The sequence below is a fragment of the Kineosporia sp. A_224 genome (assembly GCF_002198655.1).
In the GTDB taxonomy this organism is placed as follows: Bacteria; Actinomycetota; Actinomycetes; order Actinomycetales; family Kineosporiaceae; genus R-H-3.
The window spans coordinates 281,311-335,770 of record NZ_MWLN01000191.1 but is presented as its reverse complement, the minus strand read 5'-3'; the positions used below and the strand labels follow the sequence as shown (position 1 = coordinate 335,770).

The 54,460-nt window shown below is 73.7% G+C and carries 44 protein-coding genes and 2 pseudogenes (1 of these 46 cut by a window edge); 24 read left to right on the top strand and 22 right to left on the bottom strand.

Annotated features, from left to right (window positions below):
• On the bottom strand, positions 1–1,174 hold a 1,174-nt coding region (locus EDJALFJO_RS21820), incomplete at its 3' end, for a lytic transglycosylase domain-containing protein (RefSeq protein ID WP_088288390.1).
• A gap of 209 nt (positions 1,175–1,383) precedes the next feature.
• Between EDJALFJO_RS21820 and EDJALFJO_RS21815 the strand changes: the two genes are divergently transcribed.
• The 7 genes from EDJALFJO_RS21815 to EDJALFJO_RS21785 all read left to right on the top strand — a co-directional run bounded on the left by EDJALFJO_RS21815 (position 1,384) and on the right by EDJALFJO_RS21785 (position 11,613).
• Positions 1,384–1,815 (top strand): hypothetical protein, encoded by a 432-nt coding sequence (locus tag EDJALFJO_RS21815; RefSeq protein WP_088288389.1) that lies wholly within the window; start codon positions 1,384–1,386, stop codon positions 1,813–1,815.
• Between the two features lie 56 nt (positions 1,816–1,871).
• Positions 1,872–2,867, top strand: a complete 996-nt coding sequence (gene pstC / locus EDJALFJO_RS21810; protein ID WP_088288432.1) for a phosphate ABC transporter permease subunit PstC — start codon at positions 1,872–1,874, stop codon at positions 2,865–2,867.
• 2 nt (positions 2,868–2,869) lie between these two features.
• Positions 2,870–4,234 (top strand): phosphate ABC transporter permease PstA, encoded by a 1,365-nt coding sequence (gene pstA / locus EDJALFJO_RS21805; RefSeq protein ID WP_198950529.1) that lies wholly within the window; start codon positions 2,870–2,872, stop codon positions 4,232–4,234.
• A gap of 35 nt (positions 4,235–4,269) precedes the next feature.
• Positions 4,270–5,628: a phosphate ABC transporter substrate-binding protein PstS gene (gene pstS, locus EDJALFJO_RS21800; RefSeq protein WP_088288388.1), complete on the top strand. Its 1,359-nt coding sequence runs from the start codon at positions 4,270–4,272 to the stop codon at positions 5,626–5,628.
• 155 nt (positions 5,629–5,783) lie between these two features.
• Entirely contained in the window at positions 5,784–8,444 is a 2,661-nt protein-coding gene (locus tag EDJALFJO_RS34495) for a hypothetical protein (protein ID WP_088288387.1), read from the top strand.
• Positions 8,445–8,653: 209 nt separating this feature from the next.
• Entirely contained in the window at positions 8,654–9,952 is a 1,299-nt protein-coding gene (locus EDJALFJO_RS21790; RefSeq protein WP_143448696.1) for a hypothetical protein, read from the top strand.
• A 62-nt stretch (positions 9,953–10,014) separates the two neighbouring features.
• Entirely contained in the window at positions 10,015–11,613 is a 1,599-nt protein-coding gene (locus EDJALFJO_RS21785) for an Ig-like domain-containing protein (protein WP_088288385.1), read from the top strand.
• Between the two features lie 442 nt (positions 11,614–12,055).
• Here EDJALFJO_RS21785 and EDJALFJO_RS33660 read toward each other — a convergent pair whose 3' ends face one another.
• Positions 12,056–12,412, bottom strand: a complete 357-nt coding sequence (locus EDJALFJO_RS33660; RefSeq protein ID WP_143448695.1) for a hypothetical protein — start codon at positions 12,410–12,412, stop codon at positions 12,056–12,058.
• Positions 12,413–12,565: 153 nt separating this feature from the next.
• Positions 12,566–12,814 (bottom strand): hypothetical protein, encoded by a 249-nt coding sequence (locus EDJALFJO_RS33655; RefSeq protein ID WP_143448694.1) that lies wholly within the window; start codon positions 12,812–12,814, stop codon positions 12,566–12,568.
• Between the two features lie 23 nt (positions 12,815–12,837).
• Here EDJALFJO_RS33655 and EDJALFJO_RS33650 point away from each other — a divergent pair, with 23 nt between their 5' ends.
• From EDJALFJO_RS33650 to EDJALFJO_RS21765, 5 genes are read left to right on the top strand one after another with little or no spacing between them, the layout of a single operon-like run.
• Complete coding sequence (locus EDJALFJO_RS33650) at positions 12,838–13,731, top strand: hypothetical protein (protein WP_143448693.1); 894 nt, start codon at positions 12,838–12,840, stop codon at positions 13,729–13,731.
• On the top strand, positions 13,728–15,797 hold the full coding sequence (locus tag EDJALFJO_RS33645) for an Ig-like domain-containing protein (protein WP_143448692.1): 2,070 nt from the start codon (positions 13,728–13,730) through the stop codon (positions 15,795–15,797). Before EDJALFJO_RS33650 ends, EDJALFJO_RS33645 begins: the two co-directional genes overlap by 4 nt.
• The gene (locus EDJALFJO_RS21775; RefSeq protein ID WP_088288383.1) at positions 15,797–16,846 is read left to right on the top strand and encodes a sortase; all 1,050 of its coding nucleotides are present in this window, start codon (positions 15,797–15,799) and stop codon (positions 16,844–16,846) included. The genes EDJALFJO_RS33645 and EDJALFJO_RS21775 overlap by 1 nt, the downstream gene beginning before the upstream one ends.
• Positions 16,847–16,875: 29 nt before the next feature.
• Positions 16,876–17,700: a phosphate ABC transporter ATP-binding protein gene (locus tag EDJALFJO_RS21770; protein WP_088288430.1), complete on the top strand. Its 825-nt coding sequence runs from the start codon at positions 16,876–16,878 to the stop codon at positions 17,698–17,700.
• Complete coding sequence (locus EDJALFJO_RS21765; RefSeq protein ID WP_143448691.1) at positions 17,697–18,512, top strand: lytic transglycosylase domain-containing protein; 816 nt, start codon at positions 17,697–17,699, stop codon at positions 18,510–18,512. Before EDJALFJO_RS21770 ends, EDJALFJO_RS21765 begins: the two co-directional genes overlap by 4 nt.
• 24 nt (positions 18,513–18,536) lie before the next feature.
• Here the strand turns inward: EDJALFJO_RS21765 and EDJALFJO_RS21760 are convergent, their stop codons facing one another.
• Complete coding sequence (locus EDJALFJO_RS21760) at positions 18,537–20,111, bottom strand: alkaline phosphatase (RefSeq protein ID WP_088288429.1); 1,575 nt, start codon at positions 20,109–20,111, stop codon at positions 18,537–18,539.
• 418 nt (positions 20,112–20,529) lie between these two features.
• On the opposite strand from EDJALFJO_RS21760, the gene arsB reads away from it, so the two are divergent.
• Entirely contained in the window at positions 20,530–21,639 is a 1,110-nt protein-coding gene (arsB, locus tag EDJALFJO_RS21755) for an ACR3 family arsenite efflux transporter (protein WP_088288381.1), read from the top strand.
• On the top strand, positions 21,636–21,905 hold the full coding sequence (locus tag EDJALFJO_RS21750; RefSeq protein ID WP_088288380.1) for a DUF2180 family protein: 270 nt from the start codon (positions 21,636–21,638) through the stop codon (positions 21,903–21,905). The genes arsB and EDJALFJO_RS21750 overlap by 4 nt, the downstream gene beginning before the upstream one ends.
• Before the next feature lie 13 nt (positions 21,906–21,918).
• On the opposite strand, the gene EDJALFJO_RS21745 is transcribed toward EDJALFJO_RS21750, so the two are convergent.
• Positions 21,919–22,587: an arsenate reductase ArsC gene (locus tag EDJALFJO_RS21745; RefSeq protein ID WP_088288379.1), complete on the bottom strand. Its 669-nt coding sequence runs from the start codon at positions 22,585–22,587 to the stop codon at positions 21,919–21,921.
• A complete protein-coding gene (locus EDJALFJO_RS21740; RefSeq protein WP_088288378.1) occupies positions 22,584–23,357 on the bottom strand; it encodes a helix-turn-helix domain-containing protein in 774 nt (257 codons plus the stop codon). Before EDJALFJO_RS21740 ends, EDJALFJO_RS21745 begins: the two co-directional genes overlap by 4 nt.
• Before the next feature lie 38 nt (positions 23,358–23,395).
• On the opposite strand from EDJALFJO_RS21740, the gene EDJALFJO_RS21735 reads away from it, so the two are divergent.
• From EDJALFJO_RS21735 to EDJALFJO_RS21725, 3 genes are all read left to right on the top strand, one after another.
• Positions 23,396–24,133: an MIP/aquaporin family protein gene (locus EDJALFJO_RS21735; RefSeq protein WP_088288377.1), complete on the top strand. Its 738-nt coding sequence runs from the start codon at positions 23,396–23,398 to the stop codon at positions 24,131–24,133.
• A gap of 130 nt (positions 24,134–24,263) precedes the next feature.
• Positions 24,264–24,620: an arsenate reductase ArsC gene (locus tag EDJALFJO_RS21730; protein ID WP_088288428.1), complete on the top strand. Its 357-nt coding sequence runs from the start codon at positions 24,264–24,266 to the stop codon at positions 24,618–24,620.
• An 83-nt stretch (positions 24,621–24,703) separates the two neighbouring features.
• Positions 24,704–24,970 (top strand): three-helix bundle dimerization domain-containing protein, encoded by a 267-nt coding sequence (locus EDJALFJO_RS21725; RefSeq protein WP_088288376.1) that lies wholly within the window; start codon positions 24,704–24,706, stop codon positions 24,968–24,970.
• A 19-nt stretch (positions 24,971–24,989) separates the two neighbouring features.
• Here EDJALFJO_RS21725 and EDJALFJO_RS21720 read toward each other — a convergent pair whose 3' ends face one another.
• On the bottom strand, positions 24,990–26,570 hold the full coding sequence (locus EDJALFJO_RS21720; RefSeq protein ID WP_143448690.1) for an FCD domain-containing protein: 1,581 nt from the start codon (positions 26,568–26,570) through the stop codon (positions 24,990–24,992).
• Positions 26,571–26,711: 141 nt separating this feature from the next.
• On the opposite strand from EDJALFJO_RS21720, the gene EDJALFJO_RS21715 reads away from it, so the two are divergent.
• Entirely contained in the window at positions 26,712–28,742 is a 2,031-nt protein-coding gene (locus tag EDJALFJO_RS21715) for an FAD-dependent oxidoreductase (RefSeq protein ID WP_088288374.1), read from the top strand.
• Between the two features lie 108 nt (positions 28,743–28,850).
• Entirely contained in the window at positions 28,851–29,285 is a 435-nt protein-coding gene (locus tag EDJALFJO_RS21710; RefSeq protein ID WP_088288373.1) for an iron chaperone, read from the top strand.
• 53 nt (positions 29,286–29,338) lie between these two features.
• Here the strand turns inward: EDJALFJO_RS21710 and EDJALFJO_RS21705 are convergent, their stop codons facing one another.
• The 3 genes from EDJALFJO_RS21705 to EDJALFJO_RS21695 all read right to left on the bottom strand — a co-directional run bounded on the left by EDJALFJO_RS21705 (position 29,339) and on the right by EDJALFJO_RS21695 (position 33,604).
• A complete protein-coding gene (locus EDJALFJO_RS21705) occupies positions 29,339–31,813 on the bottom strand; it encodes a glycogen/starch/alpha-glucan phosphorylase (protein ID WP_088288427.1) in 2,475 nt (824 codons plus the stop codon).
• Between the two features lie 81 nt (positions 31,814–31,894).
• Positions 31,895–32,479, bottom strand: coding sequence for a hypothetical protein (locus EDJALFJO_RS21700; RefSeq protein ID WP_143448689.1), 585 nt, complete (start codon positions 32,477–32,479; stop codon positions 31,895–31,897).
• A gap of 135 nt (positions 32,480–32,614) precedes the next feature.
• On the bottom strand, positions 32,615–33,604 hold the full coding sequence (locus tag EDJALFJO_RS21695; RefSeq protein WP_088288371.1) for an aldo/keto reductase: 990 nt from the start codon (positions 33,602–33,604) through the stop codon (positions 32,615–32,617).
• 190 nt (positions 33,605–33,794) lie between these two features.
• Here EDJALFJO_RS21695 and EDJALFJO_RS21690 point away from each other — a divergent pair, with 190 nt between their 5' ends.
• Positions 33,795–35,180 carry a pyridoxal-dependent decarboxylase gene (locus EDJALFJO_RS21690; protein ID WP_088288370.1) on the top strand — a complete coding sequence of 462 codons (1,386 nt, stop codon included), beginning with the start codon at positions 33,795–33,797 and terminating at the stop codon, positions 35,178–35,180.
• A 6-nt stretch (positions 35,181–35,186) separates the two neighbouring features.
• Here the strand turns inward: EDJALFJO_RS21690 and EDJALFJO_RS21685 are convergent, their stop codons facing one another.
• Positions 35,187–38,942: a SpoIIE family protein phosphatase gene (locus EDJALFJO_RS21685; RefSeq protein WP_088288369.1), complete on the bottom strand. Its 3,756-nt coding sequence runs from the start codon at positions 38,940–38,942 to the stop codon at positions 35,187–35,189.
• 123 nt (positions 38,943–39,065) lie between these two features.
• Between EDJALFJO_RS21685 and EDJALFJO_RS21680 the strand changes: the two genes are divergently transcribed.
• Entirely contained in the window at positions 39,066–39,650 is a 585-nt protein-coding gene (locus tag EDJALFJO_RS21680) for a hypothetical protein (RefSeq protein ID WP_088288368.1), read from the top strand.
• Positions 39,651–39,674: 24 nt separating this feature from the next.
• On the opposite strand, the gene EDJALFJO_RS21675 is transcribed toward EDJALFJO_RS21680, so the two are convergent.
• From EDJALFJO_RS21675 to EDJALFJO_RS21650, 6 genes are all read right to left on the bottom strand, one after another.
• On the bottom strand, positions 39,675–40,709 hold the full coding sequence (locus EDJALFJO_RS21675; RefSeq protein ID WP_088288426.1) for a glycosidase: 1,035 nt from the start codon (positions 40,707–40,709) through the stop codon (positions 39,675–39,677).
• Positions 40,710–40,786: 77 nt separating this feature from the next.
• Positions 40,787–41,656 (bottom strand): carbohydrate ABC transporter permease, encoded by an 870-nt coding sequence (locus EDJALFJO_RS21670; RefSeq protein ID WP_198950526.1) that lies wholly within the window; start codon positions 41,654–41,656, stop codon positions 40,787–40,789.
• Position 41,657: 1 nt separating this feature from the next.
• Entirely contained in the window at positions 41,658–42,611 is a 954-nt protein-coding gene (locus EDJALFJO_RS21665) for a carbohydrate ABC transporter permease (protein WP_088288367.1), read from the bottom strand.
• Positions 42,612–42,621: 10 nt separating this feature from the next.
• On the bottom strand, positions 42,622–43,950 hold the full coding sequence (locus tag EDJALFJO_RS21660; RefSeq protein WP_088288366.1) for a sugar ABC transporter substrate-binding protein: 1,329 nt from the start codon (positions 43,948–43,950) through the stop codon (positions 42,622–42,624).
• A 113-nt stretch (positions 43,951–44,063) separates the two neighbouring features.
• Entirely contained in the window at positions 44,064–44,861 is a 798-nt protein-coding gene (locus EDJALFJO_RS21655) for an ABC transporter permease (RefSeq protein WP_088288365.1), read from the bottom strand.
• Positions 44,858–45,886 (bottom strand): ATP-binding cassette domain-containing protein, encoded by a 1,029-nt coding sequence (locus EDJALFJO_RS21650; RefSeq protein WP_088288364.1) that lies wholly within the window; start codon positions 45,884–45,886, stop codon positions 44,858–44,860. Before EDJALFJO_RS21650 ends, EDJALFJO_RS21655 begins: the two co-directional genes overlap by 4 nt.
• A 493-nt stretch (positions 45,887–46,379) precedes the next feature.
• Between EDJALFJO_RS21650 and EDJALFJO_RS35745 the strand changes: the two are divergent.
• From EDJALFJO_RS35745 to EDJALFJO_RS21640, 3 genes and pseudogenes are all read left to right on the top strand, one after another.
• Positions 46,380–47,455, top strand: a pseudogene (locus tag EDJALFJO_RS35745) (AMP-binding protein); the annotation flags it as partial.
• Between the two features lie 45 nt (positions 47,456–47,500).
• The gene (locus EDJALFJO_RS35740; RefSeq protein ID WP_369812567.1) at positions 47,501–47,965 is read left to right on the top strand and encodes a hypothetical protein; all 465 of its coding nucleotides are present in this window, start codon (positions 47,501–47,503) and stop codon (positions 47,963–47,965) included.
• On the top strand, positions 47,953–49,389 hold the full coding sequence (locus EDJALFJO_RS21640; protein ID WP_088288363.1) for a wax ester/triacylglycerol synthase family O-acyltransferase: 1,437 nt from the start codon (positions 47,953–47,955) through the stop codon (positions 49,387–49,389). The genes EDJALFJO_RS35740 and EDJALFJO_RS21640 overlap by 13 nt, the downstream gene beginning before the upstream one ends.
• A gap of 3 nt (positions 49,390–49,392) precedes the next feature.
• On the opposite strand, the gene EDJALFJO_RS21635 is transcribed toward EDJALFJO_RS21640, so the two are convergent.
• The 5 genes and pseudogenes from EDJALFJO_RS21635 to EDJALFJO_RS21620 form a co-directional block, all read right to left on the bottom strand.
• On the bottom strand, positions 49,393–51,831 hold the full coding sequence (locus tag EDJALFJO_RS21635; RefSeq protein WP_369812566.1) for a phosphoketolase: 2,439 nt from the start codon (positions 51,829–51,831) through the stop codon (positions 49,393–49,395).
• Positions 51,832–51,972: 141 nt separating this feature from the next.
• Positions 51,973–52,875: pseudogene (locus tag EDJALFJO_RS36530) on the bottom strand (cation diffusion facilitator family transporter); the annotation flags it as partial.
• Positions 52,876–52,895: 20 nt separating this feature from the next.
• A complete protein-coding gene (locus EDJALFJO_RS21630) occupies positions 52,896–53,486 on the bottom strand; it encodes a general stress protein (protein WP_088288361.1) in 591 nt (196 codons plus the stop codon).
• A 48-nt stretch (positions 53,487–53,534) separates the two neighbouring features.
• Positions 53,535–54,092 carry a hypothetical protein gene (locus EDJALFJO_RS21625; RefSeq protein WP_088288360.1) on the bottom strand — a complete coding sequence of 186 codons (558 nt, stop codon included), beginning with the start codon at positions 54,090–54,092 and terminating at the stop codon, positions 53,535–53,537.
• A 74-nt stretch (positions 54,093–54,166) separates the two neighbouring features.
• A protein-coding gene (locus EDJALFJO_RS21620; RefSeq protein WP_088288424.1) for a hypothetical protein crosses the window boundary here: on the bottom strand, positions 54,167–54,460 show its 3' portion. Its footprint extends 51 nt past the window's final position; the window shows 294 of its 345 coding nt (coding positions 52–345); its start codon lies beyond the right edge, outside the window; the stop codon is at positions 54,167–54,169.

Below are 54,460 nucleotides of genomic sequence, written 5' to 3'. Positions count from 1 at the left end.
GCCCGCCCGGGTCCACGGCCGTCGTCGACGCTGCCGGGTCCGGGGTGGTGGTGACGGTCGGGGACGTCGTCCCCGACGTCGGGCTCGGCACCGGCCTGGTCGGTCGCTGGCCGGGCAGGGTCGAGGTCGGCAGCGGCGACGCGGAGACCGACCCGGACGGGGTCGGCCTCGGTGCCGGCGTCACGGGGGTCACCGGCGTGACCGGGCCCGGCGGGCGCTGCGGGCTCGCGGTCTCGCCCTTCGGCGGCTTCACACCGGCGGGAGGTGCCGGCACCGGGACGGCGCGCCCCGACGCGTACGTGTCGGCCAGACCGAGCACGAGCGCGGCGTAGCTCGCGGAGTGGTTGTAGCGCAGGACGGCGCTCCAGCGGTCCGCCCTCTTGGTGAGGTCCTTGTCGCCGGCGCACAGGTAGCGGGCCGTCCCGAGCGCCGCGTCGTCGACGTCCTGCGGGTCGGCGCGGCGGTCGCCGTCGCCGTCCGCGCCGAAGTGCTTCCACGTGCCGGGGAGGAACTGCATCGGGCCGACGGCGCGGTCGAACGCGCGGTCGCCGTCGTAGGCGCCGCCGTCGCTGTCCCGGATGACCGCCCATCCCGCGCGGGAGCCGTCGAGGCGCGGCCCGAGGATCGGCGGGACGACGCGGCCGCTCGCGGTGACGCCCGAGCCGGCGAACCTGCCGTGGTTGCTCTCGACCCGTCCGATGCCCGCGACGAGCGACCAGTGGATGTGGCAGCCGGGGTCCGTCCGGGCCATCATCTGCGCCGCCGCGACGTACGACTGCAGCACCCGGACCGGGATGCCGGACCGGCTCAGCCGGAACGTCGGCGTCACGTCCCCGACCGCCGGCACCGCCGGGACCGTCGCGACGTCGTCCGCCGCCCCGCCGCCCTGGGTGATCGTGAGGACCTGCAGGTCGCCGCCCGAGGGCAGAACGGGCGAGGTCGGGTCGAGCGGGACGACCTGGCCGCCCTGCCCCTCGGCCGTCGGCGCGGTGAGCGTGTCGAGCCACTCGGTGTCGCCGGCGTTGACCCCGACCGGCTCGTAGACGGCCGGGGAGGTCGCGGAGGCCACCCCCATGCTGCCGAGCAGCAGGAGGGTCGGTGAGCAGACGAGCGCCCCCCAGAGCGCAGGACGTCGGTAGCGGGCGGGCAGCGCGATCCGGAAGGTCGGTCCCATGCTCGTCACGGTAGGCAACCGCGGCCGGGGACGGCGGGGGGTGCGTGCGGGTCTGTCCTGACTCTGCGTCGGCCTTCATCCGGCCCACGTCCGGCGTTCAGCCACGGGGGGCAAGCCCGTTGCCGTCCTCCCACGACTCTTGCAACGCCAGATCAGCTGGCATCCGGGCCGGACCACCGGCCGTGGCGTGGCGGCGCAGGAGGACGGCGATGAGCGGACCCCGGTTCGTGCTGGTGTCGGGCGTCCTCGCCTCGGGCGCCCGCAGGACGTCCTGGCCCGACCGGTCGGGGCTGACCGGCGAGCCCGGCTCGGGAGGCCGCTGGGTCGCCTGGCGGCTGCTCGGCCGGAACAACCACGAGCTCGGCCGCAGCGCCGTCGTGTTCCCGACCGCCGAGCACGTGGTCGACGACGTCACCTCCGTCCGCGCCGGTGCGGACGACCTCACGGTCGCGGTGCTCGCGGACGGCGTGCAGGCCGAGTGGCGCTGGCGGCTCCTGCTCGACGGCCGGGTCGTCGCGGTCTCGTCGCGCAGCTACCTGCGCCAGCGCGAGTGCCATTACAGCGCCTCGATGTTCCGGCAGGCGCTGCCCGCGTCCACCGTCCCCGTGGTCGTCACGGGGCCTGCGGAGCTCACCCGGTGACGACCTCCCCCGCCCCGCCGGCCGGCCCGTCCGTGCCGGCCACCACACGGCCCCCGGTGCCCGACCCGGCGACGGACGAGCGCAGGGTCCGGCCCGCAGGCACCGCCGGCGCCGCCGACCGGGCCTTCGGCGCGGTCGCCCGGCTCAGCGGGACGGCGGTGCTCGTCATCACCGGGACGGTCGGGCTCTTCCTGGCCGTCCAGGCGGTGCCGGCGCTGCGCGAGGCCGGCTGGGGCTTCGTCACGACCCAGGCCTGGGACCCCGGGGCCGGCCCGTTCGGGATCGCGGCGATCCTCTTCGGCACGGTGATGATCGGCCTCGTCGCGATCGTCATCGCGATCCCCTTCTCGATCGCGACGGCCCTCTACATCTCCGAGTACGCGCCGGCCGGCCTGAAGCGCACGTTCATCAGCCTCGTCGACCTCATGGCGGCCGTGCCGAGCGTCGTCTACGGCCTGTGGGGCGTGTACTTCCTCCAGGAACGTGCCGTCGGCGTCGCCCAGTGGATGTCGGTGTACCTGGGCTGGATCCCGGTCTTCGAGGTCCCGGGCCGGGACCCCCGTGACCCGCTCGCGTCGCTGACGGACTTCAAGTCCTCGATCTTCATGGCCGGGATGGTCGTGGGGATGATGATCACCCCGATCATGACCTCGATCATGCGGGAAGCGTTCTCCCAGGCGCCGCAGGGCGAGCGCGAGGGCGCGTACGCCCTCGGGGCCACCCGCTGGGGGATGATCCGGGACGTCGTCCTGCCCTTCGGCCGGGGGGCGATGATCGGTGGCACGATGCTCGGCCTCGGCCGTGCGCTCGGCGAGACCATCACCGTGGCGATGATCATCTCCCCGGTGTTCCAGATCCAGTGGACGCTGCTCGCCAAGGGCGGGATCTCGGTCTCGTCCCTCATCGCGCTGCAGTACGGCGAGGCCGAGGGGCTGAGCCTGTCGGCCCTCTTCGCCGCCGGGCTCGCGCTGTTCCTCATGACCATGGCCGTGAACTTCGGCGCGTCCGTCATCGTCAACCGCAGCCGTTCCGGCGCCGCGAGCGAGGCGTGACCGTGTCCGTCGACGTGTCCCGTCCCGGTGTGCCGGCCCAGGGCCCGGCGCCCGCGACCGCCGCCCGCCGCACGACGGTCCGGCCGGCGTCGGCGCAGGCCGACCCCGCGCACGAGCCGCGGCGCACCCTGTCCTCGGTCCGGGTCAGCGACGTCCTGGCGCTCGTCGGCTCGGCGCTCGGCGGCGTCGCCCTCACCTGGACGATCTTCACCCAGCTCGCGCCGTTCTCCGGCCGGCTCGGTGCGGTCGTCGTCTGGTACGGCTGCTTCCTCGGGCTCTACGCGATCCTCGTCTCGTTCGACGAGAGCGGGCAGGCGGTCAAGGACCGGATCGCCGGTGCCGTCGTGCACAGCTTCGCGGCCGTGCTGCTCCTGGTGCTCGGGTTCGTCGTCTTCTACGTCGTCGTCCGTGGCGTGAAGGCCTTGGTGCACCTGAACTTCTTCACGCGGGACCTGTCCGTCACCGGGCCGCTCGAGCCGCTCACGAGCGGTGGCGTCGTGCACGGGATCGTCGGCACGATCATGGAGATCTCCATCGCGCTCGTCGTCGTCGTACCGCTGGGGCTCACGTGTGCGGTGTTTCTCACCGAGTTCCCCGGGCCGTACGCCCGTGTCGTCCGCACCGTCGTGGAGGCGATGACGGCGCTGCCGTCGGTCATCGCGGGCCTGTTCGTCTTCAGCCTGTACGTCCTCATCCTCGGCTTCCCGCGGTCCGGCTTCGCCGCCGCGCTGGCACTCGGCGTGATGATGCTGCCGATCATCGTGCGCGCCGCCGACGTCGTCCTCCGCCTCGTCCCGGGCTCGCTCAAGGAGGCGTCCCTCGCCCTCGGGGCCAGCCGGTGGCGGACGGTGTGGACGGTCACGCTGCCGACGGCGAGATCCGGCCTCGCGACCGCGGTCATCCTCGGGACGGCGCGCGGGATCGGCGAGACCTCGCCGGTGCTGCTCACCGCGGGCTTCGGGGCGAGCACCAACCTCGACCCCCGCGAGGGGCCGATGGTGTCCCTGCCGCTGCTGGCCTACGAGCTGCGGCGCATCCCCGAGGACGCGATGATCGCGCGCGCCTTCGGGGCCGGGACGACGCTCCTGCTGCTCGTGCTCGTGCTCTTCGTCGTCGCGCGGACGATCGGCGGCCGCGGCCCGGGCGTGCTGAGCCCGCGGCAGCAGCGCCGCGCAGCCAAGCGTTCGGCGGACGACGCCGCCCGGCTCGCCGCATTGGCGCACGCCCGCCGCCGGGCCGAGCAGGCCCCGGTCCTGCAGCCGTGGGAGCGGGACAGCCGCCTCGACCTCGCAGAGCACGACCTCGGACAGCACGGCGACGGACCGCACGACGACGGACCGCACGGATCGGACGACAAGACCCCATGAGCCGACCAGACCCCATGCGACACAAGGAGTTCTCCATGCACGCCAGACGCGTGAGCCGCGTCCTCGGCGCGGCGCTCGTCACCGGGTTGGCCCTGCTGGTGGCCACCGGCCCGGCGCAGGCCGCCACCTACGTCCCCATCTCCGGTGCCGGGTCGACCTGGTCCTCCAACGCGGTGACCCAGTGGGCAGCCAACGTCCGCCAGAGCGGCATGACGGTCAACTTCCAGGCGAACGGCTCGAGCGAGGGGCGCAAGCTCTTCCGGCAGGGCGTCACGGACTTCGGCGTCAGCGAGATCCCCTACAACCAGCAGGACAGCCGGGGCGGCTCCGACCCGGCACCGAACTTCGGCTACGCGTACATGCCGATCGTCGCCGGTGGGACCTCCTTCATGTACAACCTGAGGATCGGCGCGAAGCGGGTGGACAACCTGCGGCTGTCGGGCGAGACGATCGCCAAGATCTTCACCGGCGCCATCAGGACGTGGTCCGACCCCGTCATCAAGGCCGACAACCCCGGGCTCACGCTGCCGGCCCGCAAGATCATCCCGGTCGTCCGGTCAGACGGCTCCGGTACGAGCGCCCAGTTCACGCTGTGGATGAGCAAGCAGCACCCGGCGATCTGGGACGCCTACTGCCGCAAGGCCGGGCGCTCCACCCCGTGCGGCCTCACCTCGTACTACCCGCTCGTGCGCGGGCTCGGGTTCACCGCGCAGAACGGCTCGGTCGGTGTCGCCGGCTACGTCGCGTCGCCGACGGCGGAGGGTGCGATCACCTATGTCGAGTACTCCTACGCGCTCAATCAACGGTTCCCGGTCGCGAAGGTCCTCAACCGGGCGAACTACTACGTCCCGCCGACCCCGCAGGCGGTGGCGGTGGCCCTCACCGGGGCCCGGATCAACACCGACAAGACGTCGCCGCTCTACCTCACGCAGATCCTCGACGGGGTCTACAACAACTCGGACAAGCGCGCGTACCCGCTGTCCAGCTACAGCTACATGGTCCTGCCCACACAGAGCCAGGGCCGGTTCACCGCGCAGAAGGGCAAGACGCTCGGGGACTTCAGCTACTACTTCCTCTGCGAGGGGCAGCAGCTCGCGCCACGGTTGGGGTACTCGCCGCTGCCGATCAACCTCGTGCGGGCGGGGCTGGACCAGGTGAAGCGGATCCCCGGCGCGGACACCGCGAAGAAGGACATCGCGAGCTGCAACAACCCCACCTTCTCCAAGAACGGTGAGAACACCCTCGCCAAGACTGCGCCGCAGCCCTCGGCGTGCGATCGCAAGGGCAGCACCCAGTGCTCCGCGAACGGTGCCCCGGTGAAGGCCGGCAGCGGCTCCGGCAGCGGCGCGTACCCCAACCGTGGCGCGAGCTGCTGCCCCTCGCAGAGGAAGTAGTANGCCCTCGGGCGTGCGGCTCACCGGCCGCGTCCCATCCGGCGGGCGATGACCGGCGGACCCTCCCGCACCACGCTCATGGTGATCGCCGCCGGGCTGCTCCTCGGGGCCACGGTCGGTCCGCCGGTCATCGCCCGCCGGATGGGACGCGGCCGGTGAGCCGCACGCCCGAGGGCGCCGGGGAGCACGACCCGGCGCCGCTGGAGGGCGAGGTCGTCGACCGGGCACCGGTGGTGCGCGCGCCGGACGACGACGACTGGGTGCCGGCGCCGTACGTGCCCGTCCCGACGTCGTGGTCCCGGCACCGGCCGACCGTCCTGGCGGGAGCGGTGGGGATCGTCCTGGCGCTGTTCGTCTCCGCCGCGCTCCCCGGCCCGGTCGGGGTCGCCGTCCGCGGGGGCCTCGACCGGCTCCGGCTGGCGGCGTCCGGTGGTTCCCCGTCGACGTCCGCCGGCGGGACGACGGGCGCGCTCGCCGTCGGCACCGTGACGAGCAGCGCGATGACGCTGCGCGGGACCGGGCCCTTCGCGGACCTCGCGGTGTCCGTCAGCCAGACCAAGAACCTCGTCAACCAGAACATCGCCGTGTCGTGGCGGTGGGCCGGGGCGGACAAGCACCCGACACGCCTCGACGGCTCGACGATCCTCGCCAACTACATGCAGGTCATGCAGTGCTGGGGCGACACCGCTCCGGACCGGACCCGTTGTGTCTACGGCGGTTTCAGCAACACGAGCAGCTCCTTCACGAGCACGCGGTTCCTCTTCCCGCCGGCGCTCGGGGCCACCTCGCCGGGCCCGGTCGACCCGGCCGAGACCGTCGACCTCTCGTCGACGGACTACGTCAAGGACGGGCAGCGCGACTTCCGCGTGCCGTTCGCCGCGGTGAACGGCGACGTGCTGACGCACGAGGAGCTGGACCCGGACAAGAACCCGCTCTTCGGCGAGCTCACGACGAACGAGATCCTCCAGGCCAGGACCCGGCCCGACGGAACGGGCTTCGAGACGTTCGAGACCCTGACCTTCCGCGAGAACGACGGCCTCGGCTGCGCCGACGTCGTCACCTCCGGTGCCGCCAAGGGGCAGCCGCGCCGGTGCTGGCTCGTTGTCGTCCCGCGGGGGGAGACCGAGGTCGACGGGCGCAGCTACCTCGACATCCCCAACCGCCAGCTGCAGTCCTCCCCGCTGAGCCTGACGAACTGGAACCGCCGGATCGCCTTCCCGCTGGGCTTCCAGCCGGTCGGGCAGCCCTGCCCGCTGGGGGCGAAGCAGCAGCCCGTCGGCGGCGTCGAGACCTCGACGCAGGCGGTGCTGCGCTGGCAGCCGGCCCTGTGCGCGGGCGGAGGCACCGTCTTCAGCTACACCAAGCTGCCCGACGCCGTCGTCGAGAGCGGGCTCACGGGCTCCGACGCCGGGGCCAACGGGCTGGGCTTCCTCAACGAGCCCCTCACCGGCGAGGTGCCCTCGGACCGCACGCTGGTCTACGCGCCGGTCGCGGTGTCCGGTGTCGCGATCGTGGCGCTCGTCGAACGGCAGGTGGCCTCCGGTGCCCCGGCCGACGTCGCGGCGAGGGCGGGGGAGCGGATCGACGACCTGAAGCTCACCCCCCGCCTCGTCGCGAAGATGCTCACGCACTCCTACGTCAAGAACGTCAGCCTGCGCGCCGGGTACCTCGCCCGGAACCCGGTGACGATCGAGCGGGACCCGGAGTTCCTCGCCCTGAACCCCGAGTTCGCGACGCTGGCCAACTCCAGCATCGAGCTGCGGATCCCGACCGGCGTCTCGTACACGACCCAGCTCGTCTGGGAGTGGATCGAGGCGGACGAGGAGGCCCGCGACTTCGTCGCCGGTGTGCCCGACCCGTGGGGCATGCGCGTGAACCCGTTCTTCCAGGGGACCGACATCCCGCAGCAGAGCTTCCCCAAGGTGGACCCGTTCTGCGACCGGGACCCGAACCTGCCCGACCTCCCGCTGTGCGCGCTCGACCTGCACCCGTACGTCTCCGACTTCTTCGAGGGCGCGCAGGCCGTCGTCCGCGGTGTCAGCGGTGAGCGGACCCGCAACCTCGCGGCCGTCCCGCCGACGACGGCGTCGGTCCCCCGCCAGCGCTCCGGCGAGCGGAACCTGCTCGGCGTCACCGACACCGCGACGGCACAGCGGTTCCTGCTGCCCGCGGTCAAGCTGCGCAACCGTGCCGGGCAGTTCGTCGCCCCGACCTCCGCGACGATGCAGGCCGCCGTCGCCTCCTTCGCTCGGACGCCGTCCTCCGGTGTCACGCTGCCGGACCCGGAGGCCGCGACGCGGAACGCCTACCCGCTGACGGTCGTCACGTACGCGGTCGCCGCCCCGAACCAGTTCACCGCGGCGGCCGCGAAGCAGTACGCCGCGTTCGTCCGCTACGCGGCCGGCCCCGGACAGGTCCCCGGGAGCGCGCCCGGCACGCTGCCGGACGGGTACGCCCCGATGACCGCGGCGCAGCGGGCGGCGGCACGCGCGGCCGCCGACCGGATCCAGGCCCGGGTGGGCCCGAAGCAGGCCCGGCCCGAACCGGTCCCCGACGACGACACCCCCGCGCCGGAGCCGTCGGCGTCGGCGTCGGCGCCGGAACCGGCGCCCGCACCTGCCGTCCCGGCCCCGGCCCCCACCGCGACCGCGCTCGAGTCCCCGGTACCGGCGCTGACCCGGACCCCGCCCGACGCCCTCGTCAACGGCTGGGCGCGCTACGCGATGATCGTCGCCCTGCTCGTCGGCGCAGGCGGTCTCATGGTCGGACCACTGCTTCCGCGCATCGCCGAACGCCTGCGCCGGAGCCGGTCGTGACCGCGAACGCCGTAGCGACTGGGTGTGCGCCGTTAGACCTCCCGTCGCCCCTGCGTTCACCCGCCGTTGCCCCCGGCCGTGAGGCTCCGCGTGCCGGCAGATCCCTTGCCGGCGACCGGATCGACGGTCGCGCTCGCCCCGGGAGGTCGCGCGCGGACGACGAACCGGGACACACCGCTCAGTCCGTCCGTCCAGTGAGAGGACTCTCCGTGCGAATCTCCCGAAAGGCCGCGGGGGTGGCAGCCGCGGCAGCGATGCTCGCGACGCTGCCGCTCAGCTCGGCCCAGGCCGACACGAACACCACGAGCGCGACCGCGCTCGCGGCGATCGGTTCCGACACCGCCGACGACGTCTACGAGGCGCTCTCGCTCGTGCCGTCGCTCTCCGGCGACATCGCGAACTACAAGACCGTCCCGATCGGTCGCGACATCGACACGTCGGCGAACTACCCGGGGGCCGGCGGCCGCCCGGCGGCCGCGAACTGCGTCACGTCGGGCCCGCGCGGGTCCACGGAGGGCAAGAACGGCCTGCGCGCGTCCATGCAGGGCGAGGCCTACGTGCCGCTCGACCCGGTGGCCCCGGTCAACCCGGGCTCGACGAACTACACCGGCTGCGCCGGGATCGCCCGCTCCTCCAGCTCGAGCTTCCCCGCCGGTACCGCGGCCGGCTCGATGGCGCGCATCCCGTTCGCCGTCGACGCGCTCGCGCCGGCCGTCCTCAAGAACAGCACGGTCCCGAAGAAGCTCACGGCGACGTTCCTCAAGGACCTCTACACCCGCAACGGTGTCGCGGGCTCCGCCGCGTGCTTCAACATCGTCCCGCTCGTCCCGTCGTTCTCCGCGGGCACCCGGGCCTTCTGGGCCTCGGCGCTCGGCATCTCGGACTACGACTTCAGCGGCACCGGTGGCACGATCGGCACCCCGCCGGCGACCGGCACCACGTGGGGCAGCTGCGTGACCGGCGGCGCCGCCAACTCGACCGGTGTCGGCACCGGCGCGGGCAACGGCCTCCCCGGTGACCGCAAGGGCGGTGCGAACGGCACCCCGATCCAGGAGCACCAGGGCTCGTTCCTCGACGCCGGCAACCAGATCCTGCCCTACTCCGTCGCGCAGTGGACGGTCCAGGGCTCCGGCGTCGTCACCGACATCCGCGGTGGCGCCGTCCTCGCGTCCGTCGACTTCACGTCGCTGACCAACACGGTGTCCGACACCAACGTCCGGCACCCGTTCGCGCTCAACGGCCAGGGTTCGGCGGCCATCGGCTACCGCGGCCCGACGGCGAACTTCACCCGTCAGCTCTTCACGTTCGTCCCGCGCACGCTCGTCGACGCCACCTTCACGGCGCCGGCGCAGCAGGTCGCGTTCACGAACGTCCCGGCCGCCGACGTCGCCCGCTTCCAGCAGGCGTTCATCGGCTCCACGTCGGACGTCTGCACCTCGTCGGCGACGATCCTGCTCTACGGTCTCGCGCCCGACACCGCCTGCGGCACCGCGACGTTCGGCCCGTGACGCGCGCCCTGCCCCACCCGCGTCGCTCCTCATCCTCCACGACCGAGAAAGGTCACCCGCTCATGAAGCGCTCCACGTTCCGTGGTGCCGCCCTCGTGGTCACGGCCGCCACCCTCACCGCGCTCACCGCGGTCGGTGCGTCGCCCGCGTCCGCGGCCCCCAACGAGTACGCCCCGAGCATCGGTACCGCGACGGGCACCCTCACGACGACCGACACGGGCATCCCGGTCGCCGTCCGGACGTCGGCGCCGTGCCCGGCGGGCACGACGACCATCAACGGCTTCTTCGAGAGCACGGCCGCCGGGATCGCTCCCGGTGCCCTTGTCATCTCGGCGAACCAGACCGACGTCGGCAACCTCACGACGTCGGGCATCCCGCTCGACAACAACCTCAAGGGTCTCGCCCAGGCGGCGGGCAAGGTGCTCGTCAACGGTGTCTACGACGTCCAGATCGTCTGCTACCCGGACGCGTTCTCGGCCCCGACGGCGCAGTTCGACGCCTCCTTCACCGTCTCCGGCGGGGTCGGCACGGGCGCGGGTACCACCGCCGTCTGGGCCGTCGCCGCGGCGCCGTCCTCGACGACGGTGCTCTCGGTGAGCCCGGCCGGCCCGCAGGCGCTCGGCACGTCGGTGACCCTCTCCGCGACGGTCACGTCGTCGGCGGCGGTCTCCGGCACGGTCCAGTTCCGGTCGGGGACGACGGCGCTCGGCGCTCCGGTCGCCGTGACCGGCGGGGCGGCGTCGCTCACCACCACCGCCCTGCCGGCGGGCACGCTCTCGCTCACGGCGGAGTTCGTCCCGGCAGCGGGCGCGAACATCTCCGGCTCCACGTCCGCGGCGGTGCCGTTCACGATCACGGCCCCGGCGCAGGCGACGACGACGACCCTGTCGTCGAGCCCGGCGGCCCCGACGACGGCTGACGCCGTCACCCTGTCGGCGGCGGTCACGGTCGGCAGCGGCACCGTCAACAGCGGGACCGTCGTCTTCTCCGAGGGCGGCACGACCGTCGGCACGGCCGCCGTCACCAACGGCACCGCGTCGATCTCGCTCACCGGCCTGACCGCCGGCGGGCACACCTACACCGCGGTCTACCAGGGCAACGCGGCGTTCCTCACGTCGACGTCCGCCGCCGTCACGGTCACGGTCACGCAGTTCGCCGGCGTGAGCGCGACCGAGACCATCACCGCCACGGTCGGGGCCGGCGCCCTGACCATCACCGCCGGTGGTGCGGTCGACCTCGGGACGCTCGCCCTCAACTCGGGCAACACGCTCCTGGTCTCCACGCCGAAGGACCTCGCTCCGGTGACCGTCACGGACACCCGCGCGGGCCAGCTCGGCTGGACGGTCAACGGGTCGGTGACCGACTTCACCGGTCCGGGCACCGCGAAGATCAACGGCGAGAACCTCGGCTGGACGCCGCGGGTCATCTCGGCGGGCGCGGGCCAGACCGTGACCGCGGGCCCGGCCGTGGCTCCGGCCAACGGCGTCGCCCCTGGTGCCGCCGCGACCGGCGCCGGCATCAAGGCCTCCAAGGTCCTCGCGACCGCGGCCAACGGCGCGAGCATCGGCACCGCCCAGCTCACCGCCGCGCTCCTGCTCCAGGCGCCGACCAGCACCACGGCCGGCTCGTACAGCACGACGCTCACCCTGACCGCTCTCTGAGTCAGGCGCTCCACCGGTCCCCGCCGGGCCTCCTGGCCCGGCGGGGACCACCCTCGTCCCCCCGCCTCACCTGTTTCCGGAACCGGAGAACCGCCATGACGACGCTGCCGACGTCCCGCCCGACCGTCCGCCGCATCGCCTCAGCGGCCGTCGCCCTCGGTCTGCTCGGCGCCGCCGCCGGCAGCGCCCTGGCCGGTGCGGCTCCGGCGTCGGCCTCGCCGTCCGTCGCGGGTGTCACGGTCCCGCTCGCCCACGGTCCGCTGCTCGCGGCCGAGAACCGGCTGGGCGACGACGGCAAGCGCAGCTTCGGGGTGCAGCCGGCGTCCGCGAAGAAGCCGGACGCGCGCCCCAACCTCACGTACCGGGACGTCGCCCCCGGGCAGCGGTTCTTCGACCACGTCGCGTTCGTCAACGTGTCCGCGCTGCCGGTGACCCTCACGGTCTACCCCGCGGACGCGCTGAACACCCCGGAGGGTGCCTTCGACGCCCTCACCCGGGACAAGCGCTCGACCGACCTCGGGTCCTGGGTCAGGCTCCGGCGCAGCCAGGTCACCGTCCCCGCCCGTTCGGCGTACATCACGCCGATCGAGATCCGGGTCCCGAAGGGTGCCGAGCCCGGCGACCACGCCGCGGCCATCATCGCCTCGCTCCGGACCACGACCAAGGACGCCAAGGGCAACGTCGTCAACCGGGACAACCGGGTGGGCACCCGGGTGTACGTCCGGGTCAAGGGCGACCTGACGCCGAGGATCGAGCTGGCGAGGACGGACGTCGACTTCTCCGGCGGCCTGCCGTTCACCGGTGACGCCGAGGTGACCTACACGGTCCGCAACACCGGCAACGTACGCCTCGAGGGCACCCAGACCGTCCGGGTCGGTGGCCTGTTCGGCGTCGCGGACCGTTCCGTGGCGGTCCCCGACATGGCGGAGCTGCTGCCGGGCAACGAGCTCACCTACACGACGACCGTGAAGAAGGTCGTCCCCACCTTCTTCAACGAGGCGGAGGTCGTCGTCGACCCGGTGTCCGTCACCGGCAACGTCGACCCGGCGAGCGCCCAGGCCGTCGGGTCGGTGTCGTTCCTGGCCGTCTCCTGGGTCGCTGTGGTCCTGCTGCTCGTCCTCGGCGGGGTGCTCGTCGCCGTCTGGCTCCGGCGCCGCGGCCGGGCCTTCGGGCGGCACCGGTCCTTCGTCGGCGCCGGCACCCGACCTCTCCCGGGCCGGGGCGATGCCGCGGCTCGCCGACCGCCGTGGCGTCGTCCGCCGCCGTCCCGCACGTACGGCCGCCGCGCTCGCCCTGACGGTCACCGGTCTCGCCCTCGCCGGGCTCGGTACCGGCGCCGCCCCCGCGAGCGCCGCGGACGGCGGGCTGACGTTCGTGCCCGGCAAGGCCACCATCGGCACCCCGATCTACGCGGTGACGTCGGCCGGCTGCCCGAAGGAGGCGACGAACGTCGTCGGCTACATCTTCGGCCAGGGCTTCCCGAAGGCCGGCAAGATCGTCGTCCCCAACCAGGACGCCCCCGTCCGGCACGATGGCTCCTTCGGTGTCGCGCTGCAGGACAACCTGCGCAACTTCGCGAAGGAGGAGGGCATCAAGCGGCTCAGCGGCCCGTACCGGGTGGAGGTCCGCTGCTCGGACCAGTTCCTCACGAAGACCTCAGCGACCTTCAGCGGCACTGTCACGGTGACCGACGGGGAGAACTTCACCGCGCCGGTACCGAAGAAGCCCCCGGTGGCGGGAGTCCCGGACCTCATGCTCGCCCAGGTCTTCCCGGCCTACGCGGCCGCGGTCAAGGCGCAGGGGGACGCCCGCAACGCCGAGCTCGCGGCGGAGCAGGGCAGGGCGACGGCGTCGCCCGCTCCGAAGGCCCTGGAGACGCTCGCCGCACCCCAGAAGTCGGTGCAGGAGGCCGCCGCGCGCCGTCCCGCCACGGTCGGGTCGGCGTTCACGGTCCCCGTCCTCGTGCTCCTGGTCGTCGCGGCCCTGAGCGGCGCCGTCTGGCTGTGGACCCGTGGCGGGCAGCCAGACGCCGGCACCCGGACGCGCGGTGCCGCAGCGGTGACCTGGCCCGACGACGACCGGCCCAGGACCGGCGCCGGCCGGGCGGACCGGCGATGACCGTACGCACGGGTGCCACCGCGGCACGGACGCAGTGGCGCAGCTGGGCCGGCGGGGTGACCGCCGGCCTGCTCGTGCTCTCCGGGCTCGTCGCGAGCGCGCCGGCGGACGCGACGCCGAACGAGTACGCGCGCAGCATCGGCACCCTGACCGGGACGGTGACGACGACCGACACGGGGATCCCGGTCGCCGTCCGGACGTCGGCGCCGTGCCCTGCGGGGACCACGACGATCAACGGCTTCTTCGAGAGCGTCGACGCCGGGATCGCTCCCGGGGCGCTCGTCATCTCGGCGAACCAGACCGACGTCAACGCCATCACGACGAGCGGGATCCCGCTCGACAACAACCTCAAGGGGCTCGCCCAGACCGCCGGCAAGGTGCTCGTCAACGGCTCGTACGACGTCCAGCTCGTCTGCTACCCCGACGCGTTCTCCTCGCCGACGGCGCAGTTCGACGGGACCTTCACGGTGAGCGGCGGGGTCGGCACCGGGCCGGGACCGACCGCCACCTGGGTCGTCCCGGGTGCGACGGCCACGACGACCGCTCTCACGCTGAGCCCCCCGGACTCGGTCGCGGCCGGTGCGCCGTTGACCCTCAGCGCCTCGGTGACCCCTGCGGCCGCGGCCGGCAGCGTGCAGTTCGGCGAGGTCGTCGCCGGGCAGGGCACGGTGCCCGTCGGGGCGCCGGTCCCCCTCTCGGCAGGGGCGGCGGGCCTGACGACCACCACGCTGACCGCGGGGACGCACGACCTCGTCGCGACGTTCGTGCCGTCGGGGACGACGTTCCTCACGTCCGTCTCGCCGACGCGGTCGGTCACGGTGCTCACCGCCGGTCAGCAGGCGACGACGACGACGCTCGCCGTCAGCCCGTCCGGCACCGCGCCTCAGGGCAGCACCGTCACCCTCACCGCGACGATCGCGCCGGCGGCAGCGGGCGGGACCGTCACCTTCCTGGCGGACGGCGCCGCGATCGGCACCGGCGCAGTGGCCGCGGGGACGGCGACGTTCTCGACGGCGGCGCTGGACCCCGGGAGCCGCTCCCTGTCGGCGAGGTTCGTGCCCGCCGACGTGGCAGCCTTCGCCGGGTCCTCCTCCGCCGCTGTGCTGCTCACCGTGGCCCCGTCGACCGGGGGCGGTGGTGCGTTCGTCGACGACCTCACCGTGGACGGTGCCAACGGCTCCGCGAAGGACTCGCTCGGGATCATCCTCGCCGCGTCGACGCCCTGCCCGGGCGGGGACTCGGTCGTCGCGACCATGAAGGGTCCCGGTGCGTGGGCGGCGGGGCTCACCGTCCCGGTCGAAGGGGCGCTGACCACGGCCGGGTCGACCGTCTCCCTCAAGCGGGTCGACCTCGTGGCGCCGATCACGCCGGGGAAGTACTTCGTCTTCGTCACGTGCCAGGACAGCCTCACGCTGCAGTCGTCCGGGTTCTTCGTCGCCCGGCTGTGGTTCTACGACAGCGAGCACTGGCTCAGCCAGGACCCGGTGCTCGTCGGCATCCCCACGGTGAGCTCGATCGTCGTCAAGCCGCAGTTCCGTCAGGACGTCGGGCTGCCGGTCGTGCTCGAGGCGACGCTCGACCAGGTCACGGCGAAGGGGAAGGTGCGCTTCGACGCGGACAAGGACGGGACGGTCACGGCGCTCGGTGAGGCAGTGCTGAAGGCCGGCAGGGCCCAGGTGTCGGTCCCCGCGCTCGAGTTCGGCCTCTACTACGTCACTGCGACGTTCGTGCCGGACCCTGTGAACAGCCCGCCGTACAACACCTCCGTCTCCCCGGAGACCTTCTTCGTCATGGCGAAGGGGCTCCCGCCGGTCCCGCAGCGCGAGGCCGCGGTGACCGGGAAGGCCGCGGTCGGCTCGACGGTGACGTGCGCGGCCAGGTTCGCCGGGGCCGCGTCGCTCGGCTACCGGTGGGAGCGCAACCGGGTGCGGATCTCCGGCGCCACCCGGGCGACGTACCGGCCGGTCGCCGCCGACCGCGGGGCTGCGCTGCGCTGCCGTGCCACCGCCGCGAACCCCTCGGGAGCCGTCTACCGCGTGAGCCCGCCGGTCAGGGTGGCCCGCTGATGGCGCGGACGGTCGAGGGGACGGCGTCCGCCGTGGACGACACCCGGCCGCTGCCGCCCGTCATCACCGGTGCCGCAGGCCTGGAGGTCCGGCGGACGGACGACGTGTCGCTCGTGGGTGCGTCGCCGCCCGCGGCACCCGCCGGGTCCGGCCGGCCTGCGGCGTCGGCCCAGGACCGTCCGCTCTACGTCGTCTCGTCGGTCATGACGATCGTCAGCATCATGGCGCTGACGTTCATGGCGACGATCAGCGTCGTCGGCGGCGTCCGCCACGCCCGCGACCAGCAGACGGCGTTCGCCCTCCTGCGGGGGCAACTGGCCACGGGCACGGCGCCGGTCACCCAGACCGACGCCAAGGGACGGCTGCGTTCGCTCGGCACGCCGGTCGCCGTCCTCGACATCCCGCAGATCGGCCTGCGCGAGGTCGTGCTCGAGGGGACGACGTCCGGTGTGCTCCGCTCGGGGCCGGGGCACCGCCGCGACAGCGCCCTGCCCGGGCAGGAGGGCGTCAGCGTCCTCATGGGCCGGCAGGCCGCCTTCGGCGGGCCGTTCCACGAGATCAAGCGGCTGCGCAAGGGCCAGGTCTTCACGGTGACGACCGGCCAGGGGACGGCGACGTACCGCGTCATCGGGGTCCGGCGGGCGGGGGACCCGGCGCCGCCGCTCGTGCAGGCGGGCAAGGGCCGGATGATCCTCATGACCGCGGCGGGCGGTGACTGGGTCCCGCAGGGCACGCTGCGGGTGGACGCCGACCTCGTGAGCACGCAGAAGCCGGGCGAGCGGCCGGCACCGGCCGTCCACGACAGCGGACCGCGCCCCCTCACTGCCGCGTCCCTGCCGCTCCCGGAGCGCCCGCTGCAGGGCGAGCCAGGGGTGTGGGTGTGGGTGCTCCTGCTGACCCAGCTCCTCTTCGCCGCTTCCGTTGCGGTGACCTGGGCCCGCTTCCGGTGGGGCGCCCGGCAGGCCTGGACCGCGGGCGGCCCCCTGCTGCTCGCGATCGGCGTCGCGCTCAGCGCCCAGGTGGCCCGCCTCCTGCCGAACCTGATGTGAACCCGTTGCCCGAGAACGAGGAGACGACGATGACGAGCCCGACGACGCACCCGCCGACCACCGTCGACCTGACGACCGCGCTCGCCTCGCTCGACGCGCGCAACATCTCCGCGTGGTTCGGCGAGCGGAAGATCCTCGACAGGGTGTCGCTGCTCATGCCTGCCGGCCGGGTCACCGCGCTCATCGGCCCCTCGGGCTGCGGGAAGTCGACGTTCCTGCGGATCCTCAACCGGATGCACGAGCTCGTCCCCTCCGCGTCCCTGGCCGGTGAGGTGCTGCTCGACGGCCAGGACCTCTACGACCGCAACCGGCGCCTCACCGATGCCCGTCGCCAGGTCGGCATGGTCTTCCAGAAGCCCAACCCGTTCCCCGCGATGTCCATCTTCGACAACGTCCTCGCCGGTCTGCGCCTCACCGGGACCAAGGCGCCGCGCAGCACCAAGGACCGGCTCGTCGAGGAGTCGCTCACCAGGGCCGGGCTGTGGAAGGAGGTCCGGGACCGGCTGCACCAGCCCGGGGGCGCGCTCTCCGGCGGCCAGCAGCAACGGCTCTGCATCGCCCGGTCCCTCGCGGTCCGGCCCCGGGTGCTGCTCATGGACGAGCCCTGCTCGGCGCTCGACCCGACGTCGACCCGTCGGATCGAGGAGACGATCGAGGAGCTCGCCGACGAGGTGACGATCGTCATCGTCACCCACAACATGCAGCAGGCGGCCCGGGTCTCGCACCAGTGCGCGTTCTTCCTCGCCGAGCACAACGCGCCCGGGGTCATCGTCGAGCACGGCCCGACCGACCTCATGTTCGCGAGCCCGGTCGACGCCCGGACGGCGGACTACGTCAACGGCCGGTTCGGATGACGGTGCCGCACCGGCCCTCGGCGCTGCGCAGGGCCGCCCGGGCGGCGGCGGTCGTCACCGGCGTGGTCCTGCTCGGCGGCCAGGCGGCGTGGGCCGTGACGATCGCCCGCGGTGCCGCCACGGTGCAGGACCCGCTCGCCGTCGGTGCCGAGGGGGCGGTCCTCGACGACACCGCGGCCGCCCCGGTCGCCGGCGCCGCCGCACCGGCTGCTGCCCCGGCCCGGGGCGCGGCGGGAACGGCTGGGCCGCAACGCCTCCGGGGCTGGGCCGAAGGGCTCTCCCCCCGGGTGGGGGTGCCGGCCGTCGCCCTGGCCGCCTACGGCGCCGCCGAGGTGCGCCTGGCCGCCGAGGACCCGGCCTGCCACCTGTCCTGGGTGGCGCTCGCGGGCATCGGCGCGGTGGAGTCCGACCACGGCCGGTTCCGCGGCGCCGCCCTGGGGGCTGACGGTCGCTCCGACCCGCCGGTCGTCGGGATCCCGTTGGACGGCAACGGGGTCGCGGCCGTCGCCGACAGCGACGGCGGCCGGTTCGACGGGGACGCCGTCCACGACCGCGCGGTCGGGGCGATGCAGTTCATCCCCGGCACCTGGCGCCGCTGGGGCGCGGACGGCGACGGGGACGGCGTCGCCGACCCGTTCGTCCTGCCCGACGCCGCTCTCGCGGCCGGGCGCTACCTGTGCCACGCCGGTGCGGGCGACCTGCGGGACGGTGCCGCGTGGCGGCGCGCCGTCCTGGCCTACAACGCGTCGTCCGCCTACGTGGCCCGGGTGACGCAGGCGAGCAACGGCTACGCCGCCGCGTCCCGGGGCTGACCGGCCCCGGGACGCGGCGGGCTCTCAGCCCTGCGGGTCCAGCGTGACCGACCACAGCGAGGCACCGGACAGATCCCGCAGGTCGACGGTGAGCCGCTTGCTGCCGCCGTCGATGTTCACCTCGCCGAAGAACTGGTAGCCCTCCAGCGGCGAGGCGTTCGCCCGCGGCGGGGCGGCGACGAACTCGGCGGTCGGGCCGAAGGTGCCGTCGAGCCGGTTCGGGCCGAAGGCGCCCGCGTGCATCGGGCCGGACACGAACTCCCAGAAGGGCGCGAAGTCCGTGAACGACGCCCTCGCCGGGTCGTAGTGGTGCGCGGCCGTGTAGTGCACGTCGGCCGTGAGCCACAGGGTGTTCTCGATGCCGCGGCGGTGGATCTGCTGGAGGATCCATGCGATCTGCCGCTCGCGGCCCAGCGGCACCCCGCCGTCGCCCTGGGCGACCGCCTCGATGTCGACCGCCCCGTCGGGCACGACGAGCCCGATCGGCATGTCGGACGCGATGACCTTCCAGGTGGCCTCCGACTCGGCCAGCGAGCGCACGAGCCAGCGGGCCTGCTCGGTGCCGAGGATGCCGTCGAGCGCGGCCGGCGCACCGGGCTCGAGGCCGGGGGTGTTCGCGTCGCGGTAGGTCCGCATGTCGATGACGAAGACGTCGAGCAGCGGCCCGTGGGACAGCGTGCGGTACACCCGGTTCCGGTCCGCCGTGAGCGGCCCGACGGGGAAGAACTCCGTCCACGCCCGGAAGGCGCGGGCGGCGAGGACGTCGACGTTCTTCTCGGTGTAGCGGGCGTCGCCGAGGATCTGGCCGGGGTACCAGTTGTTGTGCACCTCGTGGTCGTCCCACTGGTTGACGAACGGCACGCGCGCGTTGAAGCGCTGCATCGCGGCGTCGCCGAGGTTGTACTTGTACGCCCCGCGGAAGTCGTCGAGGGTCTGCGCGACGTGCGTCTTGGCCTCCTCCAGGACGTTCCGGTAGACCCGCCCGTCCGGCAGCGTGACGTCCCCGGTGATGGGACCGTCGGCGTAGATCGAGTCGCCGCTGTGGAGGAAGAAGTCGGGGTCGCGGGCGAGCATCGCGTCGAAGATCGGGAAGCCGCCGATGTCGGGGTTGCGGCCCCAGCCCTGGCCGGCCTGGTCGCCGCTCCAGAGGAACCGCACGTCGTCGCCGTGCCGCGGGGCGGTGCGGAAGGAGCCCTCGGCGTGGTCGCCGTGCGGCCGCACGGCGTCCGGGTCGGCGAGGACGACCCGGAACGGGACGTCGCTGCCGGCGGGGAGCCCGCTGAGCACCACGCGGCCGGTGAAGTCGCTGTCGGGCAGCAGGAGCGGGCCGCGGACGGTCCGCACCCGGTCGCGGGCCGAGAAGCCCCCGGTCGGCGAGAGCTGGACGAACATCCGGGCCGGGCGGTCGGCGCGCGCCCAGACCACGCCGCCGGAGCGGGTGACGTCACCGCTCATGACGCCGTGCGTGAGGAGCGGGGCGGCCGACGGGACGAAGGACGCCGCCCGGGCCGGTGCGGCGGCGGAGATCGAGGGGAGGGCGCCGGCCAGTCCGGCGGCACCGAGGAGGAAGCTGCGGCGGGGGAGGGGGGTCGTCGTCATGCGCAGCACGGTGTCGGCGGGAGGTGGACGCCGGGCAGCCCGGCGGTTGAGCGGCGGATGACCAGCGGCTGACGCGTCCCCGCAGCGGCGTGGTGGACGGGGTGCGGCGCCACGAGTGTTCACCCGGGCGAGACGTCGCCGTGCCCCGGCGGTCATCCCGGCCGTGCACCGTCGGGGTGTGGACACGACCCAGCCTCAGACGCCGGACCCGCCGGCGTCCGCCGAGACCGGCCGTCCGGACCATGAGGGCCGGCGCGTACGCGCCGGCTCCTGCGGCTGCGTGCGGACCTGCTGGCACCGGTTCGGCGCGAGCGAGGACACGCACGCCGCGTAGGCCTGCTGCGGCGGACGACGAGCTCGGCCGCCGGCGGGACGTTCGTCGTACCGCGCGTCGCCGACCGGGGGTCACGCTTCGAGCATGGACGCTGCAACGCCGCTTGAAGCGAAACCCCAGGTCGTCGCCGCCCTGTCCCGACGGGACCGCTACCTGCCCGTCTGGATCGGCGCGGCGATGGTCGCCGGACTGCTGCTCGGTCAGGCGTTCACCGGGCTCGACGACGCTCTCGACGCCCTGAAGGTCGGGCAGACCTCGCTGCCGATCGCGCTCGGTCTGCTGCTCATGATGTACCCGGTCCTCGCCAAGGTCCGCTACGGCGAGATCGGCGTCGTCACCGCCGACCGCCGGATGATGGCGTCGTCGCTCGTCCTCAACTGGGTCGTCGGCCCGGCGGTCATGTTCGCCCTCGCCTGGCTGTTCCTCCCCGACCAGCCTGCGTACCGCACGGGGGTCATCCTCGTCGGTCTGGCCCGCTGCATCGCCATGGTCCTCATCTGGACCGACCTCGCCGGCGGCGACCGGGAGGCGGCCGCGGTCCTCGTCGCCCTCAACGCCGTCTTCCAGGTGCTCGCCTACGCCGCGCTCGGCTACTTCTACCTGCAGACCCTGCCGGGCTGGCTGGGTCTGGAGACCACCTCGCTGCACGTCTCCCTCGGCGGGATCGCCGGCATCGTCGCGATCTTCCTCGGGATCCCGCTCGTGGCCGGCTACCTCAGCCGGGTGCTCGGTGAACGCCTCCGGGGACGCGACTGGTACGAGACCCGCTTCCTGCCGGCGATCTCCCCGATCGCGCTGTGGGGCCTGCTCTTCACCGTGACCGTCCTGTTCGCCCTGCAGGGCGACACCATCACCGGCCGTCCCTTGGACGTCGTCCGGATCGCACTGCCGCTGCTCGTCTACTTCGCCGTCATGTGGTTCGGCACGTTCGCCCTCGCCTACCGGCTGCACCTCACGTACCCGCGCGCCGCCGCGCTCGCCTTCTCGGCCGCGAGCAACGACTTCGAGCTCGCCATCGCCGTCGCCATCGGTGTGTTCGGCGCCACCTCCGGGCAGGCCCTGGCCGGTGTCGTCGGCCCCCTCATCGAGGTGCCCGTGCTCGTCGGACTGGTCTACGTCGCGCTCGCCGCGCGGCGCTTCTTCCCCCGCGGTCCCGTCGCCGCAGCCGCGCCTGCCGGGGCGGGGGCGCCGTGAACTGCTACGAGTGCGCCGCCCGCGCCATGGACGCCCCGGCGGTCGCCGTGTGCGTCGACTGCGGGGTCGCCCTCTGCATCGAGCACGCGGAGGTCACCCCGCGCCGGCTCACCCGCACCGGGGCGATGAACCGGACGGTCGTCGTCGGACCGGCGACCCGCACTGTGCGGTGCCACCTGTGCCGAGCCGCCGTCGACGCCGCGACAGCGCCGCACGGCCCGGTCGCGGCGCGGTCCGGGTCACCGGCGACGGCCCCGACGGCGTGACCCGCTCGGCCGGTCACGCACGGACCGGGACCTCGAGCTCCTCGAGCAGCCGCCGCACGCGACGCTCGATGTCGTCGCGGACGGCGCGCACGTCGTCGATCGCGCGGCCGGCCGGGTCGTCGAGGGTCCACTCCTCGTAGCGCTTGCCGGGGAAGATCGGGCAGGCGTCGCCGCAGCCCATGGTGATGACGACGTCGGCGGCGCGGACGGTCTCGTCGGTCCACGGCTTGGGGAACTCCGCGGAGATGTCGATGCCGCGCTCGCGCATGGCCTCGACGGCGACCGGGTTGACCCGGGCGCCGGGCTCGGAGCCGCCGGACCAGGCGACGGCGCCGTCCCCGGCGAGGTGGGTGAAGAAGCCCATGGCCATCTGGGAGCGGCCCGCGTTGTGCACGCAGAGGAACAGCACCGTCGGCCTGCCGTCGTCGTGCAGCCCCTCGATCTTCGCGACGGCGCGCAGCCGCTGCCGGGCGAACCGCTCGGCGATGAGCGGGAGGAACTGCGGGACGGTCGCGTGCCCGGCGAACTGGTCGAACGAGGAGTGCAGGAACCGCTCGATGGTCTCGGTGCCGAAGACGCCCGCGAAGTCGTCGGCGAGGCGGCCGGCCGCGGCGCGCAGGGCGACGGACTGCTCCAGCGGCAGGGAGGCCCACGAGGGCCGTTCGGTGTCGGGGACGGTCATGCCGGATGCTCCTGTCTGCCGAGGGTCTCGGCGAGGTGCCGGACCCGGCGGTCGATGTCGTCGTAGGCGGCCTCGAAGGCCGCGTCGGTGTCGACGCGCACCGGGTCGGGGACCGACCAGTGCAGCCGGGCGCCGGGCCGGTCGGGCGCCGGGGTGAGGTCCTCGTAGGCGTTGTCGCACACGGCGACGAGCAGGTCGCCCTGCCGCGCCGTCGCGTCGAGGGGCTGTGGCCGCCGGCCGGCGAGGCGGAGACCGTGCCGGCGCGCGGTCGAGACCGCCCGCGGGTGCACGTGCGCCGCCGGGTGCGTCCCGGCAGACGTGGCCGGCAGGTCGCTGACCTGCTCCCACGCCGCGGCGGCGAGCTGGGAGCGGGCGGAGTTGTGCGTGCAGACGAACACCACCCGGCCGGCGGTGCCGGGTTCGCCGAACCGGCCCCCGAGATCCGCGGGCTGCGGCCCGACCAGGGCCGCGACGGCCGGGTCCTCCAGGCGCAGCCGGACGTACGAGCGACGCCGGTCGCCCTCGGACCGGACGCGACGGACGACGCCCGCCTCCTCGAGGACCTTGAGGTGGTGCGCGAGGAGGTTGCTCGGCAGGTCGACCAGCGCCCCCAGCTCGCTCGGGGCCGCGTCGCCGAGCGCGAGGTGCTCCGCGATCGCCAGCCGGACCGGCTCGCCCACCGCGGCGAACCGCGCCGCCCGGGTGCGCAGCCGCTGCGACGGGTCCGCGGGTGGTGCCGCGTCCCGCCGTCCGGTACTGCGTCCGGTCATCTTGCCTCCAGCCATATTGACTCAACTATGATCGAGGCATGGCAGATGTCAACCCTGGCCCCGACCTGGCCCGCCGGCTCCTCGCCGAGTGCGTCGGGACGGCCCTGCTCGTGACCGTCGTCGTCGGGTCCGGGATCGCGGCCCAGCAGCTCTCCCCGGACGACGTGGGGCTCCAGCTGCTGGAGAACAGCACCGCGACCGTGTTCGGGCTGGCCGTGCTCATCCTGCTCTTCGGGCCGGTCTCCGGCGCCCACTTCAACCCGGTGGTGTCGGCGGCGGACTGGCTGCTGGGCCGTCGGGGCGGCACCGGGCTGCCGGGCGCGGACGTCCTCGCCTACGCGGTCGCGCAGGTCGTCGGGGCGATCGCCGGCGCGGTGCTCGCGAACGTCATGTACGGCCTCGACGCCGCGCAGATCGCCACCCACGAGCGGGTCAGCGCCGGGGTGCTCGTCGGCGAGGTCGTCGCGACCGCCGGCCTCGTCGCGCTGATCTTCGCCCTCGCCCGCACCGGGCGGGCGCCGCTGTCCGCGGCGGCCGTCGGCGCGTACATCGGGTCGGCGTACTGGTTCACCTCGTCGACGTCGTTCGCGAACCCGGCCGTGACGGTCGGCCGGGTCTTCTCCGACACGTTCGCCGGCATTGCCCCGTCGTCCGTGCTGCCGTTCGTTGCCGTCCAGGTCGTCGGCGGCGGCGTCGGCATCGCCCTCGTCCGCGCCCTCTACCCGGACGTCGCCCTGACCGCGGACGACGCCGTCGTCCCGCACCACAGCAGCTGACCCGCCGGCACGGACCCCGAAGGAGCACCACGTGACCACCGACAGCACCCCCGCCCCCGCCGAGCGCGCCACGAAGGGCGACAGGCCGTCCGTCCTGTTCGTCTGCATCCACAACGCCGGGCGCTCGCAGATGACGGCCGGCTGGCTCACCGCGCTCGCGGGGGACCGCGTCGAGGTCCGCTCGGCCGGCACCGCGCCGCGTGACCAGGTCAACCCGGTCGCGGTGGAGGCGATGGCCGAGGTCGGCATCGACATCGCCGCCGCCACGCCCAAGGTCCTCACCGGCGAGGCCGTCCAGGCGAGCGACGTCGTCATCACCATGGGGTGCGGCGACGAGTGCCCCTGGTACCCCGGCACCCGGTACCTCGACTGGCCGCTCGAGGACCCGGCCGGCCAGGGCATCGACGCCGTCCGACCGATCCGCGACCAGATCCGGGCCAACGTCGAGGGGCTCCTCGCCGAGCTCCTGCCGGAACCGGCGGCCTGACGGCCGGCCAACGACGGCTCCTTCGCGCCTGAACGTTCCGTGTCTACACTCCTCGGAAGGGTCGCGCAGCCGCCGGAGGCCGTATGGACGTCGATCACGAGGCCCGGCGCCTGGTGGCCGTCCTGGCAGCGCGTCACCCGCTCTTCCGGCCCCGGACGATCGACCGGCTCGTCCGCCGGATCTTCGACGAGTTCGCGGACTCACCGGTCCGCACCTACCTTCCGGTCCTCGTGCAGCGCGAGGCCGAGCGTCGACTGCGCGACCTCGACCACGACTTCCCGGCCCGCCCGCTGCGCCCGCCCCGCGCCGAGACCGGGCTGCCCGTCGTGCCCGAGGCCCGGCACCCGTGACGGCGCCGCGCGGCCGCCGCTACCGGCGCACCGGCGGGCCCGGCGACCCGAGCTGCGTGAGCATGTAGCCGACGGCGTCGTCCATCTTCGTGTGCCACGTCTGGAGCGCCGACGCCTCGTCCCGTGCCGCGACCTGCTGGAGCAGGAGGGTGTCGTCGCGGACCATCTGCGGCACGGAGTACGCGTAGCGCACGCCCATCACCGCGGTGAAGAGGCGGATCTGCGACGACAGGGCCACGAACATCCGTGGCACCCGGCGCATCCCGGTGCTCAGGGCGAGGGCGTCCTGGAACCCGATGTCCGCCTCGCCGCTGGCCCGGGCGTCACCGGTGGCGGCGACGGTGACGAGCGCGGCGAGAGCCCGCTCGACCGGGTCCAGCGAGCCGGGGGCCGACTGTGCCGCCCGGCGGACGAGCAGCGCGCCGAGAGCCCGGCGGACGGCGTACGTCTCGACGACGTCGGCCACCTGGGGCGCGGGCACGAGAGCGCCACGGCGCGGTTCGAGGTCGACGAGGCCGTTGGACGCCAGCACGAGCAGCGCCTCCCGGACGTGCCCGCGCGAGGCGTGCACGGCCCGGGACAGCGACGACTCGGTGACCCGGTCGCCGGCCGCGAGCCGGCCCGCGGCGATCCGGTCGAGGACCGAGGCGAGGACGGCGTCCGCGACCACCTGGCCGGTCGGCCGCGGCTCGCCGCCCGGGGGCGCCGGCCGGCGGCCGGCCCGGTCCGGGGCGCCGTCCTCGAGCCACTCGAACGGCCCGCCGACGCCCTGGGCCCAGGCCATGAGCCGCTGCTGCAGCGCGGCCAGGTGCGGCTGCGGCGTCGCGGTGCAGCGGCGGACGAGGGTCTCCAGGAGGCCCTGCCACCGGTCGCCCGGGGCGAGGGGCAGGTACTCGACCCCGGGCACGTCGGCGGTCGGCGCGGGCAGCGGCCGGCGGGAGAGGACGAACAGCGGGGTCCGGGTGCCGAGCCGGCGGCGCACCGCCGCCACGAGGTCCGGCGTCGCGGCGGGGCCTGGCGTCGACGCCGGGTCCGGCGGGAGCGTGCTCGCGAGCAGGTCGGCCGCGAGCAGCGCCTGCAGCGGCGGGCGCCGTGGCGAGCGCATGAACGGGGTGGCCCGCTCCGGCGGGACGGCGGTCGCGTGGGCGGCGAGGACGAGCACGCTGTTCGACGCGTCGCAGCGAGCCCCGACGAGCGCCAGCCCGCCGGAGGGGAGCGGCCCGGCCGGGTGCGCCGCACCCACCTCGAAGGCCTGCCGCCAGGCGCGGACGACGGCCGTCTGGCTCTGCCCGGTGAGCCCGGCGACGGTGTGCGAGGTCCACCGTGCCGTCGGTGCGAGCAGCGGCGCCACGAGGATGCTGCGGACCGACTCGTCGCCGTGCGTCGGCGGCCGGCCGGCCCGCGGCAGGTCGCGCAGGCCGTCGGCGCCCTGCTCGGCGAACCGGGCGGCCCACTTCGCCGCCGTCTGCCGGGAGACCGGCTCCTCGCCGAGGAGGACCCGGGCCCGCCGCGCGACGGCGGGCTCCGGCCCCGCGTCGGCGAGCCGGCGCAGCAGCCTCACCTGCGCCGACGACAGGCCCGCCCTCCGCTCCGCGCGCACCTGCCGAGGGTAAGGCACTTATGCATCGGCGACTCGCGAGCGGGGCGAATCCGCGGTGCCCTCTCGCGCCGGGCGGCGGCCGGACCGCATCGTGGGGGAGGCGCCGCGGACCCGACGCCCTGTGGCCCACAGGAGGCGCTCGTGGCGACCGACCCGCTGCTCACCCCCTTCCGTCTGAAGGGCCTGACTCTGCGCAACCGGATCGTCAGCACTTCGCACGAGCCGGCGTACAGCGACGACGGTCTGCCCAAGGACCGCTACCGGGCCTACCACGTGGAGAAGGCCCGGGGCGGGGTCGGCCTGACGATGATCGGCGGCAGCGCCCTCGTCAGCCGGGACAGCGCCCCGGCGTTCGGCAACCTTCAGGTGTGGAAGGACGAGTCCGTCCCCTGGATGCGCCGCCTCGCCGACGAGGTCCACGAGCACGGCGCCGCGGTCATGATCCAGCTGACGCACCTCGGCCACCGGACGAGCAACTACACCCACGACTGGGTCCCGGCGGTCTCCGCGAGCGCCACCCGGGAGCCGGCCCACCGCGCCTTCGCCAAGGCCGCGGAGCAGTGGGACCTCGACCGGATCAAGGACGACTTCGTCCGCGGCGCGCAGGCCTGCCGCGAGGCCGGGCTCGACGGCATCGAGCTCATGCTCTACGGGCACTTCCTCGACTCGTTCTGGACGCCGTTCTGGAACCACCGCGACGACGAGTACGGCGGGTCCTACGAGAACCGGATGCGCTACCCGCTCGAGGTGATCGGCGCCGTCCGGGCCGCCGTCCCCGACGACTTCCTCGTCGGCGCCCGGGTCAGCTTCGACGAGGAGCGCGCGCCCGGCGTCGGCCCGCAGGAGGCGCTGCGGATCGGCGGTGACATCGCCGCCGCCGGCATCGACTTCATCAGCCTCGTCAAGGGCTCCATCGAGAGCGACACGGCGCTGTCCCGGATGATCCCCCCGATGGGGACGCCCGCCTCCCCGCACCTGGAGTTCGCCGGCCGGATGAAGCGCGAGCTCACCGTGCCGGTCATGCACGCGGCCCGGATCGCCGACGTCGCGACCGCGCGGTACGCGATCGAGGCGGGCCTGCTCGACCTCGTCGGGATGACCCGCGCGCTGCTCGCCGACCCGTACCTGCCGCTCAAGGTCGCGACCGGCCAGGAGGACCGGATCCGGCCGTGCGTCGGCGCGAACATGTGCATCGACAGCATCTACACCAGCGGTGCGGCGTTCTGCATCCACAACCCGTCGAGCGGACGCGAGCTCGAGGTGCCGCAGGTCGTCGCGCCGGCGGCGGCGCCGCGCCGGGTCGCGGTCGTCGGCGGCGGGCCCGCCGGGCTCGAGGCCGCCCGGGTCGCCGGTGAGCGCGGTCACGACGTGACGCTCTTCGAGGCGGGCTCAGCGCTCGGCGGCCAGCTCGCGCTCGCGGCGCTGTCGCCTCGGCGGCGGGACCTGCAGGGCATCGTCGACTGGCGCGCCCAGGAGCTGGAGCGGCTCGGCGTCAAGGTGCACCTCGACACCTACGTGGAGGCCGACACGCTCGCGGGCGGCGGGTACGACGTCGTCGTCGTCGCCACCGGCGGCCTGCCCGGCCGGCCTGACGTCCCCGGGGCGCAGCTCGTCCTCGACGGCTGGGACGTCGTCTCGGGGGCCAGGCGGCCCACCGGCCGGGTGCTCGTCTACGACGACCACGGCGGCACCCAGGCCCTCGACGTCACCGAGACGCTGCTGCGCGCGGGCGCGGAGGTCGAGCTCGTCACGCCGGAGCGCACGGTCTCGCCCGAGGTCGGCGCGCTCGTCGGTGCGGGGTACTTCGTCGCCCTCGCCGAGGGCGGCGTCCGGCAGACCGTGCTGCGCCGGCTGCTCTCCGTGGAGCGCACGCCGGACGGCCTCCTCGTGACCCTCGGCGCCGAGGGGGCGAGCCGCACCGAGACCCGGCGCGTCGACGCCGTCGTCGCCGAGGTGGGCACCGTCGCCGTCGCGGACCTGTACGACGAGCTCGTCGCCGGGTCGAGCAACCACGGCGAGGTGCGCATCGAGGACCTCCTCGCGCTCCGGCGGCAGTCCGCCGTCCGCAACCCCGCCGGCACGTACCAGCTGTTCCGGATCGGGGACGCCGTGGCGGGCCGCAACGTGCACGCGGCGATGCTCGACGCGGCCCGGCTGGCGCGCGCGCTCTGAGCCGCCGGAACCGGTCAGGAATCGAGAAGCCCGCTCGCCGCGCCCGCACCTAGCGTCGTCGTGGAGGGCCCGGTACGGACCGGGCCCCGCACCGGAGAGGGGCCGACGATGGCAGCGAAGACCGACGGTTTCAGCGCGGCCGAGCGTGCCGCGATGAAGGAGCGCGCCGCCGAGCTGCGCGCCGAGGGGAAGAAGGGCGCCAAGAAGGCGGAGGGCCTGGAGGCCGTCCTGGAGGCCATCGCGAAGATGGCCCCCGAGGACCAGGCGCTCGCCGAGCGCGTGCACGCGACGGTCACCGCCGCCGCTCCCGGTCTGTCGCCGAAGACCTGGTACGGCATGCCGGCCTACGCGAACGGGGCCGGCAAGGTCGTCGTCTTCTTCCAGGACGCCGGCAAGTTCACGTACCGCTACTGCACGCTGGGCTTCCAGGACGCGGCGACCCTCGACGACGGCGACATGTGGCCGTCGTCCTACGCGCTCGCCGCCTGGAGCCCCGACGTCGAGCAGCGGGTCGCCGAGCTGGTCAGGGCCGCGACGTCCTGACCGGCGCCGCGTCGTGCGGCACCGGCCAGGACGGCACTGTCGAGCGGGCTCGGTCAGACCGGCTCGGTGTGCCAGATCCGGTCGATGTAGTCGCGCATGGAACGGTCGGAGGAGAAGAACCCGCACCGGGCGATGTTGAGGATCGCCGAGCGGCTCCAGGCCTCCTGGTCGCCGTACGCCGCGTCGACCTTCGCCTGCGCGTCGACGTACGCGCGGTAGTCCGCGAGGGCCATGAAGCGGTCCTCGTGGAGCAGGTTGGAGACCAGCGGCTCGAAGGCCCCGCGGTCGCCGCCCGAGAACGCACCCGACGAGATGAGGTCGATGGCGCGCTTGAGGTCGTCGTCCGCCTCGTAGAAGCTGCTCGGCACGTAGCCCCGCTCGGTGAGCGCGGCGACCTCGGGCTCGAGCATCCCGAAGAGGAAGAAGTTGTCGTCGCCGACGAGCTGGCGCAGCTCGACGTTGGCGCCGTCGTCCGTGCCGATCGTCAGGGCACCGTTGAGGGCGAACTTCATGTTGCCCGTGCCCGAGGCCTCCTTGCCGGCGAGCGAGATCTGCTCCGACAGGTCCGCCGCCGGGATGAGGGTCTCGGCGAGGGTGACGTTGTAGTTCGCCGGGAACGCGACGGTGAGCACGCCCTTCGCCCGGGGGTCCGCGTTGACCACGGAGGCCACCGAGTTGATGAGGTAGATCGTCTCCTTCGCCATCCGGTAGCCGGGGGCGGCCTTGGCGCCGAAGATGAACGTCCGCGGCACGATGTCCGCCGGGTCGACGCGGCCGGAGACGAGGCTCTCGTAGAGGGTCACGATGTGCAGCAGCTTGAGCGACTGCCGCTTGTACTCGTGCAGCCGCTTGACCATGACGTCGAGCATGCTGCCCTCGGGCAGGTCGTAGCCGTCACGGCGCTGCAGCAGCTCGAACAGCCGGGTCTTGTTGGCCTGCTTGACCTCCCGGAAGCGGGCCCGGAACCCGGCGTCGTCGGCGAGCGGCTCGAGGCCGCGCAGCCGGTCGAGGTCGGTGACCCAGCCGTCGCCGACCGCCTCGGTGATGAGCCCGGACAGCAGCGGGTTCGACTGCCGGACGAAGCGGCGCGGCGTGACGCCGTTGGTGACGTTGATGAACTTCTCCGGCCACAGCTCGGAGAAGTCCGGGAGCACCTTGTCGCGCAGCAGCTCCGAGTGCAGGGCCGCGACGCCGTTGACCCTCGTCGCGGCCACGGTGGCGAGGAACGCCATCCGGACGCCGCGCTCCGGGTAGTCGGAGATGATCGACATCCGGCGCACCCGCATCTCGTCGCCCGGGAACGCCGCGCGGACCTCGTCGAGGAACTCGGCGTTGATCCGCTCGATGATCTCCATGTGGCGCGGCAGCAGCCGGCCGATGAGCTCGACCGGCCACACTTCGAGGGCCTCGGGCAGCAGGGTGTGGCACGTGTAGGCGAAGCACTGCCGGGTGATGGCCCAGGCCTTGTCCCACGGCTGCTTGAGGACGTCCACGAGCAGGCGCATGAGCTCGGGGACGGCGATCACCGGGTGGGTGTCGTTGAGCTGGAAGATGATCCGGTCCGCCAGCGCCGCCGGGTCGAAGGTGCTGTGCAGCACCTCGAACATGTAGTCGGCCAGCGAGCAGGCGACGAAGAAGTACTGCTGCTGCAGGCGCAGCTCCTTGCCCTGCGGCGTGGAGTCCTCCGGGTAGAGCACCTTGGAGATGTTCTCGGCGAACGTCTGCGCGCGGACCGCCTCGGCGTAGTCGCCGGCGTTGAAGATCTCCAGGTCGAAGGCCTTCGTGGCGCGGGCGCTCCACAGCCGCAGCGTGTTGACGCGGCCGTTGCGGTACCCGGGGACCATGTAGTTGTAGGGCACACCGAGGACGTTCCAGCCCGGCACCCAGCGGGTGCGCTCGACGCCGTCCTCGTCGGTGAACCTCTCGGTGTGGCCGGCGAAGTTGACGAGCTGCGAGGACTCCGGGTGCGGGAACTCCCACGGCCCGCCGAGGGTGAGCCAGGTGTCCGGCTGCTCGACCTGGCGCCCGTCGACGAAGGTCTGCCGGAAGATCCCGTACTCGTACCGGATGCCGTAGCCGATGCACGGCACGCTCATCGTCGCGAGGGAGTCGATGAAGCAGGCCGCGAGCCGGCCCAGGCCGCCGTTGCCGAGCCCGGGCTCCACCTCCTGGTCGCGCAGCGTGTCCAGGCTCAGGCCGCACGCGGCCAGGCCCTCCTCGACGACGTCCACCAGGCCGGTCGCGAGCAGCGCGTTGTCGAGCTGGCGGCCGAGCAGGTACTCGGCCGAGAGGTAGCCGACCGCCTTGACCGGGTTCTTCCGCTGCTGGGCGATCGCCTCGAGCCAGCGGGCCATGAGGTACTGCCGCACCGTGCGGGCGAGCGCGAGGTGCTGGTCGTTGACCGAGGCGCGGGCCAGCGACACGCCCTGACCGAAGTTGAGCTCACGCAGGAACGCACCGACGAAGCCGTCGACGTCGGTCTCGGGGGACTGGACAGGGGCGAGCGCCCGATCGTGGGTCGGGACCACGCGGGGCCCCTTCACGGGATCGATGACGTAGTCGTTGTCGGTCACCCTGCAAACGTATACACCGTGATCGGCCCGCGGCGGTCAGAGCGCCAGACAGGACCGGTCCGGGAGCGTCCCGACGACCGTCGGTCCGTCGTCCCGCCCCGCGTCGCCGACGGCGAGGGACCCGACCAGGCACCCGCCCGGGACCTGCACGGCGTAGACGAGGGAGCCCGCCGGGGCGGGGTCGTCGGTGCGCGCCGGCCGGGCCTGGGACTGCCGGAACCCCGCGGCGCGCAGGGTCACGAGCACGTCCTCGGGGGTGTGCTCCGGCGGCGGCCCGTAGGGCGGGGCGAGCAGAGCGGCCACCCGGGCGCGGTCGTGCCGCAGGTCGGCCACGCGCCCCGGGTCGACGGGGTCGCGGGACCGGCGGTCGGCGTCCAGCCGCTCGCAGTACGTGGGGTCGTCCGCCGGCCCCGGCGTGTCGCCGGCCCCGCACCCCGCGGTGGGGGCACCGTCGCCGGCGACGAGCACCGTCGGGGCCGGCGCGGGCGCGCCCTGCGGGGGCGGCGCGAGGGCCTGCAGGGTCACGTAGCCGAGGCCGAGCGCACCGCACAGCAGCACGAGCGCGACGGCGCGCTCCGGCCGGCGCGGCGTCACGGGCCGGCGCTGCACGGGCAGGGACATCGTCGGCGCTCGCAATCGGGCCGGGTCGGGCGGTGGCTACGGGTCCGGCGGACGCCGGCACACCACCGACGCTAGCCGCCGCCGGACGCCGCGGCATCCGGTTGCCCGACGCGGCGGTGTGACGAAGATCCGCACTCAGCGGTCGATCATGCGCTGCATCTGCTCGTTGTAGCGCTCGCCCTGCACCTCGATCCGGGCCGAGGCGTCGTCCAGCCGCCGGACGTCGTCCGCGGTCATGGCGAGGTCCGCGGCACCGAGGTTCTCCTCGAGGCGCTCGAGCCGCCGGGTGCCGGGGATGGGGGCGATCCACGCCTGCTTGGCGAGCAGCCACGCGAGCGCGACCTGCGCGGGAGTGGCCCCCAGGTCCCCGGCGATCCTGCGGACCAGGTCGACGACCGTCTGGTTCGCCGAACGCGCCTGCGGGGTGAACCGCGGGATGGTGCCGCGGACGTCACCCGCCGCGAACTCGGTCCCGGCGCCGACCGCGCCCGTGAGGAACCCCTTGCCCAGCGGGCTGAAGGGCACGAGCCCGATGCCGAGCTCGGCGAGGACCGGCACGATCTCGGCCTCCGGCTCCCGCCACCACAGCGAGTACTCGCTCTGCAGGGCGGCGACCGGGTGGACGGCGTGCGCCCGCCGGATCGTGCCGACGCCGGCCTCGGACAGGCCGAAGTGCTTGACCTTGCCGGCCGCGACGAGCTCCTTGACGGTGCCCGCGACGTCCTCGATCGGCGTCGCGGGGTCGACGCGGTGCTGGTACAGCAGGTCGATCGACTCGATCCCCAGCCTGGACAGCGACCCGTCGACGGCCCGGCGGATCGACGCGGGCGCGCTGGACAGCCCGGTCTGCCGGCCCTCGTCGTCGAAGGCGAACCCGAACTTCGTCGCGACGACGACCTCGTCGCGCACCGGGCGCAGCGCCTCGCCGACGAGCACCTCGTTGACGAACGGACCGTAGACCTCGGCGGTGTCGAAGAACGTCACACCGCGCTCGACCGCGCCGCGGAGCACACCGATCATCTCGTCGCGGTCACCCGGGTTGGGGCCGTAGCTCTGGCTCATGCCCATGCAGCCGAAGCCGATGGCCGACACCTCGAGCCCGTCGCCGAGCGTTCGCCTGTCCATGGGGGTGCTCCTTCGATCGTCGACGTCACCGGGGTGTCGCATCCTTGCGTGACACCTACCCAACCGCGTCCGGCCCTCACATGGCAGTGCCTGGCGGTCCTGGTCACCGCAGGACCGGGTCGTCGGCCGGCGGCACCGTGGCGCCGCCGACCGGCACCTGGAAGGCTGTGCGTCGACGGCAGGAGGGGCTGTGGACGCGCGCGAGGAGCAGTACGCACCGGCTCTCGACGCGGCCCGGGACCACGCCGTGCGCTGGCTCCGCTCGCTGGACGAGCGGCCGGTGCGGCCGCAGGCGGACGCGGACGCCGTCGCCGCGACGTTCGGCGGTGACCTGCCCGAGGACGGCTGCGACCCGGCGGCGGTCGTCGACCTGCTCGCGGCCGGCGCCGAGCCGGGGCTCATGGCCATGCCCGCCGGGCGGTTCTTCGGCTGGGTGATCGGCGGCACGCACCCGGCGGCGCTCGCCACCGACTGGCTCGTCAGCGCCTGGGACCAGAACAACGCCCTGCGGTACGCCTCCCCGGCGACCGCCGCCCTGGAGGAGGTCGCCGCGCGCTGGCTGCTGGACCTGCTGGGGCTGCCGGCGGGCGCGGACGTCGGGTTCGTCACCGGGGCGACGACCGCCAACTTCACGTGCCTGGCGGCCGCCCGCTCGGCGGTGCTCGCGAAGGCCGGGTGGGACGTCGGCGCCGACGGCCTCACGGGCGCGCCGCGGGTGCACGTCCTCGTCGGGCGGGAGCGGCACGAGACCGTCGACCTCGCCCTGCGCCACCTCGGGCTCGGCAGCCCCGCCGTCGTCGACGTCGACGACGAGGGCCGGATCCGCACCGACGCGCTCGCCGCGGCGCTCGCCGCGGTCCCCGAGGGCAGCCCGGTCGTCGTGTGCCTGCAGGCGGGCAACATCCACTCCGGTGCCTTCGACCCCTTCGCCGCGGCCGTCGGCCTCGCGCACGAGCGCGGGGCGTGGGTCCACGTCGACGGGGCGTTCGGCCTCTGGGCCGCCGCCTCCCCGTCGCTGCGGCACCTCGTGGCGGGCGTGGCAGCGGCGGACTCCTGGGCCACCGACGCCCACAAGACGCTCAACGTGCCGTACGACTGCGGGGTCGCGGTCGTCGCCGACCCGACCGCCCTGCGCACGGCCATGGGCATGCGCAGCAGCTACCTCGTCGCCGACGACACCGGGCCGGGGGACCCGCACGACAAGGTGCCGGAGCTGTCCCGCCGGGCCCGCGGCGTGCCGGTGTGGGCCGTCCTGCGCGCGCTCGGGCGTCGCGGCGTCGCCGACCTCGTCGACCGGCTGGCCGCCCGGGCCCGGGAGCTGGCCGACGGCATCGGCCGGGTCGACGGCGCGCAGGTCCTCAACGACGTCGTCTTCACCCAGGTGTGCGTGGCGTTCGAGGACGACGCACGCACGCGCGAGGTCATCGCCCGGCTGCTCGAGGGCGGGCACGCGTGGATGTCCGGGTCGCGCTGGCGCGGCCGGCACGTGCTCCGGGTGTCCGTGAGCAACTGGTCGACGGATGCGGACGACGTCCGGCGCTCGGTGGCCGCCGTCCGGGTCGCGGCGTCGCCCTGAGCCGGCTCACCCCGCCGGCAGCACGCACCAGACGGCCTTGCCGCGACCCGTCGGCCGCGTCCCCCAGCGTTCGGTGACGCGGGAGACGAGGACGAGGCCGCGGCCGTGCTCGTCGTCGGTGGTGGGCCGCTGCTTGCGGGGCAGGTAGGCGGCCGCGTCGTGCACCTCGACGACCACCCGCCGGCCGTCGTGGCGCAGCCGCAGCTCGACGGGCGGGCGCCCGTGGACGATCGCGTTGGTGGTCAGCTCGCTCACGACGAGCAGGACGTCGTCGGTCCGTTCCTGCGGGAGCGACCACTGCCGCAGGACCTCGCCGACGGCGTGCCGGATCCCCTGCACGGCAGCGGCTGCGTCGGCCACCGGCCAGGTGTGGGTCGTGGTCCCGGCGGACTCGCCCAGGAAGTCCGCGAGGAGGATCGCCACGTCGTCGTCGGCGCCGTCCGGCAGCAGTTCGGCGACGAGCCGGTCCGGGGTGACGGCGTCCGCGCCGGCGCGTCCCAGCACCGCGGCGAGCGCGTCCACGCCGGCGTCGATGTCGCTGTCGCGGCGTTCGACGAGACCGTCGGTGTAGAGCGCCACCGTCGCCGGACCGGTGAGCAGCACGGTCTCCTCCTCCAGCGTGAACGGTCCGGTGCCGAGCGGCTGCCCGGCGGTGTCGGCGAGGCGCCGCACGTCCGACCCGCCGGTGACGAGCAGCGGGGGCAGGTGCCCGGCGTTGGCGAAGGTGAAGGTCCGGTCGCCCGGGTCGTAGACGGCGTAGAGGCACGTGACGATCTGGTCGTCGCCGAGGTCGCGGACGACGCCGTCGAGCAGCTCGAGGACGTCCGCGGGCCGCAGGTCCAGCCGGGCGTAGGCCCGGGCCGAGGCCCGCAGCTGGGCCATGATCGCGGCCGCCCGGACGCCCCGGCCCATGACGTCGCCGATGACGAGCGCGGCCCGGCCGGCCCCCAGCTCGATGACGTCGTACCAGTCGCCGCCGATGTGCGCGCCCTCGACCCCTGCCCGGTAGAACGTGGCGATCCGCAGGTGGTCCGGGGTGATCCAGCGTTCCGGCAGCAGGCTCAGCTGGAGCTGCCGCGCGATCTCGTGCTCGCGCGCGGCCGCCTCCCGCGCGGCCGCTGCGGCGGCCTGCAGCCCGACGGATCTCAGCTGCTCGGTGACGTCCTGCGAGCTGCCGCGCAACCGGTTGCGGTCGCCGGTCACCGACTCCACCAGCTCGCCGAGCACCCGGTTGGTGCGGACCTCGCCGTCCGGCCGCACGAACCGGACCTGGAGGTCCAGCGGCTCGCCCCGGACGGCCCGGGCCAGCGCGCCCCGCACGACGTCCGCGTCGTCCGGGTGGATGACGTGCGCCAGCGCGCCCTCGAGCCCGAGCCGGCCCACCTCCGCGGCCGACAGCCCGGTCTGCCGGACGAGCTCGTCGGACACCGACAGCGCGCCGGTGGCCATGTCGAGCTCCCAGCTGCCGACCGCGGCGAGGCGCTGCGCCTGGTCGAGGAGCACCCGGTTGTGCTCGAGCTCGACCGCGTTGCGGCGGCTGCGGTCGAGCTCGAGGTTCGACCGGACCCGGGCCGTGAGCTCACGGGCGGAGAACGGCTTGACGAGGTAGTCGTCCGCACCTGCGTCGAGGCCCTCGACCGTCGCCTCGTCCCCGGCCCGGGCGGAGAGCAGGATGATCGGGATGTCGGCGGTCGCGTCGTCCCCGCGCAGCTTCTGCAGCAGGCCGAAGCCGTCCAGCCCCGGCATCATGACGTCGGAGACCACGAGGTCCGGGCGGCGCTCGCGGACGCGCTCCAGGGCGGCGAGGCCGTCACCGGCGACGGCCAGGTCGTACGTCGGCGACAGCAGGGACACCAGGTAGTCGCGCATGTCGGCGTTGTCGTCGACGACGAGCACGTGCGGTGCGTCCGGGCCCGCCCGGTGCTGCCCGGCCGCGTCGTCCGGTGGCTGCGACCAGCGCAGCGCCTCGGTGAGGAAGCCCTCCACCTGCCGGTCCGCGGCGCCGCTCCGCGGGGCGCCGGCCGGCCGGACGACCTGCTCGGGCGGCAGGTGGTCGCTGCCGCGCCGGACGCGGACCCGGAAGGTGCTGCCCTGCCCCGGGGTGCTCTCCACCCCGACGCTCCCGCCGTGCAGCTGCGCCAGCTCGGCGACGAGGGCGAGCCCGATGCCCGACCCCTCGTGGCTGCGCGATCGTGCCCCGAGGACGCGGTGGAACCGTTCGAAGAGACGCTTCTGCTCCGTGGCGTCGACGCCGATGCCGGAGTCGGTGACGGCGAGCTCCACCGTCTGCTCGTCCGCCGACACCGTGACCCGGACGCCGCCGGTGAACGTGTGCTTGAGCGCGTTGGACAACAGGTTGAGGACGATCTTCGACCACATCTCGTGGTCGACGTGGGCGACGACGCCCCCGCCGGTGTCCTGCGCGACCTCGACGACGAGGTCCAGACCGGCCGCCTCGAACGCCGGCCGGAACATCCCCGCGAGCTCGGCCGTCGTGCTGCCCAGGTCGAGCGGCTCGTAGCGGGCCGTCATCCGTCCCGACCCCAGCCGGGAGAAGTCCAGGAGCATGTTCACGAGCTTGAGCAGCCGGACGGCGTTGCGGCGCATGACCTCGACCCGCTCGCGCTGCGTCGCGTCGAGCGGGTGCGCGGTGTCGGCGAGCGCGTCCTCGGCCGGGCCCAGCAGGAGCGTCAGCGGGGTGCGGAACTCGTGGCTGACATTGGTGAAGAAGCTCGTCTTCGCGCGGTCCAGCTCCGTGAGGGCCTCTGCCCGGGCCCGTTCGGCCTGGTAGGCACGGGCCGCGGCGACCCCGGTGCCGAGGTGCCCGGCCACGAGGCGCAGGAAGCCGGCGTACCCCTCGTCGTAGGGCCGGTACCGGTTGAGGCCCACGACGACGAAGCCGGTCACCGCGTCCGTCGCGGTCTGCGCGAGCGGCAGGACGGCGGCCCGGTCCGGCGGCTGCGGCCAGCCCCCCGCAGGGACGTCGGGGAAGCGGGCGGCGAGGTCGTCGACGACGCACTCCCGGCCCGCCGCCGCGCTCGCGAGCGGCCACACCGGGTCCGTGGCCGTGGCCCTGACGACGCGCGGTGCGACCGGGTCGCCGGCCACGGCCCCGGTCGCGGACACCAGCCGGGCGTCGCCGTCCACGTCGAAGAGGTACGTCGCCGTGAAGGGCAGGCACCACGGGTTGGCCCCGAGATGGACCTGTGCGGAGGCGAAGACGTCCGCCTCCTCGCGGACGACCGACCGGTCGGTGCCCAGGTCCCGCAGGGTGCGCATCCGGCGCTCGCCGACGACCCGTTCGGTCTCCTCGCTGACGACGCAGAGCATCCCTGCCGCCGTGCCGTCGTCGTCCACGAGCGGGCTGTACGAGAAGGTGTGGTAAGTCTCCTCGACGTACCCGTTGCGCTCCAGGAACAGCTGCAGCCCCTCGTCCCAGGTGGCCTCGCCGGTGCCCACGACGTGCTCGATGCGCGGGCCGATGTCCGGCCAGATCTCCTTCCACACCTCACGTGCGCTGCGGCCCAGGGCCCACGGGTACTTCGACCCGAGGGTGTCGCGGCGGTACGCGTCGTTGCAGAAGAAGGTCAGCTCGGGACCCCACGCCATCCACATGGCGAAGCGTGAGGAGAGCATGGTCCGGACGGCGTTCGCGAGGGTGTGGGGCCACCGCCCGGGCGGGCCCAGGGGGTGCTGCTCCCAGGGCACCTCGAGGAGGTCCGTGCCCACGGTGCCGGCACGGGACAGCGCGTGCTCGATCACCGATGGCGTCCTGTCACGCGTCCGGTCCTCTCGCAGATCCTTGGAGGATTAGACACGGTCCGCCGGTTCGCGCATGTCGATCTTGGACCGCCAGGTATCGGCGGATCGTCCTACGATGCCGTCATGGTCGCTCCGGCGAACGACTTCGTGCACGAGGTGGCCGCTGCTCGCGACCTCGTCGTGACGGCTGCCGGGGCGCACGCGCTGAGGCTCGAGCCGCGGGCGGCCGCCCTGCCCTGGTACTGCGACCTGGACGACGGGACGCCGACCGGCGAGGCCGACCCGGCGTCGTCGGTGAGATGGGTGTGCCCGGCGCTGCGCGCCCGCCGGTCCGGGGCCGGGTCGACGGGCCCGCTGCTCGACGTGAGCAGGCCCGGTCCGCACTCCGACCTCGGTCGATGGGCGGCACGGGTGGGGCGGCTCCTGGGCCGCCCGCAGCGGGGCGCGCCCGACGGCGGCACGCCGGGCCGGTTCGTCGTCACCGACCCGCACGGTGTCCTCGACACGGACCTGCACCGGCGCGTCGAGCACTGGCCGCTCGCCCGGCACGGTGACGGCACGATGCGGCCGGCCGAGCTGTGGTCGGTCCGGGTGACCGGCGAGGGGCTCGTCGTCACGTCCGTGTCGTGGTGGGGGAGCGCCGCCGCGCTCGACCACCAGATCGCCCTGGCCGTCGACATCGCCGGACGGCTCGTCACTCTGCGGTAGTACCAGCCACTGCTGCCGTCCGGATCACGGGGCCCCGGGTCCGGCAGGGGTCCTGTCGAGGACCGCGACCCCGATCGCCGAGTCGGCCATGCCGTAGAAGACGAAGCGACGTCCGTCGACCTCCTCGACCGCGGTGGGGAACACGACGTTGGGCACCGTCCCGGTCGTCTCCGCCGTCGTCGACGGCTCGAGCAGGGGGCGCGCGGTCCGGGCCAGCAGACGCGACGGGTCGGCGATGTCGAGGAGCATCCCGCCGGCGCTGTAGCGGGCCTCCGTCTGGGGCTCCCATCCCGTGGCCTCCTCGCCGGACACCCCGTGGTGGAGCAGGAGCCACCCCTCGGGGACCCGCAGCGGCGGCGGGCCGGCGCCGATCTTCACCGCCTCCCAGTCGTGCTCCGGCAGCGCGACGAGGCGGTGCCCGCTCACGTGCGCGAGGCGCCGCAGGTCCTGGTGCACCTGGGTGATCGGCGTGTAGGAGATCCAGATGCCGGGGCGTGGGTCGGCCAGGCCCGCGGGCAGCACGACCTCGCCGCCGCCGACGACGAGCCCCAGGTCCCACATCGGCCGGTGCAGCATCGCGTAGCAGAGATCGCCGTCCGGCCCGGGGACCGGGTCGGGGAAGAACACGACGTCCTTGTTCGGGTACAGGTTGAGGTCGCAGTCCAGGGCCGGGTCGTGCTCGAAGTGGACGGGCCCGAGCCGGCGCCAGGTGCGCAGGTCGTGCGAGACCGCGATCGCGGGGCGCGGGCCGAGCGGCCCGAACGCCACGTACGTCATGACGTGGAGCTGCAGGTTCGCCACCCAGACCACGCGCGGGTCCTCGACGCCGCGGTGCCCGCCGCCGCGCTCCCACGAGGCGTCGGGCGACAGGACGACGCCCTCGCGCCGGACGGCGTGCGGGACGCCGTCACGCAGGAGCACCTCGGCGAGCCCGACCCGGGAGACGTTGTGCGCGGCGACGATCCGGGGCAGCAGCCAGAGCCGGCCGTCGCCGTCGCGGCCGCTGCCGGGGTTCAGGACTCCTTCGGCCTCGTCGGGCGACCCGGGGTCGGGCGTCATGACGACGCCCGCCCGGGTCAGCCGGTAGGGCACGGCGTCGGGGACCGAGGGGAGGGCCGGCGCCGCCACGTGCAGGGTCACCCCTTCACCCCGGACCCGAGGTCGGTCGAGACGAAGTGCCGCTGGAAGGCGACGAAGAGCGCCACCGCGGGAGCGGCGAGGACGCAGGCGCCGGCCAGGATCGCGCCGATCGGGTTCGTCGCAGCGGCGGCGACGGTGCTGATGTAGCTGGCGAGGGCGACCGCGAGCGGCTGCATCTGCTCCTGCTTCGTCACGAGGAACGGCCAGAGGAACTCGTTCCACGGGCCGATGAAGGTCAGGAGCATCGCGGTGAGCAGGGCCGGCCGTACGAGCGGGATCGCGACGCTGCGCAGGATGCGGAACTCGCTGGCGCCGTCGATGCGGGCCGCGTCGAACAGCTCGGCGGGGATCTGCAGGAAGTACTGCCGGAACACGAAGACGGCCGTCGAGTTGATGGCGAACGGCGCGATCATCCCCAGGTAGCTGTCCCCGAGCCCGTAGCTGCGGACGATGAGCACGTAGAGCGGGACGATGAGCAGCTGGAACGGGATCGTCTGCAGCAGCAGCATCGTCGCGAACAGCACCCCGCGCCCGCGGAACCTCAGCTGGGCCAGGGCGTAGCCGGCGAGGACGCCGAACACGACCGTCGCCAGCAGCACGCCGCCGGTGAAGATGCCGGAGTTCACGAGCGTCCGGCCCAGGTTCAGCGCGGTCCCGATCTCCCGGTAGTTGTGCAGCGTGAGGTTGCCGGGGTGCGGGAGCACGCCGTTCAGGGACGTGTCCTGGCGGGTCTGCAGCGACCCGGACACCATGTAGTAGAAGGGGAAGAGGAACAGGACTGCCCCGGCGACCAGCGGTGCGAGGCGCAGCCACCGGGCGGCCGGGTGCGGCTCGCGGGCGGCGGCGCGCCCGTCGTCGGTCGTCATGTCAGTCCCTCTCGACGAGGCGCTGGACGGCGGCCACGACGAGCACACCGAGCACCAGGATGACGCCGATCGCCGAGGCGACGTCGGGGTGGTTCTGCTCGATGCCGCGCTGGTACATGATCAGCACCGGGGAGGCGGAGGCGCCGTTCGGCCCGCCGCCCCCGGTGAGCAGGTACGGCTCGGTGAACAGGTTGGCCCCGGTGATGATCGCCAGGATCGTGACGAGCGTCGTCGCCGGGCGGACGCCCGGGACCGTCACCGCCCGGAAGCTCTGCCAACGGTTCGCGCCGTCCATCTCGGCCGCCTCGTAGAGCTCCTTGTGCACGTTCTGGAGTGCGGCGAGGTACAGCAGGATGAAGAACCCCAGCTGCTTCCACGTGACGAACAGGGCGATGGACGGCATCGCCCAGTGCGCGTTGATGAGCCACGACGGGTCGGGCGCGAGGCTGCCGAGGAGCCGGTTGACCAGGCCGCCCGACCCGAACAGCGAGAGCCACACCCCGACCATCGCCACGCTGGCCGTCACGTACGGGACGTAGTAGCTGACCCGGAAGAAGGACCGGAACGGGATCGCCGCGTTGAGCGCGGTCGCGAGGAGCAGCGCGAGGACGACGGTCAGGGGGACGTTGATGACGAGGAAGAGGCCGATGTTGACGAACGACCTGCGGACCGCGGGGTCGGTGAGCACCGCGCGGTAGTTGTCGAGGCCCACGAAGGGCCGGGCCACCTCGACGCCCGGCGCGGTGAAGTAGTACCGCCGGAACGACATCCACACCGCCAGCCCCAGCGGGTAGGCGAAGAGCACCGCGACGAACAGTGCGTAGGGTGCGCCGAACAGCAGCCCGATCGGCTGGCGTCCGAGCACGGCCCGGCTCAGCCGGACGGCCCGCCGCGGCCGGCTCCCGGGGGTGTGCCCGGTCGCCGGCCGCGCCGCCGGGGTGACGGTGGTGGTCATCGCCGTGCGCCTACTGCGCCACGAGCTGGTCGATCTTCGTGGCCGCTCCGGTGAGCGAGGTCGCGGGGTCGGTCTTGCCGAAGACGACCGACGACGACCACGCGTCGCGGAACGCCTGCCACACCTCGATGGAGTTCGGCACGTTGGGCACCTCGACGACGTGCGCGGCCTCGGCGGCAAACGTCACGTAGTCCTTGTGCGCCGTGAAGTAGGCGGCGTACTGCGTCTCGATGCCCTTGCGCATCGGCATCTGGCCCGTCAGCTCGAGCAGCTTGCCGTCCTGGGCGACGCTCGTGGAGTACTTGAGGAAGTCCCATGCCGTGCCGGTGTTCTTGCAGGACACGTACATCCCGATGTTCTTCGCGTCGCTGAACGTCGGGACGGTGTCGCCGCCGCCCCCGGCGCTCGTCGGGACCGGGACGACACCCCAGTCGACCTTGCCCTCGTACGTCGAGATGGCCCACGGGCCGACGATCGCCATGGCCGCGGTGCCGTCGGCGAACGAGTCGCCGTTGTAGCTCTCCTTGCCGGCGAGGTTCTCCGCGTACAGCTGGGACCAGAAGGCGGCGACGGCCCGTCCGGCGTCGGAGTCGAACGTCGACTTCCCGTCGACGACGAGCTGCTTGCCATCGCTCTCGGCCGCGTAGAGCGGGTAGAAGTCGTACCAGGACTGGTAGAACTCGCTCGACGGTGCCGGGTAGATGGCGTACTTGGCGGCGCCCGACGACACGATCTTCTTCGCCGTCGCGAGGAACTCGGCGTAGCTGCCGAGCGGCGGGGCCGTGGTGCTGATGCCGGCGGACTTGAAGACCTTCTTGTTGTAGAAGATCATCACCGGGTTCGACTTCCAGGGCATCTGGTAGTAATTGCCGTCCGGCGAGACGAACTGGCTGTCCGCGGTCCCGGCGCGGGCCTCGATGTAGGCGGCGCCGTCGCTGAAGGTGTCGAGCGGGACGAGCCCGCCCTGCTGCTGGAACGTCGGGACGGACGCCGGGGACGTGTTGTAGATGAGGCACGGCTCGGTGCCCGCGGTGATCGCGGCGCCGATGACCTCCTCGGACGACTTGCCCGACGGGATCTCCTGGGCGCTGACCTTCTCCGTGGGGTGCGCCGCGTTCCACGCGGCCACGACCTGCTTGCCCCAGGTGACCTCCTGCGCGTTGTTGGAGTACCAGATGGAGATCGCGCCGTGGCTCTGGGCGGTGGCGTCCGCCCCGGCGCTGCCGGAGCCGCCGCACGCGGCGGTCCCGAGCACCAGGCAGACGGTGCCGGCGACGACCGCCCGTCGCCGGGTGCGTGAGGAGGAGACGAAGGAGGGGGTGTCCGCAGCGTTGCTCATGGTTCCTCGTCCGGTGTGGTGTCCGCTCAGCGCGGCGAAACGGCCACCGGGGTCCAGGGCAACGTGATCAGGCTACGCCCCCGGCGGTGACGGGCAAGTGCCGACGTCCCGGGTCAGCGGTCGATCCGGCGGTAGGCCGTGGTCGCCCCGGCGACCGAGACGCAGGCCAGCACCGTCGCGACGAGCAGCGACTTCCAGAACGCGCCCGCGTCGGGGTGGCCGAGCGCGAGACCGCGTGCGGCGTCCACGGTGTAGGACAACGGGTTCACCTTCGCGACCACCTGGAGCCAGCCGGGCAGCGAGGCGATCGGGACGTACGCGCTGGAGGCGAACATCAGCGGGAACGTCACGAGCATCCCGGCGATCTGGGTGGTCTCCGGCTTGTGGACCAGGACGCCGATCCAGATGAACAGCCAGTTGAGGGCGAAGCTCAGGGGCAGCGCGACGAGGAGCGTCCCGACGGCCTCGAGCAGCGTCCCGTGGAACCGGAACCCGAAGACCGCCAGGCCGAGCACCAGCATGACGAGGCTCTGGAGCATCCCGCGGACGACGTCGCTGAGGTTGCGGGCCAGGAGCACGGTCCAGGCGTGGATCGGCATGGAGCGGAACCGGTCCACCATGCCCTCTTCGAGGTCGGTGGCGATCGCGGTGCTCGAGGTCGTGGCGCTCTGGGCGAGTGTGGTGCACAGGACGGCGGGGAGCAGGTAGTCGATGTACGAGACCCCGGCGGGGAAGTCCGACGACTGCGAGACCGACCGGAACACCTGGCTGAAGAGGGTGAGCATGATGACGGGCATCGCGAGGGAGAAGAACACCAGCGTCGGCTCCCGCATGATCTTGCGGAGGTTCCGGCCGGTCAGCTCCGCCACCTCCACGCGGACCGAGGGGTGCAGGAGCGGCAGCGTGCTCACGTGGTCACCATCGGGGGCATGGTCGGGTCCTTCTCCGGTGCGGTCATGCCGGACGGCGGGGGTGCCGGCCGTCCGGTGAGAGCGAGGAAGACGTCGTCGAGCGACGGTTCGTGCACGGCGAGCCCGCGGAAGCGGACCCCCGCCGCGTCGAGGAGCCGGACGACGTCCGGCAGCGCCTCGGAGCCCGCCACCGGCACCCGCAGCTCGCGGCTGCCGGGCGAGTGCTCGACGGGGGCGCTCGCGAGGCCGGCGAGGGCGTCCAGGGCCGCCCGGCCGTCGGCGGGGTCCGTCAGCGTCAGATCGACGACGTGCGCGCCGACCTGGGCGCGCAGCGCGTCCGGCGGGCCCTCCGCCACCACGAGGCCGTGGTCGAGGATGACGACCCGCTCGGCGAGCCGGTCGGCCTCCTCGAGGTACTGGGTCGACAGGAGCACCGTGGTCCCGTCGGCCACGAGCCCCTCGATGACCGTCCACATCGCGAACCGGCTCCGCGGGTCGAGGCCGGTGGTGGGCTCGTCGAGGAAGACGATCGAGGGCCGCCCGGTGAGGCTGAGTGCGAGGTCGAGCCGCCGCCGCATGCCACCGGAGTAGGTCGACAGCGGGCGGTCGGCCGCGTCCCGCAGGTCGAAGGACCCGAGCAGGTCCTCCGCCCGGCGTCCGGCGTCCGCGCGGGACATCCCGAGCATGCGGGCGGTCATCCGGATGTTCTCGCGACCGGTGAGGAACTGGTCGACCGCGGCGTACTGGCCGGTGAGCCCGATGTGCCGGCGCACCTCGCCCGGCTGCGTGCGCAGGTCCGCGCCGCCGACCCGGGCCTGCCCGGCGCTGGGGCGCAGCAGGGTCGCGAGCATCCGGATCAGGGTGGTCTTCCCGGAGCCGTTCGGGCCGAGCAGCCCGACGACCGCTCCGGTGTCGACGTGCAGGTCGATGTCGCGCACGCCCAGCACGGGACCGTACGACCGCCCCAGGCCCTGGGCGAGGATCGCCGCCCCGCCCGCTGCTGCCGGGTCATGCGGCGGTAGCACGTGGGTCCACCTCCTGAGACGTCCGGACGCAGCGTGCCTCGAGGGTGGCGAACACGTGGGCGAGGCACATCAGGTCGAGCCGGCGCAGCACCTGGTCGCTCGGTCGCACCGGGCGCACGAAGGTCACGGACGGTCGGCCGACCGGTCCGCGCACCGGGGCAGGGGTGCCGCAGGGAGGGGACGGGTAGGAGGAGGCTGAGCAGGGGAGGGCCACGTTCCTCGGTTCCGGTGCACGTCAGGGGTGGACGACGTGCGCTACCGGGGACCGGGGCGGCGCCTGTCCGGGCCCCGCCGCGCCGTGCGCGGCCGACTGCCCGGACCTGCGACGCTAGTCGCGCCGTCCGCGCGGCACCCGGGACCTTGTCCCGGATCGGCGCACTTGGTCCCGCTTGCGACGCACCGTAACTGTGGGACAACTGGTGGTAGATCCCCGCAAAAGGGAACCATCAGCTCTGCCGGGGGCACCACGAGGGCACCACCGAGGAGCCCCAGCATGTTCAACCTCGCCGTCATCCTGCGTGAGTCCGCTGCGACGTCACCGCACAAGCCGGTCGCGACGTGGGACGGCGGAGCGATGACGTACGCGGAGCTCGACGACCTCTCCGACCGGTTCGCCGGTGCGCTCTCCGACCGTGGAGTCGCCGTCGGAGAACGGGTCGCGGTCCAGCTGCCGAACATCGCCGCCTTCCTCGTGGCCTACTTCGGCATCCTCAAGGCGGGCGCCGTGATGGTTCCCCTCAACGTGCTGCTCAAGACCGAGGAGATCGCCTTCCACCTCGGCCACAGCTCGTCGCGCCTGCTCGTCACCTGGGCCGGGGTGCTCGAGCACGCCCTGGCCGGCGCCGCCCAGGCCGGTGTCGACGACGTGGTCGTCGTGGGGGAGGTCGTCGTCGCGCCGTCGGAGGCCGGTGCGGCCGGAGCGCCGTCGCTGCTCCCGTTCGCGAGCCTGCTCCAGGCGGCACCGGCCGTCCCCCCGATGGCCGACACCGGGCCGGACGACACGGCGGTCGTCGTCTACACCTCGGGCACGACGGGCGTGCCGAAGGGTGCGGAGCTGACGCACTACCAGCTGTACATGAACGCCGACATCCCCGGCCGGCTCTTCGGCGTGCACGCGGACGACGTGGTCGTCGCGGCGCTGCCGCTCTTCCACGTCTTCGGGCTGTCGAGCATCCTCAACTGCGCGCTGCGGTTCGGGGCGAGCCTGTCGCTGGTCCCGAGGTTCAGCGCCGAGGCCGTGCTGACCGCCGTGGAACGGGACCGGGCGACGGTCTTCGAAGGCGTCCCGACGATGTTCGCGGCCCTCCTCGCCCACCCGGGCCTCGAGCAGGCCGACGTCTCGAGCCTGCGGATCGCCATCTCCGGCGGGGCGGCGATCCCGGCCGCGGTGTTCGACGCCTTCGAGCAGCGTTCGGGGTGACCATCCTCGAGGGGTACGGCCTGTCCGAGACGGCCTCGTCGACGACCTTCAACCGCAGCGTCGACGACCGGCGGATCTACAGCGTCGGCTCCCCGATCTGGGGGACCGAGTGCCAGATCTGGGACGAGCACGACCAGCGGCTGCCGGCCGGGCACGAGCACATCGGCGAGATCGTCACCCGCGGCTTCCACACGATGAAGGGCTACCTCGACGACCCGGACGCCACGGCGACGGCGTTCGCGCACGGCTGGCTGCACACCGGGGACCTCGGCTACGTCGACGAGGACGGGTACTTCTTCGTCGTCGACCGCAAGAAGGAGCTCATCATCCGGGGCGGGTACAACGTCTACCCGCGCGAGGTCGAGGAGACCCTCTACCGGCACCCGGACGTCGACGAGGCGGCCGTCGTCGGCATCCCGGACGAGCGTCTCGGCGAGGAGGTGCTCGCGTTCGTGGCGCTGCGGCCCGGCGCCGTGGTGACCGACGTCGAGCTCATCGCCTACTGCCGCGACCACCTGGCCGGGTACAAGTACCCCCGGGTCGTCGAGGTCCGCCTCCACCTGCCGAAGAGCGCCACGGGCAAGATCCTCAAGCTCCAGCTCAAGGCCCAGCTCACCTCCGGGCCCGCCCCCGCACCGGTGCAGCCGTGCAACAGCTGACCGGCCTCGACGCGCTCTTCCTCGCCATGGAGTCCCCCGAGGTGAACGGGCACGTCGGCAGCGTGTGCGTCCTCGACCCCTCGACGGCGCCCCGGCCCCTGACGCGTGCGCGGCTCACCGCGCACGTCGCGTCCCGGCTGCACCTGCTGCCGCTGCTCCGACGGTCCCTGAGGTTCGTCCCGCTCGGGCTCGACCAGCCGTACTGGGTCGACGACGAGCCGGTGCTGAAGCACCATGTGCGCCAGGTCCGGCTGCCCCGGCCCGGGGGCGACCACGAGCTCGCCACGACGGTCGCCCGCCTGCACGCCCAGCCGCTCGACCGGTCCCGGCCGCTCTGGGAGCTCTACCTCGTCACCGGGCTGCGCGGCGGCCGGGTCGCGGTCTACTCCAAGGTCCACCACGCCTCGATGGACGGCGTCTCCGGCGACGACGTGCTCACGGCCCTGCTCGACGGCACGGCGTCCGGCCGTGTCGTCGCGCCGGCCGACGGCGACCCGCCGCCTGACGAGGTCCCCCGGGACTCCTCGCTGGTCGTCCGCAGCCTGCTCTCGCTGCTGCGGCAGCCGGCCCGGGTGGCCCGCGTGTCGTTGGGCCTGCTCGTGTCGGTCCCGGGCCTCGTCGCCGCAGGGGCCGCCCGGGTCCCCGTGCTGGAGCGGGTCCTCGCACCGGAGGCCGTGCTCCCGTACGGGGGCCTGCGCGCCCCGCACACTCCCTTCAACGCCTCGATCTCGGCCGACCGGGCGTGGGCCTTCGCGGACCTGTCGCTCGCCGACGTCAAGCGGGTCAAGGAGTTCGCGGGCCTCACGGTCAACGACGTCGTCCTCGCGGTGTGCGCCGGGGCGCTGCGGCGCTGGCTGCTGGCGCACGACGCGCTGCCGGACGACCCGCTCGTCGCCGCGATCCCGGTGTCCCTGCGCAGCGGCGCGCCGGGCGGTCCGACCGGCAACCAGCTGTCCGTCATCCTCACCGGGCTGCCCACGAACGTCGGCACGCCGCTCGACCGCCTCCTCGCGACGGCGTCGGCGATGCGTGCCGGCAAGGCCGAGATGGCGACGTTCCCGCCGACGATGCTCGGCGAGCTGAGCGGGCTGGCGCTCCCCCTGGTCGCCGACCCCGGCTGGCGGCTCTGGGCGCACTGGCGGCTCATGGAGCGGATCAACCCGTTCAACCTGTTCGTGTCCAACGTCCCCGGACCGCGGGAGACGCTGTACTACGCGGGCGCGGAGCTCGTCGGGTACTACCCGGCGTCCTCGATCATCGACGGTCAGGGCCTGAACATCACGGCCATGAGCTACCGGGACCGGATCTGCTTCGGCCTGCTCGGCTGCCCCACGCTCGTGCCGGACGTCGAGCAGCTCGCCGCCTGGCTCGGCGACGAGCTGCACGCCCTGCTCCGCGACACCGTGGACCGGGAGGCCGGCTGAGCCTCAGGCGGCCGGACCGGCCGCCGGCGTCGGGTCGCCGAGCACCCAGTCCCGGATGTCGGGCAGGTCCTCGAGGTGCTCGACGACGTACGCCTCGTGCTCGGCGAGCCGGGCCCGGCAGTACGCCATGAGCTCGCTCGCCCCGGGCGGGGTGCGCCGGGCGTTGTTCAGGGCGTCCATGACGAGGTGGTAGCGGGACACCCGGTTGAGCACGACCATGTCGAACGGTGTCGTCGTGGTGCCCTCCTCGATGAACCCGCGGACCCGGAACCGGTCGGCGTCCGGCCGGCCGTGGACGAGCTGGTGGACCGCGCCCGGGTAGCCGTGGAAGGCGAAGACGACGTCGACGTGGTCGGTGAAGAGCTCCTTGAACAGCGTCTCGTCCATCCCGTGCGGGTGGTCCTTGCGCCGCGGGAGCGTCATGAGGTCGACGACGTTGACGACGCGGGTGCGGAAGTGCGGCAGGTGCTGGCGCAGGATGTCCGCCGCCGCGACCGTCTCCATCGTGACGACGTCGCCGGCGCAGGCGAGCACGATGTCCGGGTCGGCGCTGCCGTCGTCCGTGCCGGCCCAGTCCCAGACGCCGGCCCCCTGCGTGCAGTGGGCGACGGCCTCCTCCATCGACAGCCACTGCAGCTGGGGCTGCTTGTCGATGACGACGAGGTTGACGTAGGAGCGGGACCGCATGCAGTGGTCCGCCACGGACATGAGGCAGTTGGAGTCCGGCGGCAGGTAGACCCGGCCGATGTTGCCGCGCGCGGTGATGACGTTCTGGATCAGGCCCGGCCCCTGGTGGCTGAACCCGTTGTGGTCGTTGCGCCAGGCGGTCGAGGTGAGCAGGACGTTCAGGCTGGGGACGGCGGCCCGCCACGGCAGCTTGTCCGCCTCCTGGAGCCACTTGCCGTGCTGGATCGTCTGCGAGGCGCTGACCATCGCGAACGCCTCGTAGGTCGCGAACCAGCCGTGCCGGCCGGTGAGCGTGTAGCCCTCCAGCCAGCCGTGGCAGTTGTGCTCGGAGAGCACCTCCATGACCCGGCCGTCGCGGGAGATCGAGACGTCGATGTCCGCCACCCGTTCCGCGAAGGCCCGGTCGGAGGCCTCGAAGACCGCGCCGAGGCGGTTGCTGTTCGTCTCGTCCGGGCAGAACAGCCGGAACGAGTGCGGGTTGCGACGGTAGGTGTCACGCATCATCTCGCCGAGCTTGCGCGTGGACTCGGCGCGGACGCGGGCCGGTTCCGGCACGTCGACCGCGTAGTCGCGGAAGTCCGGCAGGTCGAGGTCGACGGTGGTGAGCCCGCCGTTCGCGGCCGGGGCGGCGCTCATCCGCAGGTCGCCGGACGGGTTTGCCCGCTGCACGATCGCGGTCGGTGCCCCGGTGGCGTCGAACAGCTCCTCGGGCCGGTACGACCGCATCCACGCCTCGAGCATGCGCAGGTGCTCGGGGTTTCCGCGCACGTTGGCCAGCGGTACCTGGTGGGCGCGCCAGGTGCCCCGCACCTGCACACCGTCGACGACGTCCGGGCCGGTCCACCCCTTGGGGCTGCGCAGCACGATCATCGGCCAGCGCGGCCGGGTGCCGTCCCAGCGGCCCTCGCGGGCGTCGGCCTGGATCGTCCGGATCCCGGCCCAGGCCCGGGCCAGGGCGGCGGCGAAGCGCAGGTGCATCCCCGGCACCTCCTCGCCCTCGACCTCGATGACCTCGTAGCCGTGCCCGTGGAAGATCTCCCGGACCTCGGCCGGGTCCTTGCGGCCGAGCACGGTCGGGCCGGAGATCTTGGCGGCGTTGAGGTGGAGCACCGGCAGCACAGCGCCGTCCCGCTCCGGGTTGAGGAAGGACACGCCCTTCCAGGAGCCTTCGAGCGGGCCGGTCTCGGCCTCGCCGTCGCCGACGACGGCCAGCGCGACGAGGTCGGGGTCGTCCATCACCGCCCCGAACGCGTGGACGAGCACGTACCCCAGCTCGCCGCCCTCGTGGATCGACCCGGGGGTCGTCACCGACACGTGGCTGGGGATGCCGCCGGGGGCGGAGAACTGCCGGAACAGCCGCAGCAGGCCCGCCTCGTCCTGGCCGACCTCGGGGTAGATCTCGCTGTACGTGCCCTCGAGGTACCCGGCGGCGACGAGCGCGGGGCCGCCGTGGCCGGGGCCGGCCAGGTAGATCATCCGCTGGCCGGTCTCGCGGACGAGCCGCGACGCGTGCGCGTAGACGAACGACAGACCGGGGCTGGTGCCCCAGTGCCCGAGGAGCCGGGGCTTGATGTGCTCGGTGGCCACCGGCTCGCGCAGCATCGCGTTCGCCATCAGGTAGATCTGGCCGACGGTCAGGTAGTTGTTCGCCCGCCACCAGGCGTCGACGACGGCGACGTCGTCCTGCGTGGGGTGGGCGAGCCGGTCGACCAGATCGGTCTGCGGGCGGAGGGACAGCGTGCTCGGTGCGGTCATGGCGACGGCTCCCTCGGAGCTGGGCACGGTGCCGTCCCTCCGCTGCGACGCTACCCCTGGATCGCCGTCGCGCTCCCCGGGCCGCCGGGCCGGGTGCCGGCGGGGCCGGGCCGCGGCGACCGGGTTGAGGTAGACGTAGGCGACGGCGGGCCAGGTGGCGCGCAGCGCCTGCGCCGCGTCGACGATGGCGGCCTCGACGTCCGGGACGTCGAGCGCGTCCTCGAAGACGACGTCGCCGTCGACGATGAGCGTGGCCGGGCCGACCACCATCGCGAACAGGTCCGGGACGGCGACGACGCCCGGCCGGGCCAGCACGACCGCCTGCATCCGGGTGACCTCGCCGGCCGGCAGGCCCCGGCCGGTGAGCAGCTCCCGGTTGGTGTGCAGCAGCACGACGGACGTCGCCAGCAGGACGAGCCCGATGACCGCGCTCGCGGCCGCGTCGGCCAGGGGTCGTCCGGTGAGCTCGGTGACCGCCAGCCCGACCGCCGCGACGACGGCACCCACGAGGCCCGCCGCGCTCGTGAGGATCACGGTCGTCACGGCCGGATCCGTTCCGCGCCAGAGCATCTGCGTGACGGTGAGGTTCCGCTGCGCGGCCTGTCGCAGCAGGGGCCGCAGCCCCACGGCGAGGGCCACGCCGTCCAGGGCCGTCATGACCGCGAGCACCGCGTACCCGACCGGGTACGACCCTGTGGCATGGGGATGCAGCACGGCGTGGACGGTCTCGGCGGCCGCGACCCCGAAGCCGCCGACGAACACCCCGACCGCGGTGAGCAGGGACCAGAAGAACCGCTCCCGGCCGTAGCCGAGCGGGTGCCGGTCGTCTGCGGCCCTCCCGCTGCTGATGACGCCGATGAGCAGGAAGACGCTGCCGGCCACGTCGGCCAGGCTGGTGGCGGTCTGCGTGGTGAGCGACGCGGACCGCGTCACGGCAGCCGCGGCGGCCACCGCCGCGGTCTGCGCGACGGCGACGTAGAGGCCCACGCGGATGCTGCGGTACCCCGGGCGGCCCGCGTCGGAGCGCCCGGGGTACCGCAGCATCGCCGCGGGGCCGGTCGGGGTCAGGGGGCGACGGGCGGCGTGGTCGCCTCGACGGTGTCGAGGTCGACGACCCGGTGGTGGTCGATCCGCTCGTGCGGGGTGCGGTCGAGCAGGTCGCGCGCCCGGAGCACGTCGCCCGGGGTGCCGTGGGCGATGAGGAGGAAGTGCTCCGCGCGCAGGTCGGCCTCGTAGACAGGGATGCCGTCGGCCGGGATCCCGGTGCTCGACAGCGCGCCGCCGAGGGCGCCGCCGACGGCACCGATCCCTGCGGTGGTCAGCATGAAGAGCAGGTAGCCGCCGACGGCGATGTGACCGACGCCGGGGACGAAGACCAGGGCGCCGAAGAGCCAGCCCCACAGCCCGCCCCAGGAGGCCCAGCGCGTGGTCCGCCCGCCCGCCGTCTCGAAGCCCACGACGTGCCGCTCCTCGCTCATCCCCTTGCCGAGCACGGAGATGGTCGACATGTCGTAGCGCTCGTGCTCGAGGAGGCGGACGGCCGCGGTCAGGTCGGCCTCGGTCGCGTAGACGGCGACCACGGCGTCGGGGGCCGCAGGCAGCGCGGTCGGTTCGCGCGGGGAGGTGGCGGGCGGGCCGGCGATGACGTCTGTCATGTCGTTCTCCTTCAGGAGGTGCGGAACGGTCGTGGTCGGACCGGAGGGTCAGAGCTGCCACACGGACGCGGCGTCGTTCTGCGAGGCCCGGTGCCGTGGGGGCGGGCCGGGTCGCAGCTCGTCATGCTCGGCATCACCGCCGAACACCGAGGCCGGGGCGGCTGCTGCACCGCGGTGCAGCCCGGAGCCCGCGCCGGACGTCCGCAGGGTGAGGGTGCGGTCCTCGTGGTCGTGATCGACGACGGAGCACACGATCTCGCTCACCCCGCTCGGGCTGACGACGGGTGCCACGGTGAGGTCGACGGTGACGAGCATGTTGCCGGGCGTGAGCATGGTGTCGCCGTAGGAGACCACCTCGCCCACCGATGCGCGCTGCACCGCGGCGCGCATCCGGTCCTGCACGTCGGGGCTCCAGGCCCAGTGCGGGCTGTCCCACAGCGGCGGTGCGTCAGCGGGGACGGGGAGCGAGGCGTCCTGCGCGAGGGGGCGCCTGGCCAGGGCCGGCACCACCGAGCGCAGGCGTTCCCCGGCGCGGGCGAGCAGGCCCGGCGCCGGGAGCCGCGCGGTGCCCGGGAACGAGGGATCTGAGGATGCGTTGCTGGTCATGGGGACCCTGTCCGGTAGATCGGTGTCGACGACGGGGACGACCGGTCACCTGGGTCCGGGGCAACACCGCGAGGCTACCCGTGCCGTCGGTCCTCGATCCGGGACTTCGCGTCCTCGAGCTGGCGGCGCAGCTCGGTGCGGACCTCGACCAGCGCGGAGCCGACGTCGCCGGACGGCGACGTCGAGGTCGCGACGAGCCGGGTGCGGCCGGCGATCCAGCACTCGAGGGTCATCTTCTGGCCCGGGCGTTCGCGGTCGCGCACCGACAGGTCGAGCTGTGTCCCGTCCGCCGGGTACGACGCGAGGTTGTCGTCCAGAGCGGCGAGCCGGTCGACGATGCCCGGCCACTCGTCCTGGGTGAAGCCGTC

Coding starts and splice junctions, on each gene's coding strand:
- EDJALFJO_RS21815 (WP_088288389.1), top strand. CDS start 1,384: ATGAGCGGACCCCGGTTCGTGCTGGTGTCGGGCGTCCTCGCCTCGGGC.
- pstS (WP_088288388.1), top strand. CDS start 4,270: ATGCACGCCAGACGCGTGAGCCGCGTCCTCGGCGCGGCGCTCGTCACC.
- EDJALFJO_RS21785 (WP_088288385.1), top strand. CDS start 10,015: ATGAAGCGCTCCACGTTCCGTGGTGCCGCCCTCGTGGTCACGGCCGCC.
- EDJALFJO_RS33650 (WP_143448693.1), top strand. CDS start 12,838: ATGCCGCGGCTCGCCGACCGCCGTGGCGTCGTCCGCCGCCGTCCCGCA.
- EDJALFJO_RS33645 (WP_143448692.1), top strand. CDS start 13,728: ATGACCGTACGCACGGGTGCCACCGCGGCACGGACGCAGTGGCGCAGC.
- EDJALFJO_RS21775 (WP_088288383.1), top strand. CDS start 15,797: ATGGCGCGGACGGTCGAGGGGACGGCGTCCGCCGTGGACGACACCCGG.
- EDJALFJO_RS21770 (WP_088288430.1), top strand. CDS start 16,876: ATGACGAGCCCGACGACGCACCCGCCGACCACCGTCGACCTGACGACC.
- EDJALFJO_RS21765 (WP_143448691.1), top strand. CDS start 17,697: ATGACGGTGCCGCACCGGCCCTCGGCGCTGCGCAGGGCCGCCCGGGCG.
- EDJALFJO_RS21760 (WP_088288429.1), bottom strand. CDS start 20,111: ATGACGACGACCCCCCTCCCCCGCCGCAGCTTCCTCCTCGGTGCCGCC.
- arsB (WP_088288381.1), top strand. CDS start 20,530: ATGGACGCTGCAACGCCGCTTGAAGCGAAACCCCAGGTCGTCGCCGCC.
- EDJALFJO_RS21745 (WP_088288379.1), bottom strand. CDS start 22,587: ATGACCGTCCCCGACACCGAACGGCCCTCGTGGGCCTCCCTGCCGCTG.
- EDJALFJO_RS21740 (WP_088288378.1), bottom strand. CDS start 23,357: ATGACCGGACGCAGTACCGGACGGCGGGACGCGGCACCACCCGCGGAC.
- EDJALFJO_RS21735 (WP_088288377.1), top strand. CDS start 23,396: ATGGCAGATGTCAACCCTGGCCCCGACCTGGCCCGCCGGCTCCTCGCC.
- EDJALFJO_RS21730 (WP_088288428.1), top strand. CDS start 24,264: ATGACGGCCGGCTGGCTCACCGCGCTCGCGGGGGACCGCGTCGAGGTC.
- EDJALFJO_RS21725 (WP_088288376.1), top strand. CDS start 24,704: ATGGACGTCGATCACGAGGCCCGGCGCCTGGTGGCCGTCCTGGCAGCG.
- EDJALFJO_RS21710 (WP_088288373.1), top strand. CDS start 28,851: ATGGCAGCGAAGACCGACGGTTTCAGCGCGGCCGAGCGTGCCGCGATG.
- EDJALFJO_RS21700 (WP_143448689.1), bottom strand. CDS start 32,479: ATGTCCCTGCCCGTGCAGCGCCGGCCCGTGACGCCGCGCCGGCCGGAG.
- EDJALFJO_RS21695 (WP_088288371.1), bottom strand. CDS start 33,604: ATGGACAGGCGAACGCTCGGCGACGGGCTCGAGGTGTCGGCCATCGGC.
- EDJALFJO_RS21680 (WP_088288368.1), top strand. CDS start 39,066: ATGGTCGCTCCGGCGAACGACTTCGTGCACGAGGTGGCCGCTGCTCGC.
- EDJALFJO_RS21675 (WP_088288426.1), bottom strand. CDS start 40,709: ATGACGCCCGACCCCGGGTCGCCCGACGAGGCCGAAGGAGTCCTGAAC.
- EDJALFJO_RS21670 (WP_198950526.1), bottom strand. CDS start 41,656: ATGACGACCGACGACGGGCGCGCCGCCGCCCGCGAGCCGCACCCGGCC.
- EDJALFJO_RS21665 (WP_088288367.1), bottom strand. CDS start 42,611: ATGACCACCACCGTCACCCCGGCGGCGCGGCCGGCGACCGGGCACACC.
- EDJALFJO_RS21660 (WP_088288366.1), bottom strand. CDS start 43,950: ATGAGCAACGCTGCGGACACCCCCTCCTTCGTCTCCTCCTCACGCACC.
- EDJALFJO_RS35740 (WP_369812567.1), top strand. CDS start 47,501: ATGAAGGGCTACCTCGACGACCCGGACGCCACGGCGACGGCGTTCGCG.
- EDJALFJO_RS21635 (WP_369812566.1), bottom strand. CDS start 51,831: ATGACCGCACCGAGCACGCTGTCCCTCCGCCCGCAGACCGATCTGGTC.
- EDJALFJO_RS21630 (WP_088288361.1), bottom strand. CDS start 53,486: ATGACAGACGTCATCGCCGGCCCGCCCGCCACCTCCCCGCGCGAACCG.
- EDJALFJO_RS21625 (WP_088288360.1), bottom strand. CDS start 54,092: ATGACCAGCAACGCATCCTCAGATCCCTCGTTCCCGGGCACCGCGCGG.